Origin of the sequence: Streptomyces sp. NPDC021749, from assembly GCF_040640655.1 — a bacterium.
Classification (GTDB): domain Bacteria; phylum Actinomycetota; class Actinomycetes; order Streptomycetales; family Streptomycetaceae; genus Streptomyces.
Map to the genome: position 1 here is coordinate 1 of NZ_JBFACE010000048.1, position 54595 is coordinate 54595.

Sequence of the window (54595 nt, forward strand, 5' to 3'; positions counted from 1 at the left end):
CCGGAACAGCACCCACAACTCGTCCGGCACCAACCGCTCAACCAGATCCGTCATGCACGGCTCAACGAGCGATCACACCATCAGAAACGGCGTCTGAGGTCCGTCCCCCAGCACCCCTGATCGGACCAGTGCGACGGCACCGCCGGGCCTCCCCCATCCCCACCCCTATCCCGCTACTCCCAGCCCCCGTCCCCCGTCCTCCCCTCGCCGCCCGCCGCCCGCCGCCCGCCGCCACTGGGCCGAAGGTGGCGCGAGGGCCGGACGTGTGTGTGGGGGGGAGGTGCACGACGGCGGCACCGCGCTCGTCGAGGGGTTGTCGAGTCCCTGCCGACGGCCGGGCCGGGCGGGCCGCTCCCCTCGGCCGCCGCACCCGCCGCCCCCACCACCCGAAAGCGTGGGCTACTGCTGGTGCGGTCCCTCAGCTCGGCTTCCGGCTGTCGGCGTACCCGGCACGGTAAGGCGGTCCGGTTCACCCTTCCCGAAGTGCACCGGCCGCGCCGGCGCTGACCGCCGCCGCACGCTCCCGCTCGTCGGCCCCCCTGTCGTCCGCGTCATCGTCCCCGTCGTCGTCCGTCGCCGAGTCCGAGTCCGAGTCCGTGCCGAGCCGGCCGAGGCGGGAACGGCGCCGCCCGTACAGCGTGTAGACCAGCGCACCGGCCACCAGGAACGCCGCGAACTGCAGCCAGGTCGCCGGTCCGGTCCCGTACATCAGATAGCCGCAGAACGCGATGCCGAGGATCGGGCTGAGCGGGAAGAACGGGACGCGGAAGCGGCGCGCCAGGTCGGGCCGGGTCCGGCGGAGCACCAGCACGCTCAGATTGACCGCCGCCATGACCGCGAGCGTCCCGATGGTGGTCAGGTTCATCACCACGTCCAGGGGAACGACCGCAGCGGGCACGGCGAAGACGGCCGCGACGATCCAGGTGTTGGCGACCGGCGTGGACGTACGCGGCGAGATCCGTTCGAAGACGCGCGGGACCAGTCCGTCCCGCGACATCGACATCAGGATGCGGGTCTGCCCGTACATCACCGCGAGGACGACGGACGCGATGGCGACCACCGCGCCGAAGGCGATGACGCCGCCGCCGAGCGCGGAGTGGGTGACCCGGTTGACGATCAGCGACAGCGCGGCGGGCTGATCGGCCACCTGGTCGGAGGAGAGCGCCCCGATGGCGGAGACCGCGACCAGGCAGTACAGCACGGTGACCACACCGATGCAGATCATGATCGCGAGGGGGATGTTCCGTCGCGGGTTCCGGACCTCTTCCCCGGCCGTGGTGATCGCGTCGAAGCCGATGTACGAGAAGAAGGCGACCGAGGCGCCGGAGGTGATCCCGGCGATGCTCTCCGGTGCGAACGGCGAGAGGTGGCCGGCCCGGAAGGCGGTGAAGCCGATCGCGCAGAACAGCACCAGGATCGCCAGCTTCAGCACCGCCATCGCGGCGGTCGCGCGGGCGCTCTCCCGGATCCCGCGGACCAGCAGCAGCGCGGCGAGCAGGATCACGACGACGGCCGGGACGTTGACGATTCCGCCCTCGCCGGGCGGGTTGGAGAGCGCGGCCGGCAGTTCCCAGCCGGTCAGGCTGCCCAGCAGTTCGTTCAGGTACTGCCCCCAGCCGACGGCCACGGCCGACACCGAGACGCCGTATTCGAGCAGCAGGCACCAGCCCACGAGGAAGGCGGTGCGCTCACCGAGGGTGGCGTACGCATAGGAGTACGAGCTGCCGGACACCGGGATAGCGCCGCCCAGTTCCCCGAAGGAGAAGGCGGTGAAGACGCAGGTGGCGGCGGCCAGTACGAAGGAGACGATGACCGCGGGGCCGGCCTCCGCGACGGTGTCGGACAGGCCGACGAAGATGCCGGTGCCGACGATGGCGCCGATGCCGAAGCAGACGAGCTGGAAGAGGCCCATGCTGCGCTGGAGGCCGTTGCCTTCACGGTCCGCGCCCGATTCGGCGATGAGGAGGTCGGGGGACTTGATGCGCAGTCCGGCGGGACCTGGGGCACGCATGGGGTTCTCTCTCTGGTGGTGCGGTGCGCGTGGCGCGGGGTGGGCCACGCACGAGCGGGGTCCGGACCGGTGGGTCCGAACCCCGCAAGCGGCTCGATGGTAGCCGCAGGAGCTGTATGAGTGCCCTATCGGACGTATGCCTATGCAGTGTGATATTGGCGACGGCCCGGCGGGATGCAGGGGCACCAGGGGGCAGAAGGGCAGAACCCCACGGGACGGAACCCGCCGGCGTCCCTAGCCGGCGAGCGTCGCGACCAGTACCGCCTTGATGGTGTGCATCCGGTTCTCCGCCTCGTCGAAGACGACCGAGTGCGCGGACTCGAAGACCTCGTCGGTGACCTCCAGCGACGAAAGGCCGTGCCGCGCGTGGATCTCCCGGCCGACCGCGGTCCCCAGGTCGTGGTAGGCGGGGAGGCAGTGCAGGAACTTCACGTCCGGCTTGCCGGTGGCGCGCAGCACGTCCATGGTGACCGCGTAGGGGGCCAGCAGCGTGATCCGCTCGTCCCACACCTCCTTGGGCTCGCCCATGGACACCCAGACGTCGGTGGCGACGAAGTCCGCGCCGCGCACGCCGTCGGCGACGTCCTCAGTGAGGGTGATCCGGGCCCCGCTGCTCTCGGCGAGCTCGTGCGCCCGGGCGATCACCGTCTCCTCGGGCCAGAGCTCCTTCGGCGCCACGATCCGTACGTCCATGCCGAGCAGGGCGCCGGTGACGAGGTAGGAGTTGCCCATGTTGTTGCGGGCGTCGCCGAGGTAGGCGAAGGCGGTCTCGTCCAGGGGGCGGCCCCGGCCGTGTTCCACCATGGTCAGGACATCGGCGAGCATCTGGGTGGGGTGCCAGTCGTCGGTCAGCCCGTTGAAGACCGGTACGCCGGCGTGCGCGGCCAGTTCCTCGACGTCGGACTGACGGCTGCCGCGGAACTCGATGCCGTCGAACATCCGGCCCAGCACCCGTGCGGTGTCCTTGACCGACTCCTTGTGCCCGATCTGCGAGCCGGCCGGGTCGAGGTAGGTGGTCGAGGCGCCCTGGTCCGCGGCCGCGACCTCGAAGGAGCAGCGGGTCCGGGTGGAGGTCTTCTCGAAGATCAGGGCGATGTTCTTGCCGCGGAGGCGGGGGACCTCGGTGCCGGCACGCTTCGCCGCTTTCAGCTCGGCCGCGAGGTCGATCAGTCGGCGGAATTCCTCGGCGCTGAAGTCCAGCTCCTTGAGGAAGTGGCGGCCCGTGAGGTCTATCGCCATCGGTCGGCTCCTGTGTTGCGGCGGTCGGGGGGACGAGATCTGGAAGTGTATACGATGCGCCGTATCTATATACGGCAGCGTCCTCCCCGCACCGCCCACCGCCGCACGCCTCAGCCTGCCCCGGGCACCGCGTCCCTCGCCACCGGACAGCTCATACAGCGCGGACCGCCCCGCCCCCGGCCCAGCTCGCTCCCCGGAATCGTGATCACCTCAATGCCGCGCTTGCGCAGAAAGGTGTTCGTGGTGACGTTCCGCTCGTACGCCACCACCACGCCGGGCTCCACGGCGAGCACATTGCACCCGTCGTCCCACTGCTCGCGCTCGGCGGAGTGCACGTCCTGGGTCGCGGTCAGCACCCGGATGTCGGACAGCCCCAGCGAGGCCGCTATGGCACGGTGCATGTGCTCCGGCGGGTGATCGGTGACCTTGAGGTCCTGATCGCCCGAGCCCGGCTCGATGGTGTACGAGCGGAGCATGCCGAGGCCCTCGTACTGGGTGAAGGTGTCCCCGTCGATCATGGTCATGACGGTGTCCAGGTGCATGAACGCCCGCCGTTTGGGCATGTCCAGCGCCACGATCGTGCGCGCCGAACCGGCCGCGAACAGCCCGCGCGCCAGCAGTTCGACGGCCTGGGGAGTGGTCCGCTCGCTCATCCCGATCAGCACCGCACCGCTGCCCATCACCAGGACGTCACCGCCCTCGATCGTCGACGGGTAGTCCGCCTGCCCCTCCGACCAGACGTGGAAGTCCTCGGCGCGGAAGAGCGGGTGGTAGCGGTAGATCGCCTCGTAGTGGACGGTCTCGCGCTGCCGGGCCGGCCAGCGCATCGAGTTGATCGACACCCCGTCGTAGATCCAGGCGGAGGTGTCGCGGGTGAAGAGGTGGTTGGGCAGCGGACCCAGCAGGAAGTCGTCCAGATCCATCACGTGGAAGCGGACCGACGTCGGTTCGGGATGGCGCTCCAGGAACTCGCGTTTGGTCATCCCGCCCACCAGCGCCTCGACGAGTTCCGGGACCGGCATCTCGTCGAAAGCGGCGCGCAGATGGCCGGTGGCCAGCGGCCCGTACAGCTTCTCGTCGAAGACCCGGTCCAGGACCAGCTCCCGGGCCGCGGGGATCTGCAGGCTCTCGGCCAGCAGATCCCCGAAGAGGTGCACTTCCACGCCCCGGTCGCGCAGTACGTCCGCGAAGCCGTCGTGCTCGGCCCGCGCCCGGCGTACCCACAGCACGTCGTCGAAGAGCAAGGCGTCCTTGTTGGAGGGGGTGAGCCGCTTCAGCTCCAGATCGGGACGATGCAGGATGACCCGGCGCAGCCGCCCGGCCTCGGAGTCGACTTGGAATCCCATCTCCCCATCTTGGCCGCTCCGGGGGCCGAGGGGAGGGAGTCGCGCAATGTGAGGGGCACGGGTCGGCCGGTGGGGAGGGGGAGAGGGTGACTGAAGGTGTGCCTAGGGGGTGGGTGATCGCCGATCCTCGGCGGCGGGCGTACGGTCCTGCTGGCGTACGGTCCTGCTGGCGTAACGGTCCTGCTGGCGCTCGGTGGCCCGGCCGCCCGCGGCTCCGCCGCGCTCGCCGCCCGCCCGTAGCGTGACGGCCGCTCCCACCGCGACCGCCCCCGTCACCGCCGCGATCACCCAGCCGGCCCTCAACTCCCCGAGGCGGACGCCGCGTTGGCCTTGCCCTTCCCCCTGCCCTCCCCTGACGGCGATCAGCACGGCCACCCCCAGCGCCGTACCCACCTGCCGGGAAACCATCAGCACCCCGGACCCCACGGACAGCCTCCGCGCCGGCAGCAGCCCAGCGGCGGCGAACATCACCGGCTGGTACAGGCCGGTGCCGATGCCCGCGAGGACCAGGCCCGGCAGGAGGTGCCCCGCGTAGTGCGTGCCCGCGGCGTCGTCGTCCGCGCACACGAGCCACCACGACGCGGCCGCGACGAAGCAGAGCGACCCGATGACGCCGGCGGTCCGTTCACCGGCCGCCCGGACGATCCGGCCCGAGAACGCGGAGACCACCAGCACCGTGAGCGGCCAGGAGGCCAACGCCAGCCCGGCAGCGCCACCGGGGGCATGACGGACGCGGGCGCCACGCCGGTCAGCAGGCCGCGGCTACGGCCCCCTCCTACAGCCGCGGGTCCACCGGCTCGGACTCCAGCGCGAGCACGCCGAACACCGCCTCGTGCACCCGCCACAGCGGCTCGCCCTCCGCCATCCGCTCCAACGCCTCCAGGCCCAGCGCGTATTCCCGCAGTGCCAGCGAACGCTTGTGGCCGAGATGGCGTATGCGCAGACGCTTGAGGTTCTCGGGACGGGTGTACTCCGGCCCGTAGATGATCCGCAGGTACTCGCGGCCCCGGCACTTGACGCCCGGCTGGACGAGCCGTCCGTCCGGCTGCCGTATCAGCGCCTGCACCGGTTTGACCACCATGCCCTCGCCGCCGTCCGCGGTCAGCTCCAGCCACCACCGGATGCCGGCCGCGACCGACGCCTCGTCCTCGGTGTCGACGACGATCCGCCGGGTCGTGGCCAGCAGCCCTGCCCCACCGGCGAATGGTCCGCTTCCGGACGCCCCGCCGTCCCGGCCGGTCACCGCACTCTCCGCCGCCACGATCCGGTCGAGCAGCGCCAGTTGCTCCGTATGTGCCAGCCCGGCAAGGCTGCGCCCCTGTACCGCGAGGATCTGGAACGGCGCCAGCCGCACCCCCTCCAGTGCCCCGAGCCCGTCCGGCGTCGCCCGCTCGCCGACGCGCCAGCAGTAGCGCCGGTACGCCGCCGTGAACGCCGCGGCGTCCGCCGCCCGGTCCCGCTGCCGCTGGAGCAGCGGTCCCACCTCGACACCGCGTCCTGCCGCCGCCTCCAACGCGCCGAGCACGCCCGGGAACGCCGCCCCGGACGCCGCACCCACCGCCGCGTACTGCTGGCGCAGCAGTCCGGTCGCCTTGAGCGACCACGGCATCAGCTCCGCGTCCAACAGCAGCCAATCGGTCTCCAGCTCCTCCCAGAGACCGGCCTCCGCGACGCACGCACCGACCCGCCGCAGCAGGGATCCGGTCGCCTCCGGGTCGTCGAAGAACGGCCGTCCCGTACGGGTATAGAGCGCACCCGGCACCCCCTTGGGCGCCCCGAAGCGCTCCGCGGCCACCGTCTCGTCGCGGCACACCAGCACCACCGCACGGGACCCCATGTGCTTCTCCTCGCACACCACCTCCCGTACGCCGTCCGCACGGTACCCGGCGAACGCCTCCGCCGGATGCTCCAGGTAGCCGTCCTCCTGCGACGTCGCGCAGGGCGCCATCGTCGGCGGGAGGTACGGCAGCAGCCGCGGGTCGATCGCGAAGCGGCTCATCACCTCCAGCGCCGCCGCGGCGTTCTCCTCCTTCACGGCGAGCCGGCCCATGTAGCGGGTCTCCACGATCCGCCGGCCGGCCACGTCGTCCAGGTCGAGCGGGCGGCCGTCCGCACCGCCCGGCGCCTCCGTGGCGAGCGGCTTCGCCGGCTCGTACCAGACGCGTTCCGCCGGTACGTCCACCAGCTCCCGCTCCGGCCAGCGCAGCGCGGTCATCCGGCCGCCGAAGACGCAGCCGGTGTCCAGGCAGATGGTGTTGTTCAGCCAGGTGGCCCGCGGGGTGGGCGTGTGTCCGTAGACGACGGCGGCGCGGCCGCGGTAGTCCTCGGCCCACGGGTAGCGCACCGGCAGGCCGAACTCGTCGGTCTCGCCCGTCGTGTCGCCGTACAGCGCGAAGGACCGCACCCGGCCGGACGTCCGGCCGTGGTACTTCTCCGGCAGTCCGGCGTGGCACACCACCAGGCCGCCTCCGTCGAGGACGTAGTGGCTGACCAGTCCGTGCAGGAACGTCCCCACCTCGTCGCGGAAGGCGGCGTCCTCCTTCGCCAGCTGTTCGATGGTCTCGGCGAGGCCGTGGGTGTGCTGGACCTTGCGGCCCTTGAGGTAGCGGCCGAGCTTGTTCTCGTGGTTGCCCGGTACGCAGAGCGCGTGCCCGGCCGCGACCATGCCCATCACCAGCCGCAGCACCCCGGGACTGTCCGGTCCGCGGTCGACCAGGTCCCCGACGAACACGGCGGTACGGCCCTCCGGGTGCGCCGCGTCCACGGCCCTGCCGAGCCCGTCGCGCACCAGGCCGTACCCCAGCCGGCCGAGCAGCGCCTCCAGCTCGGAACGGCAGCCGTGGATGTCACCGATGATGTCGAACGGCCCGGTGAGGTGCCGCAGGTCGTTGAACCGCCGCTCCCTGACCACCTCGGCGGCATCGGCCTCGCCCTGGCCTCTGAGGTGGTGCACCTTACGGAAGCCCTCACGTTCCAAGTGGCGCAGGGAACGGCGCAGTTCGCGCTGGTGGCGCTGGATGACCCGGCGCGGCAGCCCGGCCCGGTCGGCGCGGGTCGCATTGCGCTCGGCGCACACCTGCTCGGGCACGTCCAGCACGATCGCCACCGGAAGGACGTCATGCTCCCGCGCCAGTCGCACCAGCTGGGTGCGCGCCTCGGACTGCACGTTGGTGGCGTCGACGACCGTCAGCCGCCCGGCCGCCAGCCGCTTCGCCACGATGAAGTGCAGCACGTCGAACGCGTCGCCACTCGCGCTCTGGTCGTTCTCGTCATCGCTGACCAGCCCCCGGCAGAAGTCGGAGGAGATCACCTCGGTCGCCTTGAAGTGCCGTGCCGCGAAGGTCGACTTGCCGGACCCGGTGGCCCCGATCAGCACCACCAGCGACAGGTCCGGCACGCCGAGCACCCGTCGCCCCACGCGCCCCTCACCTTCTGCTTCCCCCGCTACGTCCATACGGTCGACGCCCGTCATACCGCAACCTCCTCCCCGCTCACAGAACTGCTTCCCTCTTCGCACCTGCCGGCCCCGTGGCCGGTGGCACGCACACCGACACCCTCACCGGCTCCGGCACCCACGCCTGCACCGACTCCGGCTGGGGCTGCGGCCTCGGCTCCGACCGCGACCCTCCCGCCGCCGGCCTCCTCCGCCCTACGGAAATGGGCGAGCTGGGTCGGCGGCCCGACCTCGGGGTCGTCCGGCCCCACCGGGCCGAAGTCCACCTCGTAGCCGTGCCGCGCGGCCACCTCCCGCGCCCAGCCCCGGAACTCCCCCCGGGTCCACTCGAAGCGGTGGTCCGCATGCCGCACCTGCCCGGCCGGCAGCGACTCCCAGCGCACGTTGTACTCGACGTTCGGCGTCGTCACCACGACCGTCCTCGGCCGGGCCACCCCGAACACCGCGTACTCCAGCGCCGGCAGCCGCTCCGGGTCGACGTGCTCGACGACCTCGCTGAGCACCGCCGCGTCATACCCCTTCAACCGCGCGTCGGTGTACGCCAGCGACCCCTGTACGAGCCGTACCCGCGCCGCCTGCCGCTCCGGCATCCGGTCCAGCCGCAGCCGGCGCCGCGCCTCGTGCAGCGCCCGCATGGACACGTCCATACCGACGACCTCGGTGAACTGCGGGTCCTTGAGCAGTGCACCGACCAACTGGCCCTGGCCACAACCGAGGTCGAGCACCCGTGCCGCCCCGGCCGAGCGCAGCACCGCGAGAATCGCCTCCCTCCGCCGTACCGCGAGCGGCACCGGCCTTTCCTCGGTGTCCGCCTCCTCGTCCACCGCGTTGTCGATCTCCTCGGCGACCGCGTCGTCCGCCTCGGCCAGCCGCTCCAGCTCCAGCCGCGCCATGGCCTCACGCGCCAGCGCCCAGCGCCGTGCGAGATAGCGGCCGACGATCACCCGTTGCTCCGGGTGCTCCTCCAGCCAGCCCTCACCGGCCCGCAGCAGCTTGTCGACCTCGTCGGGCGCGACCCAGTAGTGCTTGGCGTCGTCCAGCACCGGCAGCAGCACGTAGAGATGCCGCAGCGCCTCGGCGAGCGTGCGCTCCCCTTCCAGTACGAGCCGTACGTAGCGGGAGTCACCCCACTCCGGGAACGTCTCGTCCAACGGCACCGCCTCGGCCAACACCTGCCATCCCAGCGGCTGGAACAGCTTGCGCACCAGCTCCGCACCGCCCCGGGCCGGCAGCACGGGTACCTCGATGCGCAACGGCATCGCCCGCCCCACCAGCTCCGGGCGCGCCGCGCACTGCCCCTTCATCGCGCTGGAGAAGACGCTCCGCAACGCCACCGCCAGCAGCGAAGAGGCCGCGTACGGACGGTCGTTCACGTACTGCCCGAGCGCCGAATCCGGAGCGCCGCCCCGGCCCTTGCCCCGGCCCCGGCGCACCAGGGCGATGGGATCGACCTCCAGCAGCAGTGCCGCGGTGCACCGTTCCGCATCCGCCTCCGGATACAGGACGTGCGCGGTGCCGTGCGCCGTCGAGAACTGCTGCGCCTTGTCGGGATGTTTGTGCAGCAGGAATCCGAGGTCGGTCGCGGGACGGTCGGCGCTGCCGGTGGTGGATATCGTCAGGAACACCCGTCCGAGTATTACGGCACCGCGCCCCGATCCCCACCAGTTTTCCCACAGCCCCGCCCCGACTCGGAGTCCTGTCCGACTCAGACTCTTGCTCTGGCTGAGAGACCCGTCTCGGACGCAGAGGCCCGCTCCGACCCGGAGTCCCGCCCTGAACTCAGAGGCCCGTCCCGAACTCAGAGGCCCGTCCCACACCCAGGGTCCTTTCCCGGCCCCACTCGGCCCAGCCACCTCAGCTCAACTCAGCTCAACTCATTCAACTGCCCGACTCGGCTCGGCTTGGCTTGGCTCGGCTTGACTCGGCTCGGCTCGACTCAGTTCCACTCAACCAAGGGCAGTCGCTAGTCGCTGTCTGATTCAGCCCAGCTGCGACTGCACCTGGTCCGAGATCAGCTGCAGGTGGTCCAGATCGTCAAGGTCCAGGATTTGCAGGTAGACGCGGGAGGTGCCGATGGCGGCATAGCGGCCGATCTTCTCGACGACCTCTGCGGGCGAACCCGCGAGGCCGTTGGCCTTCAGTTCGTCCACGTCCCGCCCGATGGCCGCAGCCCGCCGCGCCACCTCCGCATCGTCCTTGCCCACGCAGGCGACCAGGGCGTTGGAGTACACCAGCTCATCGCCCTTCCGCCCCGCGGCTTCGGCGGCCGCCCGCACCCGTCCGAACTGGCGCTCACTGTCTTCGAGCGAGGCGAAGGGAATGTTGAACTCATCGGCGTACTGCGCGGCCAGCCGCGGCGTACGGGTCGCACCGTGCCCACCGATCAACACCGGCACCTTGATCTGCACGGGCTTGGGCAGCGCGGGCGACTGCTCCAGCTGGTAGTAGGTCCCGTCGTAGGTGAACTCCTTTCCTGTCTCGGTGGCCCACAGGCCGGTGATGATTGCCAGCTGTTCCTCCAGCCGCGCGAACTTCTCCTTGGGGAACGGAATGCCGTACGCCTTGTGCTCCTCCTCGAACCACCCCGCACCCAGGCCGAGTTCCACCCGGCCGCCCGACATGTGGTCGACCTGCGCCACCTGAATGGCCAACACACCCGGCAGCCGGAAGGTGCCAGCCGTCATGAGCGTGCCGAGCCGGATGCGCTTCGTCTCACGAGCCAGGCCCGCCAGAGTGATCCAGGCATCCGTCGGACCGGGCAGCCCGTCGCCATTGCCCATGCTCAGGTAATGATCGGAGCGGAAGAACGCGTCGAATCCGAGATCCTCCGTGGCCTTGGCGACCTTCAGGAGCGTGTCGTAGGAAGCCCCCTGCTGGGGCTCGGTGAAGATTCGTAGGTCCATACCTCCATCCTGCACTTCTTGCGGCGGACCAACCGCGGCAGTGCGTCGTTGCTTGGCGTTGCTTCAGGTCGGATCGGACCCGTCCGGTCCCGGCCGGAACCTGCTCATTCATCACTGTGCCGGCGGGCAGACCGCACGGGGCGGACAATTGCCGTACCTCTGACACCTCTGACACCTCTGACATGCCTTGGCTGCGGCAAGGGCCGTTGATCATCGGCGGGTTCGGGGCCGTCGGGGGTGGCCCCGCCCGCGAGCGGGCTTCAGGGGCGCGAAAGCGACGGACGGCGGACGGCGGACCATGGACGGCGGGGCCGGACATTTCGCGGTGAGCGACGGGCTACGGGCGACGCACGGCGTCCGCCTGGTGATGGTGGTGGCGTGGGCGATAGGTCCGCGGTGGCAAGTGAGCCGGACAGCGGCAAGCGAGCCGATCACTGGCAGCCGCGCAGGTTACCGGCGATTGCGCAGGTCACCGGTGGTTACGCAGGTCACCGGTGGTTACGCAGGTCCGTGGCAGGTGAGCCGGCAGTGGCAGACCGGCCTCGCGGTGGCACGTCGGTTGGTCAGCAGCAGGCGACGTGGGGGTGCGCAGGCTGCGCAGGGCATTCCGTCGGGATGCGTGGCGGTGCGGCAGGCAGGTGGCGACGCTGCACCTGGCTGCTACTGCTGCTGTCAGGACCAATGCCGTCCTCAGGGCTTCTTCCGTGGTCGTTCTCAGGCAGGGTTCGGGTCACGCACCTCCAGTCTCTCCAGTATTCCGGTAACGCGGTCTCTCGATTCGTCGAGCGTGTCCATCGCCTCCACGCAGGTCCAGTACGTTCCTTCCTCCTCGGCGAGCAGCACCACGCCCACCAGTGCTTCGCATACCTCGCGCAGCAGCCGGCACAGCCCCGTCAGGGAAGCCCGGACGTCACGCACTTCGGAGAGCTGCGCCGCCCGCAGTCCGCCTCCGCCCCGTGTCGAGCACGGCAGTCCCCCGCTGAACCGCCCGCTCGCAACGCCCAGCCCTTGGGCCCGGGACCGCACCTCGTACGGTCCGAATATCGCGAGATGGCTACCTATCGCCTCCGCCAAGGCCTGCGCCTGCCACGCCTCGACGATCACGTCCTGCACCGTGGTCGACTCCGCCAGGCCGCGCCGGCTGGCCGCGATGATCCGCACCGCGTCCATCCTCTCCCCCTCCTTCCTTCTTCATTTGCATGCACCCCGCACTTCTTTCACTACCCAGAGTGAGGGGGAACAGCCAAAAAAGCCAGGGGAATTCGCAGATCTGTGGACAACCAAGGCGCTGTGGAGAGATCCATAACTCCATAGAGTGACGAGAGTCCGATATGTGCGCGCCCTGCTCCCCCTGCGCCACATCACCCCCATCCGTCACGCGCCCGGCAAGGATCACCAGAAATACCGGCAATGACCGGAAAATTCAGTATGAGGAGGGGCGGAGGAGCGAGTGCACGGGAACGCGTCCCTTCCCCCGGCGTCCCCTCCCACCCGCTACTCCTCGCCGCCCTCGCCCTTCCGGGGCCGGTCCGGCCGGGCCTGCCGGACCGCCGGAAAGCGCGTTTCATTGCGTTCGATCTTCGCGGCCAGCGCCGCCAGGGCATCGATCCCCAGCGCTTCGCAGAACTGCAACAGATACGCCAGCACGTCCGCGACCTCGTCCTCGACCCGGCCGGCCATCCGCGGGTCGGACATCACCTTCGCCGATTCCTCCGGGGTCAACCACTGGAAGATCTCGACGAGTTCCGCGGCCTCGACGCTCAGCGCCGCGGCCAGGTTCTTGGGGGTGTGGTACTGCTGCCAGTCCCGCGCGGCCGCGAATTCGGCCAGCCGGCGCTGCAGCGCATGAAGATCCTCGCTCATGCTCCTAGGTGTAGCACCTGTACGCCGGGCAGTCCGTCGGCGACCGAGGGGTCCCGTACCGTGCCCAGCAACCGGACGTGACCGCGTTCCGCCATGCGCACGGCCAGCGACACCAGCTCGCGCGCCTGCCGGTGGTCCATGCAGCGGTCCATTCCGTCGGCCATGACGGTCATCTGCTGTTGTGCCGAGGGGATCTCCCCCGCCGGATCCATGGCCAGCACCCCCGGCCCGGTCAGCAGCACCAGCGCCAGGGCGAGAAACCGCAGCTCACCGTCGCCGAGCTGCTCGATGGGCATCGCGCCGAGCGTGCCGCGGTCGACCACGGCCTGCAGACGCGGTTCTTCGACCGCTGCGCCCTGCCCGGCCCGCTGAGCACCGGAGCCACTCCGTCCGCCTCCCGCCGGTGCCGCTGGCGAAGGGGCTGCGGCCGCCCTCTCCGCCGTCGCGTCCGGCTGCCTCGGCACGGCGCGCAGCCCGTCGACCGGGCCGGCGCACGCTTCCCGTACTGCCGCGACCAGCACTGCGTGCCTTCTGGTGCACTCCTTGCTGGTCCGCTCCAGTACGGCGGGCAGGTTGTCACAGGAGGTCCGCAGCCGCCCCTCGTCGGGCATGTCATCGGCGCCGCGGCCCCAGCCCCCGGCCCCTCCGCCGTCTCCGCCGCCCTTGCGGGCCCGCGCGCCCCGGCTGCCGGGGGTGGTCGCGGTCGCTGCCGCTTTTCCCGCGGCCTTCCCCGTGCCCGCCTTCTTGGCTCGACCCGTACCGCCCCCGCACACGGCGCCGGCCGCCATGGCCGCCCTCGTCCCCCGCATGACCTCCGGACGGGGATCGCAGACGAACGCCGAGCGCAGCGCGACGACGACCTGTTCGGCGGCGGCCAGGACGAGCCGCTGGCCCTCCGTCTTACCGGCGACGCGCAGCGGGAGCAGCGACGTGCCGAGACGGTCGTCGGGCAGCGGGGCGCGGGTCACCGGGGACGCCCCCGCGGTGTGCCAGGCCGCCTGGACCGCGGGTCGCGCCGGGTCGGTGAGTGCGGTGGTCAGCAGCGTTTCGCCGCCGCCGGTCAACCGCTCGCCGACGATCCGGAGTTCGGGCTCGGCCTGTACGGCGAGGTCGAGGTGGACGGGGCCGGCCGGACCGTCGACCGTGCAGCCGATACGGAAACCTCGTCTCCCCTCTTCGTCGGGGCGCGCTCCTGCCGGCACACACGCCGATGCGCTGCCCGCGACGTCCCGTACGGCCCGGGCGAGGGATTCTCCGCTTCCCAGGCGGGCAAGGATCTCGTACGCCTGCAGCGCACTGGATTTGCCGCTTCCGCTCCCACCGCTCAACAGGGTCAGCGGGCCGAGCGGCAGGGTGATGCCGCGATGGGTCTTGAAGGCGGACAGCCGTAACTCGGTGACCGCCGGTCGCACACTGCCGGTATCCATATGGGGACGCTATGCAGTGGCGCGACCGGAGAACCGTTCCGCCCAACTGCCCTTCCTACGAACGGGGGACGGCCCCCGTCACCGATTCTGCGACCTCGGTGCCGACCGGTGCCAGAAGGAAGACGTTGGTGTCCACGCGGTGCATACCGCTGCCGAGTCCGAAGACGACACCACTGGAGAAGTCCAGAATGCGCTTGGCGACATCGGTGTCGGCGCTGCTGAGGTCCAGCAGGACCGGGATCTGTGCCATCAGGTACTCGGCGACCTCACGGGCATCCGCGAAGGTCTGAACGCGGATGACGATGAACCGCCGCTGCTCCTCGGCCGGTTCGTCCTCGGGGAGGGCGCGGTGGTCGGGCCAGGAGGGCCATTCGCTACTGCCGCGCAGCGGGACGACCTCGGCGAGCCCTTCCCACTGTTCGTCGGTGGCATCGGGGCCGTTCACCGAATCACCTCACCCAGAGGAGCAATGGCTGTCTGCGGTATCTGCATCGCGCAATTCTAGGGATAAACATACAAAGCTCGCCGGACACGACACACGCCGCGTCACGTCCCGTTCCATCCTGCACCATCGCCCCTGACCTGTGCTGACAACTGCGGCAGATATCCTGCGTCGAGATTCTGTGTGCCTGTTCATCCCCTCTTGCAACGGAGGTCGGTTCTGTCATGAGCTCTGAACCTCCCGGCCGTCGGCCGCGTGGCCTGCGTGGCCTGCGCAAAACCGTCAAGAAGCGGCCCGCCGGACCCCCGCACGCCGAGAACGCCGACGATGCCCGCCCCCAGGAACCACCCGCCGAGAACACCAGCAGCGTCATCACCGCCGCGCTGTATCGCGACGGACACCGCGTCAGCACACACGACACCCTCGCCGACGCCTTCCGGCAGCAGCGCGCCACTACGGACACCCTCGCCTGGATCGGACTGCACCGCCCGAGCCCCTCCGAACTCGTCACGCTGGCATCGGAGTTCGACCTCCATCCGCTCGCCGTCGAAGACGCCCTGGAGGCTCACCAGCGCCCCAAACTGGAGCGCTACGGCGGCACCCTGTTCGTCGTGCTGCGCGCCGCGCGCTACCTGGACGATGCCGAAGAGGTCGACTTCGGCGAGCTGCACCTCTTCGTCGGGCGGGACTTCGTCATCACCGTGCGGCACGGGGGCGCGCCGGACCTCACGGCCGTGCGCCGCCGTATGGAGGACGCTCCCGAGCTGCTCAAACGCGGGCCCGAAGCCGTGCTCTACGCGATCCTCGACGCGGTCGTCGACGGCTACGCCCCGGTCGTCGCCGGGGTGCAGACCGACATCGACGAGATCGAGACCGAGGTGTTCGGCGGGGACCCGCGCGTCTCCCGCCGTATTTACGAACTGTCCCGAGAGGTCGTGGAGTTCCAGCGGGCGACCCGTCCGCTGAACGGCATCCTGGAGAGCCTGACCGCGGGCTTCGAGAAGTACGCGATCGACGAGGAGCTGCGCCGCTACCTGCGGGACGTGGCGGACCACGCGCTGCACACCACGGAGCGGGTGGACGGCTTCCGGCAGGCCCTCCAGGACATCCTCACCGTCAACGCCACTCTGGTGAACCAGCAGCAGAACGCCGAGATGCGGGCCCTCGCCGAGGCCGGCTTCCAGCAGAACGAAGAGGTCAAGAAGATCTCGTCGTGGGCGGCGATCCTGTTCGCGCCGACGCTGGTCGGCACGATCTACGGCATGAATTTCCCCAGCATGCCGGAGCTGCACTGGCCGTTCGGTTACCCCTTCGCCATCGCGCTGATGGTGGTGGTGTGCGTGAGCCTGTACTTCATTTTCAAGCGGCGGGACTGGCTCTGAGACGTGCCGCGGCCGGCCCACCGTCAGCCGGGCCGGCCGCGGCCCGGCTGCGCGACGGGCGTTGTCAGTGGTGCCTCGTACGGTAGGAGCATGACTGAGCAGACATGGGCGGGGGTCCGCGAGCGGGTGCTGCGGCTGGGCTCGGCGCCGGGTGCGGAGCAGGTATTCGGTTACCACGGCCATGGCTTCGCGCTGGACGCCCCGCTCACGGCGGACGAACTGGCGGACCTTGAGCGCTGGTTGGGCGTCCGCCTGCCCGATGCCTATCGGGAGTTCCTGTGCCAGGTGGGCGCGGGCGGGGCGGGCCCGGCCTATGGCGTCTTCCCCGTGCGCAGGGCGGCGGGTGGCGGTTGGGAGTGGGTGGGCGACGGGGGCAATATGACGACCCCAGCCCGTGTGACCGAGCCGTTCCCCATAGCCGGACCCGACGCCGAACTGCTTGCGGTGTTGCAGGCGGAGCAGCCCGACGAGGCCGACTTCGAGAATGCGGAGGAGTACGAGGAGGCCGAAGAGGCCTGGTGGGATCGGTGGGAGACGCTGATGTGGTCCGAGGACCGCACCGTCGGGGCGATATGCCTGTGCCACATCGGGTGTGCCGAGCGCCGATGGCTGGTGGTGAGCGGACCGGAGCGGGGCCGGATATGGGCGGACGCCCGCTGCGACGGCGTCGACATGCAGCCCCTGCGGCTCGGCGCGGACGACGGCACGCCGGCGACGTTCCAGAGCTGGTATCTGGAGTGGCTGAAGCAGGCCGAGCGTACGGCAACGGACGTCGCGCGTACGTCGCGCGTACGGCTTGAGGGGGCAGCGGGGGACGGGGCTGCGCTAGCCGGGTGAGCACCGGCCGGTCGGCAGGGCGTGACCAGGGGCCACACGGTGGGCGTCCCGATGCCCGGCGCAGGAGGTCAGCCCCCACGGCCGGCGGGACACGGTGCGTGCTCAGGTGCCCGCGCAGGGCGCCGGCCCGGTTGACGGCGGCAGGCCGGACGCCGGCCCGTATGACGGGCGGACCAGGGGTTGCACGGTGGGGCGCCGGCGGGACGCCAAGCCGCCTGGCCGGCGGGCCTTGTGGCGAGGAGGTGGTCAGCGGGCCAGGCGGCCCAGGAGGGAGGAGGCAGCGGCGATACCGGCCACGGCGGCCGCGACGAGTACGCCGTAGTCCAGGGCGAGATGGGCGTGGGTGCCGAGGAGGAGGCCGCGGAGGGCATCGACCTGGTAACTCAAGGGATTGATCTTGCTGACGGTCTGGAGCCAGCCGGGCATGATCGCCACCGGATACAGCGCATTGGAGGCGAAGAAGAGCGGCATGGTGATGGCCTGGCCGATACCCATCAGGCGGTCGCGGGTGAGCACGATGCCGGCGATGGTCATCGACAGGCAGGAAAAGAAGGCCGACCCGAGCACCACCGCCACTCCCACACCGAGGAGCCGTAGCGGGTTCCAGGTCATGGCCACACCCAGCAGTGCGGCGATGACGATCACCACCACGGCCTGGATCAGCGCCTTCACCCCGGCGGCAAACGCCTTGCCGGCGATCAGAGCGGCGCGGGGAGTGGGCGTGACCAGCAGCTTGGTGAGGATGCCGGCGTCCCGCTCCCAGATGATCATGATGCCGTAGAAGATCGCGATGAACATGGCGGACTGGGCGATGATGCCGGGCGCCAGATAGTCGATGTAGGGGGTGCCGCCGGTGGGGATGGCCTTGATCCGGGTGAAGGTCTCCCCGAAGACGAGGAGCCAGAGGGCGGGCTGGACGGCGCGGGTGTACAGCTCGGTCCGGTCGTGCCGCAGCTTCTGCAGTTCGACCACGCACATCGCGACGACCCGGGCGGGCAGCACCCGCCATCCGGTACGTGCGCGCGGCGGGGCCAGCAGCAGGTCCAGCTCTCCGGCGCCGTGACGGGCGTCAGCCGACGCGGTGTGCGGTGCGGCGGGTGCTTCGGACATCGCGGAAGTCTCCTGACTGCTCGTCGAGGCCGCTGCCGGCGACGTCCCGGAAGACGTCCTCCAGTGTCGGCGCGGCATCGGACGAGCGCGACGGGGCCGCTGAGGAAGGCGAGGAGGAGGAGAACGGTGAAGCGGAGAACGGTGAAGCGGAGAGCGGTGATGCGGAGAGGTGGGGGTGTGACGTGGAGACCGGGGACGGGTGGGCCGAGGCGACCGCGGGGGCCGGGGCGTGGGCCGTCCGGCGGCGGGCGCGGAGGGCGGCCTTGAGGTCGTCCGGTGTGCCGAGGGCGCGGATCCGGCCGTGATGCATCAGGGCCACGCGGTCGCAGTACTGATCGGCCTCGTCCATGTAGTGGGTGGTCACGAGAACGGTCATGCCGGTGGCGTTCCGTACCGCGTTGATGTGGTCCCAGACGCTGGTGCGGGCGATCGGGTCGAGGCCGATCGTGGGTTCGTCGAGCATCAGCAGACGGGGCGCGCTGACCAGTGCCTGGGCGAGTTCGAGGCGGCGGATCATGCCGCCCGAGTACGTCTTGGCGAGGCGGCCGGCCGCGTCGGTGAGGCCGACCGCCGCCAGCGCCTGGTCGACACGTGCAGTGCGTTCGCGGCGGGAGACGTCGAAGACCCGGGCGAACAGGGTGACGTTCTCGCGGCCGGTCAGGCCGGCGTCGGCGGACAGCTGCTGGGGGACGTACCCGAGCAGCCTGCGGACCGCCATCCGTTCCCTGGCCGCGTCGTGCCCGAATACCCGCACCATGCCGGCCGGGACGGGCAGGAGGGTGGTGATGCAGCGGATCGCGGTGGTCTTCCCTGCACCGTTCGGACCGAGCAGGCCGAAGACCTCGCCGGCACGTACGGAGAGGTCGACGCCGTCCACGGCCCGGGTCTCGCCGAAGGCGTAGCGCAGGCCGCGGCACAGCACGGCGTCGGAGGTTTCCGGGCCGGGTGCGGGGCCGGGTGTGGGCCCAGGTACGGGGCTTGGTGCGGGGCCGGGTGTGGGCCCAGGTACGGGTCCTGGTGCGGGGCCTGGTGCGCCGGCGTGCGGTAGGCCGCCGAGGGTGTCGTCGTCGATCTCTTCGCCGTTCTCCTCTTCGTCGTCGATCTCTTCGCCGATCTCCTCGGGGTCCCTCCCAGGGAGCTGGGGATTCTTGTCGGGGAGCTCGGGGTTCTTCTCGGGGCGCCCGGGGATCTTCTCGGGGAGCTCGTCCGGGGTCATCAGCCCTCCGCCTCCTCGTGCAGGTTGTGGGCGAGTCTGCGCAGTGCCGGGAGGGCCGCGACCAAGGCGGCCTGGTCGGCCTCGGAGAGCCGTGCCACCTGTTCACGTACGAGGGCGCTGCGGCGGACCTCCCAGTCGCGTAGCCGCGCGCAGGCGGCCGGGGTGGGGAACAGCAGGGCCGAGCGGCGGTCGTCCGGCGCGGTCTCGCGGCGTAGGTAGCCGGTCCGGCTGAGCCGGTTGACGAGGGTGGAGACCGAGTTGCCGGCGAGGTAGAGCTCCTTCGCGGCGGCCGAGACGCGGATGCCGGGGCGGGCCACGACCAGACGCAGGAGTTCCACCTCGGCGCCGCGCAGCGGGGGCGAGGTGAGGCCGGCCCGCAGGCGGCGCCGGATCAGCCGTTGGACACCGGCCAGCACGTCGGCGAGCGAATCGGGGAACTCCCCCATCGCTGCCATGCCCCAATTTTAGCTCTGAGTGCGAGCTAGCGGGGGTGCCGCGCCTGGCTAGGGCTGCCGCGCGCACCCCGGTGAGAACATCCCGCTGCCTCGGTGAGAGCCTCTTCCGCGCCGCGGGCAGCCCCGGGCGCGGGGTCGGCCAGCAGCCGTTTCGAGCCTGCCATGATCGTTCAGCCTGCCGGTGGGCCGTTCAACCTGCCGGGGCCATTCATCTGCCGGTGGCCGTTCAATCGGCCTCAGAGGGCCGGATCGTTCGTCACATGCCCGAACTCGACCGGGCTGGACAAGCCGGACCCAGGACAGGCCGGTCCTGCGTACGGCGGGCGAAGGGCGGGCGAAGGCGAAGGCGAAGCCGGGGCGAAGGCGAAGCCGGGGCGAAGGCGAAGCCGGGGGCGAGGACGATGTAGGGCCCGTTTTGCTCGACGTTACGGATCGTCCCGGCCGTGTACGCGTCGGTCATGGCCCGCGTCTCCAGCAGCAATCCGCCGGCCGTCCGGATCGCCTCCTGCCGCTGTGCCCCTGGACGTCCAAGGGCAACGCGGCAAGGGGGAGAAGATCACTCAGCACTGCTGTGGCAGCGGACTCTGCCTACGCGCAGGTCGGCGGCGCACGGGGGCGGAAGCGGAAATCCCACTGAGCGACGAAGTTATCCACAGCCTCGACGAGCAGCCTTGACAGCCAACTGCGCTCGGAGAAGCCTTAGTTCTGGATCGGACGCATTCGGCAGTTGCCGGAATTTCGGTGATCCAGGGGCAATTCAGGGGGTGATTCAGGGGGCCCAGGGGGCTTGAGGGACTCGTGGGGCTTGCGGGAAAGCAGACGGAAGCAGGGGCTCCGAGGGCTCTGGGACAACATAGCTGGGGACTGAGGCATATCGAGGTGGCAACGGATATAGCCAAAAAGTTCCGTCCAATCCGCAGAATGCCAAAGGGACTCCAACGGCGCGAGGAGCATGACAGATCTGGCGGATCCGATGGATCTGACCGCACTCAAGGTCTGAGGGGTCTGAGAAGGCCGAGAAACGTGATGGGCCTGCGGGTGCCGCGGATTGCCATCAGGTAGTGAGCATTACGGCCGTACAGCTATACCGAGATGCAGAGGGACGCAAGAGGAATCGGGGGCCCGGGGCACCGGGAAACCGGGGGAATCAGGGGGAATAGGGGGGATCATGATCAGTTACATGTGGGTGCGGCGTACACCGCCTCAGCAAGGCAGGACGGGGGCGCGGGTGCGACTGCGCCGGGGAGTCGTTTTCGGAGCGACGGTGCTCGCTCTCTCGCTCCCGCTGGCCGCGTGTTCGTCGAGTGGGGGAAGCGAGGCCGGTGGATCGAGCGGGGTGAGTGCGTCCGGTGGTTCATCGACGGCCGATGCGGCGCCGTCGCCCAGCTCCTCCCCCACTCCGACGGTCGACCCGGAGTCCTACCGTCACGCCCTCACCAACGCCCTGGGGCCGCTCAACAGCGCCCTGCACGCGGTGGATCAGGCAGAGGAAGGAGGATCACTGACCCGAGCGCTGGATTCGGCGGCCAGCAGGGCCGAGGCGGCCGCGGACGCCCTCGTGACCGCCCGGACGCCGGAGAACGCCACTTCCGGTAACAGCCAACTCGCCACTTCACTGCGCGCATTGAGTCAGGACCTAAGGAGCGCACGCGGAAGTGGAGGTCGGTGTGCCGACTCGCCCCGCGTGACACTCGGTACGGCGGAGAGCCCGAAGAGCGTGAGAGAAGCCAGCCACGCGCTCACCAGCCTGGGATATGACGCCACGCTGCGGTTGCCTCGTACGGAAAAGGCACAGCACCGGCGGCTGGCCAACGGTGCGCTGATACGCGACAGCAGCCGGGGCGGGCTGGGCCGGCTGACGATCAAAAACGGTACGAGTAGTGATGCAGTGGTGACGTTGACCCGGGGCACACGGACGGCCTTCTCCGTCTACATACGCAAGGGATCCAACACCACCATACGTAGCGTCAACAGCGGCTCGTACACGGTGTACTTCACCACCGGTGAGGACTGGAACAGCCGGAGGAGCTCTTTCACTCGGGAATGCAGTTTCGAGAAGTTCGACGACAAGGCGAATTTCCGGACCGTCCAGGTTTCCGGTGGGACGCAGTACACAGTGCTGACGTTCACCTTGAACAAGGTGATCGGCGGCAATGCGACCACGAGTGAGGTGCCACCGGGCGAGTTCCCGTCGTAAGGGTTCGTTCGTTTGGCCCGTTGGCTGGGTCACGTTCGGTTGGCGGGCCGGCGGCGTGGTGATCAGGCGCGGGTCTGGTTACCAAGTGCCTGGTTATCACGCGTTGGCGCGGTGACCAGGTGCGGGACGGGATGGGGGTGTTGGGCAGGCAATGGGCTGCGACAGCGGCTGGGTATTGTGCGCCGGGTGGGCGACAGCAGCTTGTGGACTCTGGCAATCGCAGCAGTAACTGGTGGCACGGCGGTGCTGGCCAGTTGGGTCACCAGCCGTGGCAGCGCGCAGGCGGCGCGGATCCAGGCGGAGATCGCCGCACGCTCGCAACGCGCCGAGCGGCTGCGTGAGAGCCGGCGCACCGCGTATCTGGAGCTGATCGAACAGACCCATCGCATGGGCGAGTTGTACTGGGAGATCTCGGCGGCGCTGCGGCTGCCCGGTTCCGATGACCGGACGGCGACGCTGACTGAGCTGCATGACAGGGAGGTGGCCGAGTACGCCAAGATCCGACGCTGTGCGCGTGTCGTTGAGCTGGAGGGCCCGCCGTCCGCCGCTGCCGCGGCGCTGGCGCTCCAGAAGGCGACCGGCCCGTTCTACGCGGCCGTCCAGCAGGAGCTGGCCGACGACGGCGACGGCCGTGACCCGTTCGATGCCGCCTACAGCCCGTTCTGGGCAGCCCTGGCGAACTTCGTGGACGTGGCCCGCGACGCGCACCAGAGGACGGAGGCTTGGGGAGGGGACTCTTAGGCGGCCTGGCGTGGCTCGGTGGTGCTCGGTGGGCCGGCGGGTCGGTGGGTCGGTGGGAGGGTGGGAGGGTGGTGCGGGGTGGAGGGGAGGGTGGGGCCGGGGGCCCGCCCCGGTGGGCATCGCAGGCCCTCTTGCCCCGCCAGGAAGGGGAGGCCGGTCGTCCCGTTGCGCCCCCTCGTCCCGTCGCAGGCCCCCCTCGCCCGCCACGCAGGACCGCTGTACCTGTGCGATGAGCTCGCCGCGCTGGCCCGCGGGAGCCGTCAAGTCGATTCCGTAGAGCCCAACACCTTGCCCGTAGCGCCCGCAGCGTCCGTAGCGCCCATCAACCCACCCCATAGAGTCCGCTGCTTCGCCCCTGAGAACTGCCAGCCAGAGCCATAAGGCGCAGACACCGTGCTGCCCGTGGTGCTCGCCATCCCGCCGTATGGGTCCGTCCTCGCGTCCCTGGGCCCGCCGCCCGCTGCGTAGGGCTCGACGGCCTGCCGTTGGCCCCCGTCATCCCCCGGCGGAGCCCCCCCACACCGCGGAGCCCCCCACCCCGCGGAGCGCCCCACGCAGCGGAGGCCGCCCCCGCCCTGGAGCCCGGGCTCTCACCCCCGTGGCCCGTCATGCACCCGGTCGGGTCGCCTCTCACCCCATGGGTGCGGCTGCTCTCACCCCATGGGTGCGGCTGCTCTCACCCCATGGAGGCAGCTCTCTCACCCCATGGGGGCGGCTGCGGTCGATGGGGCGGGTTGTTACCAGATCGGGCGGAGGGGTGGGAGGGGGTCGTGGGGGTGCAAGGCGCGGATGAGGTGGGACAGTTCGGTGCGTAGGGGGGCGAGGTCTTGGTGGTCGGTGGTTCGGGCGGCTTCGGCTTCCAGTTCGTGGAGGATGCGGCCGGCCACCGCCAGGTGCTGGTGTGCCGCGTCGGTGAGGACAACCAGTTTGCGTCGGCCGCCGGCCGGGTGGGGTTGCCGGCGTACGTAGCCGCGCTTTTCCAGGTCGTCGACGATCTGACCGGCGGCCTGCTTGGTGACGCCCAGACGTTCGGCGAGTTCGCTGCTGGTGGCGCCCTGGCCGCGGAGGACTTGGAAAGCCATGCCGTGGACGGGGCGGAGGTCTGGATAGCCGGCCTCGGCCACTCGGCCGGTGAATTCGCCGAGGAGAAGCTGAAAGGCCATACCGAGGAGGAAGGTCAGCTCGATGTTGGGGAGTTGGTCGATGGGGGATGCGGCGTCGTTGCCGTCGTGAGGGCGGGTGGCGGGGTGGGCGGGTTCGTGGTTGCGGGGCACGGAGTCATGGTGACACAGATGAGTCAAGCTGCTTTACTTACCCCTCTAAGGCGCGAGTAAAGCGGCTTTACTTGCTTGCCGTCTCTGTGAGCTGTTGTCTCCTTTGAAGGGATGCCCTATGGACGTGAACCTGATCGCGCGTGTGATTACACCGTCGGCCGAGGACGTCACCGCCACCCCCGCCGCTGTCATGACCGGGCTTGCCGCGCCGAGCCGGGGCAGTGCAGAACTGAGTACCTGGCAGGTGCGGATGGAGCCCGGGAGCGCCGGGCCGGAGCATGTGATCGACCGGGAGCAGGTGTGGATGCTGACCGCCGGATCGATCGAGGTGACGGCCGGTGGGCGCACGGAGACGGTGGCCACGGGGCAGACCGTGGTGGTACCCGCCGGCGTGGTACGGCAGTTCCGTACGGGCGAGGAGCCGGCCGAGGCGCTGGTGGCCATGTCCGCCTCGGGCCGCGCCACCGTGCCGGGAGGTGGGGAGAGCCGGGCGTTGCCGTGGGCGGAGTGATTAGGGGGTGATCGGGGGTGATGAGGGGGTGATCAAGGGGTGGCTAGATCGGTGATCTGGGCGGTGATCTGGGGTGGCAGACGGTGGGACATGGCCCAAGCACTCGCACGCACGCCCACGCCCACGCCCACGCACGCCCCACGGCACCCCCACGGCCCCCTGCCCCACCGCACCCCCATGGCCCCCTGCCCCATGGCCCCCGGCCCCCGGCCCCCGGCCCCCGGCCCCCGGCCCCCGGCCCCCTACGGCATCCACCCCTACCGCATCCCCTGCGGTGCGAGCGCCAGGATTGCCACGTCGTCGTGGAAGACCCGGGTGTGGCGGGGCAGGTCGGTGTTGAGGAAGTCGACGACGTCGGCGGGGCCGGGGGCGGGGCGGCCGGTGAAGTGGTGGCGGAGCCGGTCGAGGAGGGGGTAGAAGGCGCCGTCGTGGTCGCGGGCCTCGATCAGGCCGTCGGTGCAGAGGAGCAGGACGTCGCCGGGGACGAAGCGGTGGGTGTAGGCGGTGGGCGTCACGTCGGCGAGGGCACCCAGGCCGAGGGGGAGGGCGGGAGGTCCGAGGAGGGGGGACACCTCGCCGTCGGAGATCAGCACCGGTTCGATGTGGCCGTGGTTGACGATCGTGACCTCGCCGGCTGCCGCGTCGTACTCGACCAGGACGGCGGTGACGAAGAGTTCGTCATCGCGGAGTTCGGCGGCCTCGCGGACCAGTCGGCGTTCCATCCTGGCCGCGACGCCGAGCAGGTCCCCCTGGTCGTAGGCGGCCTCGCGGAAGCTGCCGAGGATGTCGGCGACGGTGCGGACGGCCCGCAGGCCCTTGCCGCGGACGTCGCCGATGATGGCGCGTTCGCGGGTCTCGGTGGCGCGGATGTCGTAGAGGTCTCCGCCGACCATGGTGCCGACCTCGCCGGAGCGGTAGAGGCCGGCCGCGAGGACGTGCCCGACCTGGTGCGGGACCGGCCGGAGCAGGGTGCGCATCAGGGCCTCGGCCACCGAGTGGGCGCGGACCAGGTACCGCTCCTGGCGCCGGCGGTGGGCGGCCAGCGCGACGCCGAGGATGCCGACGAGGGCGGTGGCGATGTAGGCGGCGACGTAGTGGTTCTCCCAGAGTTGGTGGATGTTGTGGCCGGTGCAGCAGGGGGTGCCGGCGATCACGCCTTCCAGTGCGAGGGTGAAGGCGGTGACCGCGGCGACGCTGACGGGGCCGAGGGTGTAGGCGGCGACCACGGGGAGGGCGATGAGCAGGAAGCTGACCGCCCATTCGGTGGGGGTGACGGTTTCCAGCAGGAGGACCATCGCGACGTAGGCGACCGGTAGCCAGCGCATCCAGGCCGGCGGGCGGGGGACCTCGAAGCCGCTGTTCTCCGCGACCGCCGCGCGCCGGGGCGCCGGGTGGCCGCGGCCCGGCCGGCGGTCGCCGCGGTTCCGTTCCATGACCGGGCGGGGCGACCCGTCCGTCCCCGAACCGTCCATCCCCGACCTGTCCACCACGGGCTCCTGACACGACCGTGAGCACGGTCCGTCGACCGTGCTCAAGGCCCTTCAGCGTCGCGCGCCCGAACGGCTCCGCCCGGCCATTACGCCACCTGCGGCATGTCACGCACCGCCGCCACACGCACCGTCACGCGCAGCCGTCACACACCGCCATCACGCACCGCCGTCATCAGCCGTCACACACCGCCGTCACACACCGCCGCCACACACCGCCGTCACCCACCGCCGCCACACGCAGCCGTCACCCACCGCCATCGCACGCAGCCGTCACACGCAGCTCAGGGCAGTTCGATCGGCAGTTCCAGGCCTGCGAGCGTGGCCGGGCAGGCGCAGGTGCGTTCCTTGGGGAGGCGGTCGAGGGTTTCCAGGATGAGGCCGCGCAGCCGCTCGGTGTTCTGGGCGAAGACCTTGAAGACCTCTTCCTGGGAGACGCTCTGGTGGGCGTCGATGCCCGCGTCGTGGTCGGTGACCAGGGCCACGGCGGTGTAGCAGAGGGCGAGTTCGCGGGCGAGGACCGCTTCGGGGTGGCCGGTCATGTTGACCAGGGACCAGCCGGCCGCGGCGTACCACTGGGATTCGGCGCGGGTGGAGAAGCGGGGTCCCTGGATGACGACCATGGTGCCGCCGTCGGTGGCCTCGGTGCCGGTGGCGGCGGCCGCCTCCAGGGCCGCCTCCCGGCCGTGCGCGCAGTAGGGGTCGGAGAACGAGACGTGGACCGCGCCCCGCTCGTAGTAGGTCTGGGCGCGGCCGCTCGTACGGTCCACGAGCTGGTCGGGGACGACGACGGCGCCGGGGCCCAGTTCGGGGCGGAGCGAGCCGACCGCGCAGGGGGCGAGGATCTGGCGGACGCCCAGGGAGCGCAGCGCCCACAGGTTGGCGCGGTAGTTGATGCGGTGCGGGGGTACCGCGTGGCCGCGGCCGTGGCGGGGCAGGAAGGCGACGCGGCGGCCGCCGATCTCGCTGAGGGTGATCGCGTCGGACGGTGCGCCGTAGGGGGTGTCGACGGTGATCCGTTCGGCGTCGGCGAGGAGTTCGTAGAAGCCGCTGCCGCCGATGACGGCGAGTTCGGCGGCGGGGGTGGCGGGGCCGGTCGGGGGGCCGGCGGGGGTGACGGTGGTGGTCATGTGTCCTGTTTCGGTGGTGGGCCGGGAGGTGGCTCAAGCGACCGCGGGCGGGAGGTGCAGCCCGGTCAGGTCGCCGTGGACGGGGTGGCCCTCGACGGACCGGCCGCGGGGGTCGTCCGGGCGGCGGACCGCCGCGGTCTGCCAGCCGGCCGCGGCCGCGGCGTCCAGTTCCTCGCGGACGTCGCTGAGGAAGAGGGTCTGCCCGGGCGGTACGGCCAAGGTGCGGCTGATGGTGCGGTAGGAGTCCGGTTCCCGTTTGGGTCCGGCGGTGGTCAGGTCGAAGTATCCGTCGATCAGGCCGGTCAGGTCGCCGTGGTTGCTGTGCGCGAACCAGTTGCGCTGGGCGGGCACCGATCCGGAGGAGTAGATGTGGCGGGCGATGCCGGCCGTCCGCCAGCGGGTGAGCGCGTCGGGGACGTCGTCGTAGACGTGGCCGTGCAGGGTGCCGTCGGCGTAGCCGGCCGCCCAGATCTCGCCCTGGAGGGCCTTGAGCGGGGCGGCCTTGACGTCGGCGTCGGCCCAGGCGTGCAGGGCTTCGGCCGCGCCCGCCTCGTCGAGGTCGGGGGTGCCGGTCCCGGTGCGGACGCCGTCGAGGATCTCGGTCCAGCGGGGCTCGCCGCGGTGGGCGGCGAGCCAGCCGGTGATCCGCTTGCGGGCGTAGGGGAAGAGCACGGTGTGGACGTGGTCGGCCGAGCCGGTGGTGCCCTCGATGTCGAGGACGACGGCGCTGACGGGGGCGGTGGCCGGGGCGCGGGGCGGGGTGTCGGGGGCGGGCCGGTCGGTCACGGGGCCGCCGGTTCGGGCGTGCCGACGAGGGCGTCGAGGGTGGGGAAGGAGCGGGCGAGCGGGTCGCCGGTGAAGTCGCCGACCCAGCCGTCCTCCTCCTCGAAGAAGCGGAGGGCGGTGAAGTCGGGGCGGGTGCCCATGTCGAACCAGTGGCGGGTGCCGGCCGGTACGGAGAGCAGGTCGCCCGCTTCGCAGACGGTGGCGAAGACCTTGTCGTCGAGGTGGAGGTAGAAGCAGCCCCGGCCGTGTGCGAAGAAGCGGACCTCGTTCTCGGCGTGGCGGTGTTCCTCCAGGAAGGTGGTGCGGGCCTTCGCGGCCCGCTCGGCCCAGGCGGGGTCGTCGCTGGGGTGCAGCCGTGCCACGTCGACCACGCGGAAGCCCTCGCGGGCGCTGAGTTCGTCGACCTCCGCGCGGTAGCGCCCCAGGATCTCGTCGCTGTCGTCCTGGGGCGTGACCGGGCCGCGGAGGGGCCAGTGGCGCAGTTCGACGCCGTGGTCGGTGAGGGTCCCGGCGATCGCCGCGGTGTCGGTGGTGCGCAGCAGCACGGTGTCCGGTGCGTCGTCCGGCATCAGCTGAAGGAGTGTCATACGGGGTTTCCTTCCGGTGTCGGGGCGGGCCGGGCCGGCCAGTTGCCGTCGTCGAGCAGGACGAGCCGGCAGATCGCCTCCAGGCACTCCAGCCGGTTGCGCGCCTGGGCCAGGTCGCGGCCCCAGACGGTGATGCCGTGGTCGGCGATGAGCAGCGCGGGCGGTGCCTCCGGCCGGCCCTGGAGGTGGTCCGCCACCTCGGTGGCTATCCTCCCGACCTCCGCGTGGTTGGGGAAGACGGGCACGTCGGTGGCCGACGGGTCGGCGAGGCCGAGGCCCTTGAGGAGTTCGAAGGCGCGGAGCGGGAGGAGGGACGGGCCCGGGCCGGTGCCGGCAGCGGCCGTCTCGCGGGCCCAGCGGCCAGCCACCGCGGTGGCGTAGGGGGCGTGCACGTGGATCACGGCCCGGGCGTCGGTGCTGCGGTAGACCGCCGCGTGGACGGCGGTTTCTGCGGACGGCCGGGGGCCGTCGGAGGCGAGCGGGTCGGCGGTCTCGGCGTGCACGGCGACCAGGTCACGGGCCGTCAGTTCGCCCTTGTCCCGGCCGCTGGCGGTGATCAGCGCGGTCTTGGGGTCGGTGGCGGAGCGGACCGAGATGTTGCCGGAGGTGCCGGGCATCCAGTCCCGTGCGTACAGGGCCTGGGACAGGGCGGCGACCTCGGCGGCGAGCTGCCCGTCGTCGGGGAGGTCGGTGCCGGGAGGGGGCGCGGATGTCTCGCGGGGGCGCTGTACCCGGCTCTCGGAGACGATCGCGGTGATCAGCTCGCCCGGGGTGACGTCGAAGGCCGGGTTGAAGGCGGCGGTGCCGGCCGGCGCCACGGGGGTGCCGGCGAACTCGACGACCTCGGCGGCGGCGCGTTCCTCGATGGTGATGCCGGCGCCGGTGGGCAGTGCGGGGTCGCGGGTGGATTCGGGGGCGATGACGAGGAAGGGCACCTGGCTGCGGTCGGCGGCGACCGCGAGGCCGTAGGTCCCTATCTTGTTGGCGACGTCGCCGTTGACGGCTATCCGGTCGGCGCCTACCAGGACGCAGTCGACCAGTCCGGCGGCGATCGCGGCGGGGGCCGCGGAGTCGACGCACACCCGGTGCGGCACGCCCGCCTCGCGCAGTTCCCAGGCGGTGAGCCGGGCGCCCTGGAGGAGGGGGCGGGTCTCGTCGACGAGGACGTCGGCGACCCGGCCGCGGGCGGCGAGTTCGAGGATCACGCCGAGGGCGGTGCCGACCGCGGTGGTGGCCAGCCGACCGGTGTTGCAGTGGGTGAGCAGCCGCAGCGGGCGGTCCGGGAGCAGGTCGTCGAGGAGGTCCGCGGCGCGGCGCACCATCGCGCCGTTCACCTCGGCGTCCTCCCGCAGCATGGTCAGGCCCTCGTCGAGGACGGCCTGGTGGCCCTCGCCGAGCCGGGCCAGGACCCGGTGGACGGCCCATTCGAGGTTGACGGCGGTGGGGCGGGCGGCCGCCAGGCGGCGGGCGTCGGCGCGTACCGCCGGTTCGTCCAGGCTGCCGTCGGGGCGGCGGTGCCGCTGGGTGGAGAGGGCCACGCCGAGGGCGCCGGCCAGGCCGATGGCCGGGGCGCCGCGGACGGCGAGGGTGGTGATGGCCTCGATGGTCTCGTCGACGGTGCGCAGCCGTAGGTGGCGGTGGGTGTGCGGCAGGACGCGCTGGTCGATGGTGACGAGGGTGCCGTCTTCCCAGTAGAGGGAGGGCTGGTAGGTGTTCACGGGCCTGTCACCGCTTCCGTGCGGACCGGATTTCCTTGGGGGGAACGGTAGTTGGGGGGCATGGCGGCAGTGTTGCCGGGCCGTTTCCGCGGTCCGGTCTCCGTGGGGTGTCGGCGGCGGGACATGCTCCTCCTTGCGGCGGGTGGGCGGGGCCTGGCACGGGTCGGTCCGGTGGGGCCGCCGCCTTGAGGGCGGCCTCGACGACCGGGCCCACCTCGGGCATGGCCGCGGCGGTGACGATGCCGGTGTGGTCGGCGCGGACGGCGACGGTGTCCACCCGGCCGTCGAGGAGCGGCTGCCAGCTTTCGGAGGCGGGGCCGGCGGGGTGGTGGCCGGCCGCCGCGTCGAAGCAGAGCACCGGTCCGGGGTAGCGGACCGGGCGGTGTTCGGCCAGTGCCCGGACGTTGTGCCGGGCGACCTCGACGAGCCGGCCGACGGTCCGTTCGTCGAGGGAGCCGAGGGCGCTGCCGGCGGCCCGCAGGGCGTCGCGCAGGGCGGTGGCCGGGGGCAGGTCGGCGCCGTCCGGCGGCTCGGCGGTGATGCCGTCCAGGGCGAGCGGCACCAGGGTGTGCGGGTCGAGGGTGGTGCCCCAGCCGAGGACGTCGCCGGGGTAGGCGTCGAGCAGGACCAGCAGGGTGGGCGGTTCGCCCCGGGCCGCGAGGTCGGCGGCGATCTGCTGGGCGACGGTGCCGCCGAACGACCAGCCGGCGAGGACGTACGGGCCGTGCGGGCACAGGGTGCGGATCCGGGCGAGGTAGCCGGCGGCGAGGTCGGCGACGGTGCGCGGGCCGGGGTCCTCGTCGGTGAGCCGGGGGTCCTGGAGGGCGTGGACCGGGTGGCCGGCCGGGACGTGGCGCAGCAGGGGGGCGTAGGCCCAGCTCAGGCCGTTGGCGGCGGGGATCAGGAAGACCGGCGGGAGGTCGCCGTCGGCGCGGAGGGTGAGGACCTCGCCGAGGTCGGCGCCGGCGCCGTCGGCGTCCAGCAGGGCGCTCAGTCCGGCCGCGGTCGGGGCCCGGAAGAGGTCCTGGACGCCGAGTTCGACGCCGAGCACGGAACGGATCCGGTGGACCAGGCGGGTGGCGAGCAGGGAGTGGCCGCCGAGTTCGAAGAACCCGTCGTCGATGCCGACCGGGGGCAGGCCGAGGACCTCCCCGAAGAGGCGGCACAGCACGACCTCGCGGGGGCCGCGCGGGGCCCGGCCGTGTTCGGCCGCGGCGAAGTGCGGGGCGGGCAGCGCGCGGCGGTCGAGTTTGCCGTTGGGGGTCAGCGGGAGGGCGTCCAGGGTGAGGAGCGCGGCGGGCACCATGTAGTCGGGCAGCCGGGCGGCGAGTCGGTCGCGCAGGGCGGCGGGGTCGGGGGCGGGCCGGTCCGGTTCCGGCACGACGTAGCCGGCCAGCAGTTTCTCGCCGGCGGGGTCGGTGTGGACGGCGACGGTGGCCTGGCCGACGCCGGGCAGGGCGGCGAGCGCCGCCTCGACCTCGGCCGGTTCGATCCGGTAGCCGCGGATCTTGACCTGGTCGTCGGCGCGGCCGAGGAAGAACAGCCGGCCCCGGGTGTCCCGGCGGACGAGGTCGCCGGTGCGGTACATCCGCTCGCCGGGGGCGCCGTACGGGCAGGCCACGAAGCGTTCGGCGGTCAGTGCGGCGCGACCGGTGTAGCCGCGGGCCAGGCCCGCTCCGGCCAGGTACAGCTCGCCCACGACGCCGGCGGGGACCGGGCGGAGCGCCTCGTCCAGGACGTGGGCCCGGGTGTTGTCCATGGGGCGGCCCAACGGGACGGTGCCGTCGGACCGTTCGCCGGGCTGCCAGGACGTCTGGGTGACGCAGAGGGTGGTTTCGGTCGGGCCGTACAGGGCGCGGACGGCGGTATCGGGGCAGGCGGCCAGTACCCGGTCGACGGCCTGTCCGGAGACCGCGTCGCCGCCGGTCAGCACCTCGCGGACGGGCGCGAAGCAGTGCGGGTGGTCCTCGGCGACGGTGCGGAACAGGCCGGCGGTCAGGTGGACGTGGGTGATCTGGTGCCGGCTGATCAACCGGGTCAGGGCCGGCCCGTCGAGTGCGCCCGGGGGTGCGACGACCACGCAGCCGCCGTTCAGCAGGGTCACCCAGATCTCGTAGGTGGAGGCGTCGAAGGCGTGCGGGGCGTGGAAGAGCACCCGGTCGCCGGGGCCGAGGCCCCAGCAGGAGTCGCGGGCCAGGTCGAGGACGTCCTGGTGGGTGGTGCCGATGCCCTTCGGCTCGCCGGTCGAGCCGGAGGTGTACATCACGTAGGCGAGGTGGTCGGGGTGGACGGCGGGTGGTGCGGTGGGCCGGCCGCGGTCCGCCGTGGCGCGGGCGCCGGGGGTCAGGACGGTGTGCCCGGTGGCCGCCGGGTGGTCCCGGAGCGCGGGGTCCGCGAGCAGTAGCGGGCTGCCGGCCTCCGTCAGCGCCGCCCGGAGGCGGGCTTCCGGGTGGGCGGGCTGCAGCGGCAGACAGGCGGCGCCGGCCTTGAGGACGGCGAGCTGGGCCACCAGGAGGTCGGCGGAGCGCTCCATGAGCAGCGGGACGGCGGTGTCGGGGGTCGCTCCGGCCCGGATCAGCCGCTGCGCCAACCGCTCCGCCCGGTGGGCGAGTTCGGCGTAGGTCAGGGCGGTGTCGCCGTGGACGACGGCGGGGGCGTCGGGTGCGGCGGCCGCCCGGGCGTCGAAGGCCTCGACGACGGTGCCGGGCGGGGACGGCCGGACGGTGCCCTGCCAGCCGCGGCTGATCTGCTCGTGTTCGGCGGCGGAGAGCAGGTCGAGGGCGCCGAGGCGCTGCTGCGGGTCGGCCGCGGCCCGGTCGAGCAGCCGGAGCAGCCGCTCGCCCAGGGCCTGGGCGGTGGGCTCGTCGAAGAGGGCGGTGCGGTAGGTGAGGGAGAGTTCCAGCAGGTCCTGCTCGGGCCGTTCGTCGAAGGCGAACTCCAGGTCGAACTTGGCGCCCTGGGCCTGGGCGCGGTCGGTGACGCAGGTGGCGCCGGGCAGTTCCAGGCCGAGGTCGCCGCCGTACGCCCAGGAGAGCATCACCTGGAACAGCGGGTGCCGGGAGGGCGAGCGGGGTGGCTGGAGTTCCTCGACGAGCCGGTCGAAGGACAGGTCCTGGTGGCTGAAGGCGGCCAGGTCGGTGTCCCGTACCCGGGCCAGCAGGTCGGCGAAGGTGGGGTCGCCGGAGGTGTCGGTGCGCAGCACCAGGGTGTTGACGAAGAAGCCGATCAGGTCGTCGAGGGTGTCGTCGGTGCGGCCGGACACGACGGTGCCCAGCGGGATGTCGGTGCCCGCGCCCATCCGCGTCAGCAGGGCAGCCAACGCGGCCTGGACGACCATGAGTTCGGTGGCGTGGCCGGTCCGGGCGAGGTGCCGGATGCCGGCGCGGGTGGGGGCGCCGACGGGGAGGCGCAGGGTGCCGTGGGCGGTGCCGGCCCGGGCCGGGCGGGGGCGGTCGGCGGGCAGCGGCAGTTCCTCGGGCAGGTCGCGCAGGGCGGTGCGCCAGTGGGCCAGGCCGCGGGCGACCGGGGAGCTGGGCACCGACTCCTCGTCGAGTGCGGCCCGTTGCTGGAGCGCGAAGTCGGCGTACTGGACGGGCAGCGGCTCCCAGTCGGGCGTCCGGCCGTGCAGCCGGGCGGCGTACGCGGTGGACAGGTCGCGGCCGAGCCGGCTCACCGACCAGCCGTCGCAGGCGATGTGGTGCAGTGCGAGGACGAGCACCCACCGGTCCGGCGCCGACCTGAACAGCCGTGCGTGCAGGGGGAGTTCGGTGGTGAGGTCGAAGACGTGGGCGCTGGCGGCGGCCACCGCGGCGGGCAGGGCGTCCGGGGTGCGGTCGGTCGCCGGCAGGTCGAGGCGCACCTGGTCGGCGGGCAGTACCCGCTGGGTCGGCTCGCCGTCCCGCTCGCCGTAGAGGGTCCGCAGCACCTCGTGGCGGGTGACGACGTCGCCGAGCGCGGCGGCCAGCGCACGGTGGTCGAGAGTGCCGGTGATCCGGGTGACGACCGGGATGTTGTAGGTCGCGCCGGGGCCGGCCAGCCGGTCCAGGAACCACAGGCCGCGCTGGCCGGAGGAGAGCGGTACGGACTCCGGGCGGGGCACGACCCGGGTCACGGGCCGGTGCGCGGGGTCGTCGGCGGCGAGGTGGGCGGCGAGTGCGGCGACCGTCTGGGCGCCGAACAGTGCCCGCACCCCGATCTTGACGCCGAGCACCGTCCGGATCCGGTTGATCAGCCGGACGGCGAGCATCGAGGTCCCGCCCAGGGCGAAGAAGTTGTCGTCGACCGTCACGTCGGGGGTGTCGAGGACCTCCGCGAACAGACCGCGCAGGATCTCCTCGCGCGCGCCGCGCGGACCGTGCGGTGCGGGGCCGGTGCCGTCCAGTGTCATCGGGAAGACCTCATCCCATTGCGCTCTTCCGGAAATGCAAAAGGAATGTGCGGAAAGGCGATGCGGCGGTCATTCAACCGGCCGCCGGGAATCCGCACAAGCAACGTCCGGTGTCCCGCCGGCGGGACACCGCGGGTTCCTTGACACCCCTTCCGACGCCGACCTACGTTGCCGAGCGCCGTCGCCGGAGCGCGGTGGAAGCCGCATGCCGATCCGGGTCAACTCGTCCGCGCCGAAAGGGGATTCGGCTTGCCGGAAGCGCCGAGCAGCATGAAAGCACCGCGCACCATCACTTCGGTGTTCGCCGCGCGGGTGGGCGAGCGGAAGGACGCGCCCGCGGTCGGGCACGGCGGCGGTGCCGCGCTGTCCTACGGGGCTCTCGACGAACGCAGTGCCGCCCTCGCCCGCGCCCTGGCCGGTTGCGGCGTCCGGCCCGAGGACCGCATCGGCATCCTGATGGAGCGCGGCCCGGACGTCGTGGTCGCGCTGCTCGGCACGCTGAAGGCGGGGGGCGCCTACGCCCCGCTGGACGTCCGCTCCCCCGCCGCGCGGCTGCGGACGGTGATCGGCGAGTGCGGTACCCGGCTGGTGCTGGTGGACACCGCGGCGCGGGCCGCGGCGCTGCGCGCGAGCTGCGCCGAGGACCCCGCCGGCGGTCCCGCCGGGCTGGAGGTGCGGGTCCTCGGGGAACTGCTGGACCGCGCGCCGGGGGACCCCGTGGCGCCCCCGCCGCCCGTGTTACCGGAGCAACTCGCGTACGTCATCCACACGTCGGGCTCGACCGGCCGCCCGAAGGGCGTGGCGATCAGCCACCGGGACGTGGTGGAGTTCGCGGCGGACGAGTGCTGGGACGGGATCGACGCGCGGGTGCTGCTGCAGTCGCCGCTGGAGTTCGACGCGTCGGTGTACCAGATCCTGGTGCCGCTGCTGCGCGGCGGCACCGTCGTCGTCGCGCCGCCGGGGCGGCTGGACCCGGCCACGCTGGTGCGGCTCCTCGCCGCGGAGCGGATCACCTCGACGTTCATCACGCCGTCGATGTTCAACCTGATGACGGAGGAGTCCCCGGACGCCTTCGGGCACGGCTGCCAGGTGTGGATGGGCGGCGAGGTGGCCTCGCCCAGCGCGGTGGCGCGGACGCTGGCGGCCTCCGGCCCGGGGTCGGTGGTCAATGTGTACGGGCCGACCGAGGTGACCGTCTTCGCCACCCGGCACCTGGTCACGGAGGTGGGCGACGGGCCGGTCCCGATCGGCTCGGCGCTGGCCGGTGTGCGCACCCATGTGCTGGACGAGCGGCTGCGGCCGGTCGGCCCGGGCGAGGTGGGTGAGCTCTATCTCGCCGGGCGGGGCGTGGCGCGCGGCTACTGGGGGCGGCCGGAGCTGACCGCGGGCCGGTTCGTGGCGGACCCGTTCGCGGCGGACGGCAGCCGGATGTACCGCACCGGCGATCTGGTGCGGCGCCGCACGGACGGGCTGCTGGAGTACTTCGGCCGCGAGGACAACCAGATCAAGCTGCGGGGTTTCCGCATCGAGCTCGGGGAGATCGAGCACCAGCTGACCCGCCGGGACGACGTCGCCCGGGCGGCGGTCGTTCCGCTGCCCGACAACCACGGTGGCAGGAACCTGGTCGGGTACGTCGTCCCGGCCCCTCCGGCCACCGCCGGGACGGTCGGGGACGGCTGGCCGGCCCGGCTGCTGGACGGGCTGCGGCTGGCCCTGCCGGGGCACATGGTCCCCGCCGCCTGTGTGGTGGTGGACCGGCTGCCGCTGACCAACAACGGCAAGCTGGATGTGCGGGCGCTGCCGGCGCCGGTGTTCGAGGGGGCCGGGCGGGGCCCGCGCGACGAGACCGAGCGGCTGCTGTGCCGGGTGTTCGCGGACGTGCTGGGGGTGGACCGGGTCGGTATCGACGACAGCTTCTTCGCGCTGGGTGGGCACTCGCTGACCGCGACCCGCGCGGCGGTGGGCATCGGCGCCGCGCTCGGCGTCCGGCCGGGTCTGGAGGACCTGTTCGCGGCGCCGACGGTGGCCGGGCTGGCGGAACGGCTGGAGCGCCGCAGGCAGGCCGGACCGGCGGCCCGGGTGCCGCTGGTGGCCGGAGCACGTGAGGGCCGCGCCGAACTGTCGCACGGGCAGCGGCGGTTGTGGCTGCTGTACCAGCTGATGGGGGACGCCGACCCGGGCTACCACATCCCGCTGGTCCTCCGGCTGCCCGACCCGGTGGACGCCGACGCGCTGCGTGCCGCCCTGGCGGATGTGACAGAGCGTCATGAGAGCCTGCGGACGGTCTTCCCCGCCGACGGCGAGACCTGCCACCAGGTGGTCCTCGACCCGGCCGACGCCCGGCCCCGGCTGACCGTCACCGACTGCCGGCCGGCCGAGGTGGCAGGGCTGCTGGCCCGTGCCGTCCGCGCCCCGTTCGACCTGGAGAGCGAGCTGCCGCTGCGGCTGTCGCTGTTCCGCACCGGCCAGGAGAGCGTGCTGCTGGTGGTGTGGCACCACATCGCCGCCGACGGCTGGTCCTTCACCCCGTTCTTCCGCGATCTGTCCCGGGCCTACGCCGCCCGGCGCGCGGGCACGGCACCGGACTTCCCGCCGCTGCCGGTCCAGTACCGGGACTACGCGGCCTGGCAGCGCCGGGTCCTCGGCGACCGCGACGACCCGGACAGCCCGCTCGCGCGGGCGCTGGCCCACTGGCGCACCGCGCTGGCCGGCATTCCTCAGTGCACGCCGCTGCCCGGTGACCGGCCCCGCCCGGAGGTGGCCGGCGGTGCCGGGGACGTGGTGGAGTTCGTGATCCCGGCGGAGCTGCGCCGGGCGCTGGACGAACTGGCCAGGACCAGCGGCTGCACGCTGTTCGTGGTGCTGCAGGCGGCGCTGGCCGGGTTGCTGACCCGGCTGGGCGGCGGTGAGGACATCGTGGTGGGGACCCCGACCGCGGGCCGCGCGGACGAGGCGCTGGACGATCTCGTGGGGTTCTTCGTCAACACCGTGGTGCTGCGCACCGACACCTCCGGCGATCCGCCGTTCGGTGAGCTGCTGCACCGGGTGCGGCAGGCGTGGATCCCCGCGTACGCCCACCAGGACGTGCCGTTCGACCTGCTGGTGGAGGCGGTCAACCCGCCGCGGAGCCTGTCCCACCACCCGGTGTTCCAGATCGCGTTCGGGCTGCTGAACACCGCCGGGTCGGCGCTGGTGCTGGACGGCACCGCCCATGAGTGGCGGCTGGCCGGTTCCGGCGCGGCCCGCTTCGACCTCGCCTTCGACCTGGTCAGCCGTACGGCGCCGGACGGCGCGCCGGGCGCGCTGGACGTCAGTCTGGAATACGCCACCGAGCTGTTCGACCGTTCCACCGTGGAGCGGCTGGCGGGCCGGTACGTCCGGCTGCTGCGCGAGGTGGCCGCCGACCCGGACCGGCGGCTCGGCGCACTCCCCCTCGACCCTCCTGAAAGGTCATCACCATGAATCCCTTCGACGACGCGGACGGTACGTTCAAGGTCCTGGTCAACGCCGAGGGCCAGTACTCCCTGTGGCCGTCGTTCGCCGAGGTCCCGCAGGGCTGGGAGGTGCGGCTGGACGACCGCGGGCGGGCGGAGTGCAGCGCGTACATCGAGGAGCACTGGACGGATCTGCGGCCGGCCTCCCTGGTGGCGGCGATGGCCGCGGCGCAGGACGGCAGGGGCTGACCCCGGTGGAGCACGAGATGCCGGCGACGACCTCTGCCCCTGCCGGGCCGCTCCGCCAACTCGGCCTGGACCACCTGGGTTTCGCGGTCGGTGACCTGGCGGCGGCCGCGGAGCCGTTCACCGCGCGCTACGGCTTCGGTGTCCTGGACCGCTCCCCCGGCGTCTCCGGTGCCGCGGAGGACGGTGTGCGGACGGTGGCGGTGGGCGCCGGCGGCATCCGGCTGGTGCTGACCGCGGCGCAGGACGCCGGCCATCCGGCCGCCCGGTACGTCGCGCACCACGGTGACGGGGTCCGGGACATCGCGCTGCGGGCGCCGGACGCCGCGGCCGCGTTCGCCGAGGCGGTGCGGCGGGGCGCGGAACCGGTGGCCGGGCCGGCCGAGCGGGACGGGGTGGTGACCGCCTCGATCGCCGGGTTCGGCGACGTGGTGCACACCTTCGTGCAGCGGCCGGTACCGCCGGGCGGTGTGCCCGGGCCGTCGGCCACCGGGCTGCACGGGATCGACCACCTGGCGGTGTGCCTGGAGCCGGGGCGGCTGGGGCCGGCCGTCGAGTACTACGAACGGGCCCTGGGCTTCGCCGCGGTGTTCACCGAGCGCATCGTCGTCGGGGCGCAGGCGATGGACTCGGTCGTGGTGCAGAACGACGCCGGGACCGTCACGCAGACGCTGATAGAGCCGGACACCGGCCGCGAGCCGGGCCAGATCGACCGGTTCCTCACCTCCCACGGCGGCGCGGGCGTGCAGCACGTCGCGTTCGCGTCGGACGACATCGTCCGCTCGGTGGGACTGCTGTCGGCACGCGGCATCGGCTTCCTGGACACCCCCAGCACCTACTACGACATGATCCCGGGCCGGCTGACGCTCGCCCGGCACTCGGTCGACGAGCTGCGGGACCTGAACGTGCTGGTCGACCAGGACCAGGACGGCCAGCTGCTGCAGATCTTCACCCGGTCCGCGCACCCGCGGGGAACGCTGTTCTTCGAGGTCATCGAGCGGCTCGGCGCCCGGACGTTCGGCAGCGGCAACATCAAGGCGCTGTACGAGGCGGTGGAGTTGCAGGAGAACCGGTCGGACGCGAACCGGTGAGGGCGCCGCCCGGTGCGCCCGCAGGGCCCGCGCCCGGGGTGGTCAGAAGCTCCGTTCCGGCGGGGGGAATCCGGGCGGCTCGGGCAGCCAGAGCAGGCCGGAGGTGGCCAGCAGATAGCCGAGTTGGGCGCGGCTGTTGCTGCCCAGTTGCCGGGAGACCCGGCTGATGTGCTTGGCGACGCTGCGGCGGCTCATGCCCATCCGCCGGGCGATGGAGTCGTCGGTCTCGCCGGACACCACGGCCTGCAGTATGGCCCGCTGGACGTCGGAGGTGATCAGCGGGGACCGGGCCGGTACGCCGCCCGGTCCGACCGGCACCGAACGGGACCAGGCGCTGTCGAAGAGCGCGGCGAGGAAGCGCAGCAGGGCGGGGTGCCGGATCTGCAGGGCGCTGTCGCTGCGCTCCTCGGAGGTGGGGATGAAGGCCACCTGCCGGTCGCAGATGATCATCCGCTCGAACACCTCGACCAGGGTGTGGACTTCGGCCCCGGCGGTGGTGACCTTCTCGATGTAGGCCAGGGTGGGTGCGTGCGAGCGGACGGTGTGCTGGTAGATCGTCCGCTGCCGGACGCCGCGGGCGAGCATCCGCAGGTCCCGGTCGAGTGCCTCGCTGAGCAGGTGTGCCGGGCGTCCGCCGCCCGGCTGGGTGGTGAGGAGTTCCTCGCGGCAGCCGTCCACGGCGGCCTCCAGGGCGTTGCTGATGACGGTGGCGCCGTCGAGGACGGTGAGCGTGGGCTGTTCGCGTTTCCTGGCGTCGTCGTAGGTCCTGGTGAAGACGGACAGGGTGGCCTGGACGGAACGGTAGGTGCGCTGCTGGTCGGCGATCGCCTCTTCTATGGGGCGCAGCGCGGCGATCGCCGCCGCCTCGGGCGGAACGGGGGTGGTGGCGCCGGGCGTCCGTGGGTCGTCGGCGACGAGACCGAGTGCGCGCAGGCACGGCGGGACGGTCTCCCGGCGTGCCGTTCCGTCACGGAGAATGAGGCGGTAGTAGCTCAGCGCATCGCCGCACACCCGACCTGAGGGTAATTCACCCCCATTGCACCGACATCGACCCAGTTCTTCATCGTTCACAACTATGCAGGTTACATTTGTGCACCCCGTCCGCAGTCCAATGATCTTGATGAGCCGAAGAGGATAAGCGGCGCCAGCCACACCTTTGGCCGCACAATGGGGGACCACGATGCCTCGCATCCTGCGCGTTTTCACCATCGCCGCCGTCCTGGCCACCACCGTCGGGTATGGAATTGACCATTCCGATTCGTCTGCCGAGCGCGCGGACCAGCTCACTTCCGGCGCCTCGGGCGTCGTCCTCGGCGACTCGGCCTGGGGACGCGTTCCCGCCCCGCACACCGGGCCGTTCTGAGCGCCCTGGGCAGAGCATTTCCCGACGGACGGCCGACACCTGACCGGACCTCATGGCACGGTCCGGCCGGTGCGCGGCGCCCGTCCGGTTCGAAGCAACCGCACCGAGGAGAAGCCTTGAGCACATCGTCCGCTGCCCTGGGCACCGCTCCGCGCGCCGGATCGGGCAAGGACATCACCGAACTCCCCGCCGCACGGCCCCGGCAGAGCGGGCCGGACGACACCGCCCGGGGCGTGTTCGTCACCCGCGTCGGCCTCCAGATCCCGGCCGCGGTCAGCTACGACACCTGGAAGAGCGCCGGCCGGAGGATCTCGGCCGTCGCCAACTCGTCGGCCTGGTGCCTGGGCGACTGGCTGATCTACGGCCAGTGGCGCTACACCGACCGCTACCGCAGGGCGGTCGACGCGGTCGGCCTCGACTACCAGACACTGCGCAACTACGCCTGGGTGGCCCGGCGGTTCGAGGTGTCCCGCCGGCGGGACGGCCTCAGCTTCCACCACCACGCGGAGGTGGCGTCGCTGCCTCCCCATGAGCAAGACTACTGGCTCAACCGGGCCGAAGAACTGGGCTGGTCGCGCAATCAATTACGGGCGAACGTCCGGGCCGCCCGGGAATCCGAACCGGCCGCCACCCGCAAAACCGCATCCGTCGGAATTCAGCTCACCCCGGAACGCATCGCCCGGTACCGCGCAGCCGCGGAACGCAGCGACAGCAGCCTGGAAACCTGGATGGTGGAACGGCTGGACCTCGCGGCCAACAATGCGCTCGGCAGTTACAGCGGCTGACCTGACGGTGCCCCGGAATGCCGTACCCGAATAGGCGCTGAGTGAAAGGTGCTGAACGTGCGTCCTGCAAATCCGCCGGATTCTCCGTCGCTCGCCTGGGAACTCGCCCCGGGAAAACCGGCGCTGGCCCGGATTCCCGGCCTGGCCGATATGGCCGCGGCCCGTGACTGGCTCACCGCCGCCCGCCCGGAACTGACCCGGGCGCTGCACACCTACGGGGCGGTCTATCTGCGCGGCCTGCCCCTGGCGGAGGTCGGTGACGTCGCCGCGGTCCGCGACGTCCTCATCCCCGAGTCCACGCCGTACCGCGAAAAGGCCACCCCGCGCAGCGACTTCGGCCAGGGCGTCTACTCGTCCACCGACCTGCCGGCGTCCCAGCGCATCCACATGCACAACGAGAACAGCTACACCCTGACCTTCCCCGGCCTGCTGCTGTTCGCCTGCCTGACCGCGCCGGAGGAGGGCGGCGCCACCCCGGTCGCCGACTGCCGCAAGGTGCTCGCCCGCATCCCCGCGCCCCTGGTGGCGAAGATGCGGCAGACCGGCTGGCTGCTCCGCCGCAGCTACTCCGACCACATCTCCACCGACTGGCACAGCGCGTTCGGCTCCGACGACCGGGCCGCGGTGGAGCGTTACTGCGCGGACAACCTGATCGCGCACGCCTGGCAGGAGGACGGCAACCTGCGCACCGGCCAGGTACGGCCCGGCGTCATCAGCCACCCGGTGACCGGGGACGAGGTCTGGTTCAACCACCTGGTCTTCTGGAACGAGTGGTCGCTGGACGAGGAGCTGCGGGAGATCCTGCTCGACGAGTTCGGCCCGGACGGGCTGCCCTTCCGCACGGCCTTCGGCGACGGCAGCGCGCTGACGCAGGAGGACCTGGCGGCCGTCCAGGCCGCGTACGACGCGGCGACGGTCCGCGAGCCCTGGCAGCCGGGCGATCTGCTGCTGGTCGACAACATCCTCACCGCGCACGGCCGCGACCCGTTCCGCGGCGACCGGCGGATCGCGGTGTCGATGGGCGCGCCGGTCGAACTGGCCGACTGCCGGCCCACCGTGCCGCCGGCCGCCGCGTTCGGCTGACCGGCCGCGGCACGGCCCGCCGGACCGCCCGCCCCTCCCTTCCCTCCCTCCGCGGGACGCCCCCGCGCGGCACAAGGAGTCTGTTCATGGCTGACCTCCGTCCGGAGCCGGTCGACGCCGTCCGGCGGTTCGCCCGGGTGGTGCGCGAGCACCCCGAGCGGATCGCGGTACGGGACGGCGAGGACGCCCTGACCTTCGCCGAACTCGACCGCCGCACCGCCCGGTTGGCCCGCGCGCTGGCCGCCCGCGGTATCGGCCGCGGCGCCCGGGTCGGGGTGGCGCTGCCCCGTACGGCCCGGCTCGTCGTGGCGCTGCTGGGGGTGTGGCGGGCGGGCGCCGCCTACGTACCGCTGGATCCGCACTATCCGCGGGCCCGGCTTGCTTTCATGGCGCAAGACGCCGGCATCGCGGCGCTGCTCGCCGGAGAGGGCGCCCCGCTCGGGGCGGCGGCCGGGGCCGTGGTGCTCGATCCGGACGTCCCGGAGGCCGCCGGGGCGGCGGAGGACGACCTTCCCGCGGACCCGGCGGGCGGCAGTCCGCTCGACCCCGCCTACCTGATCTACACCTCCGGTTCGACCGGCCGCCCCAAGGGCGTGGAGGCGTCCCGCGGCGGGGTGGCCGCGCTGCTGGCGGGGCTGGAGGAGGCCGGCGCCTACGCGGACGCGCCCCGGGTGGTCGCCTGGAACGCCAGCGTGTCCTTCGACGCGTCGGTGCAGCAGTGGGCGCGGGTCTGCCGCGGCGACACCGTGGTCGTCCTGTCCGAGGAGGACCGCAAGGACCCGGCCCGGCTGGCCGCGGTGCTCGATGCGCACGCGGTCACCGATCTCGATCTCACGCCGTCCCACTGGGAGTTGCTGCGCGGGACGCTGGCCGCGCCGCGGTCCGACGGGCGGACGCTCCGGCTGTTCATGGGCGGCGAACCGGTGCCGGCGCGGACCTGGCGGGAGCTCGCGGAGGCGGCCGGGTCGGGCGGTCCGGAGGCGCTGAACCTCTACGGCCCGACCGAATGCACGGTCGACGCCACGGTCGGGTGGATGACGGGCCAGACCCCGCACCTCGGGGACTCCCTGCCCGGCGGCCGGCTGTACGTGCTCGACGAGGCGCTGCGTCCGGTGCCCGAGGGCGCCGACGGCGAGCTGTACGTCGCCGGGCCGCGGCTGGCCCTCGGTTACGCCGGCCGCCCGGCGCTGACCGCGGAGCGGTTCGTCGCCGATCCGTTCGGCGGGCCCGGCGCGCGGATGTACCGCACCGGCGACCGGGTGCGGCGCTCCGGGGGCCGCCTGGTCTTCCTGGGCCGGGCCGACCGCCAGGTGAAGTTCCGCGGCTTCCGGATCGAGCCGGGCGAGATCGAGCACGCGCTGGTCTCGGCCGAGGGTGTCGGCAGCGCCGCGGTCGTGGTCCGCGCCGACGGGCCGGCCGGTGAGCGGCTGGTGGCGTACGCGGTGCCGTCCGGCGGGGCGGCGCCCGACCCGGGCCGGCTGCGGGACCGTCTCGCCTCGGTGCTGCCGGACTTCATGGTGCCGTCGGACTGGGTGCTGCTCGACGCGCTGCCGCTGACGGCCAACGGGAAACTGGACGTGGCCGCGCTGCCGGCGCCGCCGGACGGCGCCGGGGCGTCGGACGGCGCGGCCGCCGAGCCGGACGGGCCGTTCGAGAAGCTGATCGCCGAGGTGTGGTCGGAGGTGCTGGGCCGGCAGCGGATCAGCGCGGACGACGACTTCTTCGCCCTGGGCGGGCACTCGCTGATGGCGCTGCGGGTCGTGGGGCGGCTCAAGCGGAACCTCGGCGTGGTGATCTCGGTCAAGGAGGTCTACCGCCATCCGCGGCTGCGGGACCTGGCGCGGCACGTACAGGGCCACCACGACGCCCCCGCACCGGCCGGCTGAGCACCGCCCCGCCGGGTCCGCGTACGGACGGACACCGCCGAGCAACGCTTCCGCTTCCGCTTCCCGAGAAGAGAGACCCACCCATGCAGGACACCATCGTCGTCCGCCCCCAGCCGGTCCCGGACGCCACACAGCGGCTGGTCTGCCTCGGCTTCTGCGGCGGCGGGGCCGGCTCGTACCTCGCCTGGACGGAGGCGGTGCCGCCCGGCACGGAGCTGGCGGCGGTCTGCTACCCGGGGCGGGAGGGCCGGTTCGCCGAGGACCACGCCCGGGACTGGGACGAGCTGGCCGAGGACGCGGTCGCCGCGGTGCTCTCCGCCGCCGGCCTGCCTTATGTGCTCTTCGGGCACAGCATGGGCGGCTGGATGGCCTTCGACGTCGCGGCGCGGATCGAGGAGCGCGGTGGGCCGGCCCCGCGGGCGGTCGTGGTGTCCTCGGCCAACGCGCCCAGCCGGGGGCTCACCCCGCAGGACATGTTCCCGGCGCAGCACCAGTCGGACCGGGAACTCATGGACTGGATGCGGGAGTTCGGGCTGCTGCCGGCACATGTGCTGGGCGACCCGGACCTGTGTGAGATCGCCGTGGAGCTGATGCGCGCCGACCTCCGGGTGCGCGACTCGTTCTACCACCGGCCGGGCGCGGCGGTGCGGGCACCGCTGCAGGTGCTGACCGGGGCGGCCGACGAGGTGATCGATCCGCAGACGGCACGGCAGTGGCGGAACCTGGCGGCCGGCCCGTTCCGCCACGACGAGCTGCCGGGCGGGCACTTCTACACCCCGAAGGTGTGGCAGAGCCTGCCGTCCCGGATCGCCGCGCTGGGCACACCGGCGGCCTGACGGGCCGGACGGGGGACGGCGGGGCAGTGGTGCGGGTTTCAGCGCTCGGCCGGTGCGTGCTCCCGGGCCCGGGCCGGCCGGAGTTCACCGGCCGCGGCGGCCGCGGTGAGGACGAGGGTGAGCAGCACCCCGGCGAGGATCGCGGTGCTGGGCGTGGCCAGCCCCAGCACCACCCCGGAGAGCGAGGCGCTGGCGGCGTATCCGGCGCCGACCACCGAGTACATCATCGAGTAGCCCGCGGCCAGCGCGCTCTGCGGCAGTACGGCACGCAGCCCCAGCGCCCGGGTCACCTGCAGTCCGGCCTGCAGCAGCCCGGCCAGGACCAGCGCCGCCGCGATGACGCCGAGCAGCGGGACCACCCCGGCCGCGGCCACACAGGCGGCCACCCCGAGCAGCAGGACCAGGCTCTGGGTGCCGAGGCGGCCGGGCCAGCTGCGCAGCCCGTAGAGCAGCGACCCGGCGGCGGAGGCGAGGGCGTACCCGGCCAGCAGCGGACCGGACCAGCCGACCGCGACGTGGCGCTGTTCCAGCAGGGCGGGCAGGACGAGTTCGGCGAGGGCGAGCAGCGTCATCGCCGCGGCGCCCGACACATAGACCGGCCAGGCCGCGGCCAGGGTGCGGAGCATGGGGATGCCGTCGCGGTCGGCGGGGTCCGTCCGCCAGCCGGGCGGCAGCGCCCACAGTCCGGCGACGGACAGCGCCATCAGGCCCGCCGCCAGCAGCAGCGGGGCGTGCGGGGCCACCCCGAAGGCCAGGGCGCCGGCCGCGGCGGGCGCGGCGGCCCAGACCGCGTACAGGAGGGTGGCCTCCGCGCTGAGCGCTTTGGTGACCAGGCCGGGGTCGACGTGCTCGGTCAGCAGGGTGCGCAGGCCGCCGGGGGACGCACCCGGGCCGGCCCCGGCGACGAACGCGAACGCGCCGAGCAGGAGGCCCGGCGCACCGGGCAGCAGTCCCAGGCCGGCGAACGCCACGGCGCCCGCACCGAGGCCGCCGGCGAGATGGCGCCGGGCCCGGTCGGGCCGCAGCCTCGCCCCGAGCAGCGCCGCGCCGATAACCTCACCCACCACGTAGACGGCCGCGAGTTCGGCCCCCAGCACATATCCGCCGGGCCGTTCCCGTACCAGGAAGACGAGCGCCAGCGGGGCCATCGCCACCGGCAGCCGCGCCGCGGTGGCGACCGCGGCCCAGCTCAGCACGTGCCGGGTGAGGAGCGCGCGATAGGTGGGGGCTGCCATCCCCGGACTGTAGGACCGGGCGGAAATGGCGGACAAGGCAGGAGGGCACCGCCCGGCCGATAAAGAACCGGACGGCCGGGCCGTACCGCGGAAGTCTTGCTCCGCCTCGGGGGAACGGCATTACTTTTCTCCATCGCGCCGACCGGGCGAGCCGCCCGGTCTCTCCCCCACCGCCGGGACCCACCGCACCGAGCATTCCGAGCAGGGCCGCGTAGTCCCGCGACGTCCCGAGAACTCCCGAGCTTCCTCCTCCGAGTTGACCACCGATCAGGAGTTACGCATGCTCATACGCCAGACGGTCGTTCACGATGACTTCCGCACCGCCGCGGACATGGCTGCGGATTCCGCCCGGGAACTGACGCGGCTGCGCGAGTCGCGGATCACCGAACTGGTCGCACGGACGGGCTGCGCCGGGCCCGCCGACGTGCCCTGGTCCGCCCGGAGTTTTCCGGTGCTCGCGGCGCTCGCCCCGGTCATGACGTCACCGGAAGGCGAAATCACGTACCCGGGCGACCCGATGTGTCTTTATGCGGCCTTGAGCGTTCCGGTCGACAGCGCGCTGCGTTCCGCCCGGCTCGGCGCCGCAGCGGACGCCCCGTTCAGCGATCTCTGCCCCAGCTGGGGGAAGCCGCCGTCGAAGGTGCACCGGCTGAGCGCGGAACACGGACTTCCGTCGCAGCGCGCGAGTACCGGGACGTCGGACGCCACGGTCTTCGACCCGCGGGTGTGGGACGCGGAGGCCCGGGCGGAACTGCGGGCCGAACTCCGCCGGCACCGGCCGCGGGTGTTCCTGGTCAGTACGGTCTCCCCCGGCCACCGGTACGCGCTGGAAATGGCCCGCATCGTGAAGCAGGAACTGCCGGACTGCCTGGTGGTGTTCGGCGGCCGGCACATGGACGAGACGATGCGGTACGCCCCGGCGAAACGGTCCGTCGTCCTGGAATACAGCTCCACCCTCCAGGCCATCGACGACCGGCGGGCGGAGCCGGTGGTGGACTTCTGCGTCAGCGGTGAGGGGCAGTTCGCCCTCGACCTGCTGATGAAGGCGATCGCCCTGGCCATGGACCTGGACCGGACCCGGGCCACGGTCCCTGAGGTGGTCCGGGTCCTGGGGCTCTTCGGCGCCGCCGGCACACGGGTCCCGGGCAATTCCCTGGTGTGCGCCCTGGACCTGGACACCGTGCACGCCTTTCCGATAGCCGGCGAAAAGCTCGATCTCGCCGCGCTGCCCTCCCCGTATCAGGGCTTCGCCATCCGCTCGCGTTTCCCGGTCTTTCCGCTGCCGGACGGCTCGCCGGCCCGTACGGCCCATATGACGGTGTCCAACGCCTGCCCGTACCACTGTGATTTCTGTTCGGAATCGGCGCTGGTGGTCGGTGGTCTGAAGCGGTTCCGGGGGTCGCCGGCCGAAACCGCGCTGGAGCGGGTCTGTGAATACGTCAGCTACGGCGCCGAGGCGGTCTTCTTCGACGACTCCATTTTCTGGACCGGTTCCTTCCCCCTGATGCGGGAATTCTGCGCCCTGCTGCACGCGGCCCGTACCGCCGCGGGGCCGGAGAGACTCCCCGAGGGCTGCCGGCGGTGGATCACCGACGAGGGCGACCGGCAGCGGCTGCGGCAGCTGCAGTTCGGCTGCCAGGTCACCGCCGACCTGCTCACCACCCTGCACAAGGAGGACGAGGTGCGCGAGCTGCTGGTGGCCCTGCGCGACGCCGGCTGCACCTACCTCTACATGGGCATCGAAAGCATGTCGACGGACGTCATGCAGCATGTGCACAAGAACATCCGGCGGATCACCGACTTCCCGTGGAAGGCGAAGGTCCGTACGGCCCTGGAGCGCATCCGGGACGCCGGGATCCCGGTCGGCAGCTCGGTGCTGTTCGGCCTGGAGGGCGAGACCCGCAAGACCATCGAGGAGACCGTGTACGAGGTCGGCCGGCTGGTCGACGACGGGCTGATCATGCTGGCCAGCCCGAACATCCTCACCTACCACCCGGCCACCAAGATCACCCGGGCGCACGGCATGCACGACCGGCTGGACTACCACTCCCCCGACATCGACAACCGGCCGCCGTACGTCTTCTTCGAGGAGGCCTTCCCCGGCGTCGTCTCCCGGCGCCTGACCGAGGACGACATCTGGTTCATCCACGAGCAGACCGCCACCCGCTGGGGCGCCATCCGCAATTCCGCGGAACCCGAGGTCAGAAAGGTGGAGACGGCGGGCTGAGGGGACACCGGCGGTTACCGGCCGCCGCTCCGCGTCACCCGTTCGGACGAATGCGGGGACGGACCGGCGCGAGACCCTGCTCGGCCTTGGGGGACGGCGGGCAGCGGCCCGCTCCCGCCGTCCCCGGGCCCCCGGACGGCCGGGCCGACCCGTCGCGCCGCTTCTACGCTGATCGAGATGTCAAGGCCTGTATCCGTCATTTCGGGAGGTCAGCATGGAGTCCGACTCCACCGTCTGGAACTGTCCCTTCGACTACGCCGAGGCTCTGGAGTTCGATCCGACGCTCAAGCGCCTGCTGACCGAGGAACCGGTCGCCCGTATCCAGCTGCCGCACGGCGACGGCTGGGCCTGGCTCGTCACGCGCTACGAGGACGTACGGACGGTGACCACCGACCGGCGCTTCAGCCGGCACGCGATCGTCGGCCGTGACTTCCCTCGGATGACGCCCGAGCCGATCGTCCAGGACGAGGCGATCAACGTGATGGACCCGCCCGACAGCAGCCGGCTGCGCAGCCTGGTGTCCAAGGCGTTCGCCCCGCGGCACGTGGAGCGGATGCGGGAACGCACCCGGCACGTCGTCGACGACCTGCTGACGCGGATGGCCGAGCACGGTCCGCCGGCCGACCTGATGGAGCACCTCGCGGGCCCGCTGCCCCTGATCACGATCTGCGAGGTCCTCGACATCCCCGAGGGCGACCAGGCGCAACTGCGCGCCCACGCCCGGACGATGATGAACCTCCGCGTCGACAACAAGGACAACGCGGTCCGGTCCAAGGCCGAGATGCGGGAGTACTTCCGCAAGCTGACCGCGGAGCGGCGCCGGAACCCGGGCGACGACCTGATCAGCGTGCTGGCGACGGCCCGCGACGGGGACGAGATGCTCGGCGAGCAGGAACTCACCGTGATGGCCATGGTCCTGCTCATCACCGGCCAGGACACCACCACCTACGAGATCGCCAACCTCTCCTGCCTGATGCTCTCGCGGCCGGAGGTGCTGGCGCAGGTGCGCTCCCGTCCCGAGCTGCTGCCGCAGGCGATCCAGGAGATGCTGCGGTTCATCCCGTTCCGCAAGGGCGTGGGCATTCCGCGCGTCGCCCTGGAGGACGTGACGCTGAGCGGCGTGACCATCCGGGCCGGCGACATCGTGCATGTCTCGTACCTGACGGCCAACCGGGACGGCAGCAAGTTCGACCGTCCCGACGAGCTGGACCTCGACCGTGACGGCCCGAACCACATGACGTTCGGCTGGGGCGGGCACCACTGCCTGGGCGCCCCGCTCGCGATCACGGAGCTGGAGGTCGCGCTCGGTTCGCTGCTGGAGCGCTTCCCCGGGCTGGCGCTGGCGAAGCCACCCGAGGAAATCCGCTGGAACCAGAGTTCCATCTGGCGATATCCGCTGGAACTGCCGGTGGTGTGGTGAGTCCGGCAGAGGCGTCGACGGGCGCCGGGTACCGGCCGCGAAATGCGGAGATCAACCATCCGGCGTACCGTATCTAACTCGAACGGCTCGGCCACAGGAAGGCCGTTCCGCTTCATCCAAAAACGCGGGGAGATCGGGAGAGTTCCTATCGGGAGAGTTCATTCTTCAACGACTGGTTCGCTCGCATTTTCCCAAAGGGTCCGGACATACCGGCGGCCGGTGGATTTTCTGAAACCGGCGGCCGGTGCGGCTCCACACTGCAGATCAGGAACTGCACCGGGCGGACCACAGTTCTGCTCCAAGGAGTGCATCCCATGGCGGTACTGTGCAAACCGGCAATCGCGGTCCCCGAATACGTCATCACGCAGGAAGAAACCCTGGAACTGGCCAGAAGGCTGCACAAGGACCACGCGCAGCTACGACTGGTCCTCCGGCTGATCGAGAACACCGGTGTGCTCACCCGGCGGCTGATCCAGCCGATCGACAAGGTGCTCAAACACCCCGGGCTGGAGGCCCGCAGCACCGTCTACGAGCAGGAATCCAAGGCCCGGGTGCCCGCGGTGGTGCGCCAGGCCCTGGACGAGGCCGAACTGGAGCCGCAGCAGATCGACTTGATCATCTACGTCTCCTGCACCGGCTTCATGATGCCGTCCCTCACCGCCTGGCTCATCAACACCATGGGCTTCCGTACGGAAACCCGGCAGATGCCGATCGCGCAACTCGGCTGCGCCGCGGGCGGCGCGGCGATCAACCGCGCGCACGATTTCTGCACGGCCTATCCCGACGCCAATGTCCTGGTGGTCGCCTGTGAATTCTGCTCGCTGTGCTACCAGCCCACGGACCTCGGTGTCGGATCGCTGCTGTCGAACGGATTGTTCGGCGACGCGATAGCCGCCGCGGTGGTCCGGGGGCGCGGCGGCACCGGCGTTTCCCTGGAGCGCAACGGCTCGTACCTCATTCCGCACACCGAGGACTGGATTTCCTACGCGGTGCGCTCGACGGGGTTCCATTTCCAGCTGGACAAGCGGGTACCGGGCACCATGGAACCGCTCGCCCCGGCCCTGCGCGAACTCGCGCAGCAGCACGAATGGAACGCCGGAAAGCTGGACTTCTACCTCGTCCACGCGGGCGGTCCGCGCATTCTGGACGACCTCTGCCGCTTCCTCGGCGTGCCGCCGGAAGCCTTCCGCTTCAGCCGCGCCACGCTCACCGAGTACGGCAACATCGCCAGCGCGGTCGTCCTCGACGCCCTGGGCCGCCTGTTCGACGAGGGCTCCGCCGACGACGGTCACCGCGGTCTGCTCGCGGGCTTCGGCCCGGGCATCACCGCCGAGATCTCGCTGGGGAGCTGGACCACGGCCTCGTAGCGTCCTGGCCCGCGGTCCCGGCGGCCGTTACCCGGCACGGCCGCGTAACGGCCGTGCCGGGTAACGGCCTTACCGCGTAACGGCCGTGCCGCGTACACGGGAGTTACCCGCCTCGCCCAGGCCGGACGAGCCCGCCCACGCCGAAGCCCCCGGTCCTCAGCGGAACCGGGGGCTTCGCACCACGCATCGCGTGCGGCGTCAGCCGACCCACGCGGGAACCAGCACCCGTTCCCGCCCCAGGGCAGTGAGGGTGGTGTCCCCGTTCATGGCGAGCTTCCCGCCCGGCCAGAGCGTGACCAGGTCGTCCTGCCGGGTGCCGCCGCCGTACGCCCCGGCGGTGACGAGCCGGCCGTTGCGCCAGGCGGACTTCGCGGGCCGGAGCCGGTGTTCGCCCTTCAGGCCCTTGACCGCGACGTTCTCGTAGGCGGTGACCTCGCCGTCCGACCACCGGACGATCAGGTCCTGGTCGCCGGCCGCGGTCCGGAAGTCCCCAGCGGCGAGATCGGCCGCGTGCGTCCAGGTCGGGTCCCGCTTGCCGAGCTGCCTCTCGGCGTGCAGCCCCTTGCCGTCGACGTTGGCGTAGAGCGTCACTTCCCCGTCGGACCAGCGCACCACCAGGTCGTCGCGGCGCGTGTTGCCGCCACCGAACCGGCCGGCGGCGAGGCCGTACGCATGCGTCCACGTCCCGTTGGGCCCCTTGAGCTGGATCTCGTTGCGGAGCTTGTTGGTTTCGTTGACGTCCTTGTAGAGGGTCAGCTTGCCGTTGGCCCACCGGACGAGCAGATCGTCGGTGGAGTCACCGGTGAAGTCCCCCGCGGTGACGGCCTTGGCCTGCTTCCAGAGCTCGTTCTTCTTGGCGAGCGTGATGTCCTTGCCGAAGCCGTACTGCCGGTTGCCGGGGTAGAGGGAGAGCTCGCCGTCGGACCAGCGCACGATCAGGTCACCGGTGCCGTTCCGCACCGAGGCGCTGTGGAAGCGGCCGCCGGTCATCGCCGTGGCGTGCTGCCAGGTGGAGCCGTCGCCCAACTGGCCTGCGCTGTCCGGCACCGCGTCGTCGACCGCCTGGCGGTAGAGCCGGAAGACGTCGCCGTCGAACTGCGACGAATAGGAGACGTCGGGGGTGGGCCCGCCGGTCTTGTAGCCGCCGATGGCGCCCACGAGGTCGCCCCGGCTCCCGTCGAAGTGCTCCAGGAACGGCCCGCCGCTGACGCCCGAGCGGAAACCGTCGCACGCGATCTCCATGAACCGGCCCTGGAACGCCTTGGTGTCGTTCCTGCACTGCAGCGGTGTCTTCTGGCCGCCGGGGTAGCCGACGAGGGTCACGTCCTTGCGCGCCAGCTGTGCCGACGAAACGGAGGTGAGCCGGTTCCCGCCGCCGACCGCGTCCTCCAGCAACTGCCCCTGGGAGTTCGGCCCGACCCGCACGACCGCGAAGTCCACGTCGTCACTGGGTGACGAGGTCAGGTACCGCCCGTCGATCCAGACCTTGCCCGCCTGCACCGGGAAGAGCCCGTACGGCGTCTCCCCCGCCTCGCCCGCCTGCGAGGCCCCGGCGCGGTAGCCGGGCACGAAGGCGGCGTCGCGGTAGGGCTTGTCACCCGCGAGGCAGTGCGCGGCGGTCAGCGCCAGACTCTTGGTCGGCGAGGCCACGGCGCTGGCGCTGCAGAACTGATTGGGCGTCGCCGATCCGTCGGCACTGCGGATCAGGAACACGCCCACGGTCGCCACGCCCGCATCGGCCCGATGGGTCGGCACCAGCGAACGCCGGCCCGTACCCGTGGCACCCGCCGTGTCCCGGCCCTTCCCGCCCTCCTGCACCGCGTCCATCGGTACGGCGGCGCGGATCCGCTCCGGCGTCCAGTAGCGCTCCGTCTCGCGCGCGTCGCGGATCGCCTCCGCCGTCACGGGCGGCGGGGTCGGCCCGGCGTCGGTGGCAGCCGCATGGGGAGCGGGCTGGCTCTCCGTGTCGCGAACGGCGAGCGCCGGCACGGCGATCGCGAGGGACACACAAGCTCCGAGCGCGGCGGCACGCGCCCACGGTATTCGTTTCATGGACCTGTCTAGGGACGGACGACATCGGTCGTGGAGTCAACTGGCGGCTCCGGGCGCACGGAAGGAAGCGCCTCCGGGCCGGCGCCCGCATAATCTCATCCCCACGAGCGTCCGGACGAACGAATGACCGATTCACTCCCCTCGCCCGCGCGGGCCAGGGGATCGGAAAACACCGACAACCGCCCGGGAAGGCCACTAAGCTACCGTTCAGTAGCACTCGTGTTTCGGACTCGCTTCAGACGCAATGCAGTCCGCCCGTCCCGGCCCTGAGGAGCCCTCATGCAACTCGCCGCGATCATCGTGTCGCTGGTCCTCACAGCGGTCGGCGTTGCGCTCATCGGCCGCGCCGTCGCCCAGATCGTGCGGTTCGTCAGGATCGGCGCCCCCGTCCCGGCGGGCAGCCGTACCGACGCCCCCAAGCAGCGCAGCCTCACGCTGGCCAAGGAGTTCGTCGGCCACACCCGCATGAACCGCTGGGGCGTCGTCGGCATCGCGCACTGGTTCGTCGCCGTCGGCTTCCTCACCCTCGGCCTGACGATCCTCACCGCGTACGGCCAGCTCTTCAAGGCCGACTGGATCCTGCCGGTCGTCGGCGACTGGCTGCCGTACGAGCTGTACACCGAATTCATCGCGCTCGGAACGACCGTCGGCATCGTGGTGCTGATCGCGATCCGGCTGATGAACCTGCCCTCCCGGGCCGGCCGCAAGTCGCGCTTCGCCGGATCGACCGCCTGGCAGGCGTACTTCGTCGAGTACGTCATCCTCGTCATCGGCGTCTGCATCCTCGCCCTGCGCGGACTTGAGGGCGCCCTGCACCACGTCGAGGGCTACGAGGCCGGCTACTGGGCCTCGTACCCCCTGGTCGCCGCCTTCAAGGGCCTGAGCGTTACGACCCTGCAGAACCTGGTCTACTTCTTCGCGATGATCAAGCTCGGGGTGACCATGACCTGGGCGATCACGATCGGCCTCAACACCGACATGGGTGTGGCCTGGCACCGCTTCCTGGCGTTCCCCAACATCTGGTTCAAGCGCGAGGCGGACGGCGATGTGGCGCTGGGTGCGCTGCA

General features: G+C 71.9%; 40 protein-coding genes and 2 pseudogenes. 18 read left to right on the top strand and 24 right to left on the bottom strand.

The window, feature by feature from the left end; translation table 11 throughout:
• Positions 1–393: 393 nt before the first annotated feature.
• A pseudogene (locus tag AB0G35_RS32200) lies at positions 394–507 on the top strand (ATP-binding protein); the annotation flags it as partial.
• Here the strand turns inward: AB0G35_RS32200 and AB0G35_RS32205 are convergent.
• From AB0G35_RS32205 to AB0G35_RS32255, 11 genes are all read right to left on the bottom strand, one after another.
• Positions 470–2011: an amino acid permease gene (locus AB0G35_RS32205; RefSeq protein ID WP_360956775.1), complete on the bottom strand. Its 1542-nt coding sequence runs from the start codon at positions 2009–2011 to the stop codon at positions 470–472. The pseudogene AB0G35_RS32200 and the gene AB0G35_RS32205 sit on opposite strands and share 38 nt — an antisense overlap.
• A 234-nt stretch (positions 2012–2245) precedes the next feature.
• Positions 2246–3250, bottom strand: a complete 1005-nt coding sequence (gene argF, locus AB0G35_RS32210) for an ornithine carbamoyltransferase (protein ID WP_360956777.1) — start codon at positions 3248–3250, stop codon at positions 2246–2248.
• Positions 3251–3360: 110 nt separating this feature from the next.
• Positions 3361–4596, bottom strand: coding sequence for an arginine deiminase (locus AB0G35_RS32215; protein ID WP_360956779.1), 1236 nt, complete (start codon positions 4594–4596; stop codon positions 3361–3363).
• A 102-nt stretch (positions 4597–4698) separates the two neighbouring features.
• Positions 4699–5292: a hypothetical protein gene (locus AB0G35_RS32220; RefSeq protein WP_360956781.1), complete on the bottom strand. Its 594-nt coding sequence runs from the start codon at positions 5290–5292 to the stop codon at positions 4699–4701.
• A 79-nt stretch (positions 5293–5371) separates the two neighbouring features.
• Positions 5372–8014, bottom strand: coding sequence for a polynucleotide kinase-phosphatase (locus AB0G35_RS32225; RefSeq protein WP_360956783.1), 2643 nt, complete (start codon positions 8012–8014; stop codon positions 5372–5374).
• A gap of 50 nt (positions 8015–8064) precedes the next feature.
• Positions 8065–9675 (bottom strand): 3' terminal RNA ribose 2'-O-methyltransferase Hen1, encoded by a 1611-nt coding sequence (locus AB0G35_RS32230; RefSeq protein ID WP_360956785.1) that lies wholly within the window; start codon positions 9673–9675, stop codon positions 8065–8067.
• A gap of 354 nt (positions 9676–10029) precedes the next feature.
• Entirely contained in the window at positions 10030–10953 is a 924-nt protein-coding gene (locus tag AB0G35_RS32235; protein WP_360956787.1) for an LLM class F420-dependent oxidoreductase, read from the bottom strand.
• 714 nt (positions 10954–11667) lie between these two features.
• Positions 11668–12123 (bottom strand): DUF6099 family protein, encoded by a 456-nt coding sequence (locus tag AB0G35_RS32240; RefSeq protein WP_360956789.1) that lies wholly within the window; start codon positions 12121–12123, stop codon positions 11668–11670.
• Between the two features lie 324 nt (positions 12124–12447).
• Positions 12448–12816, bottom strand: coding sequence for a nucleotide pyrophosphohydrolase (locus tag AB0G35_RS32245; RefSeq protein WP_360956791.1), 369 nt, complete (start codon positions 12814–12816; stop codon positions 12448–12450).
• Positions 12813–14243: a biotin transporter BioY gene (locus AB0G35_RS32250; protein ID WP_360956793.1), complete on the bottom strand. Its 1431-nt coding sequence runs from the start codon at positions 14241–14243 to the stop codon at positions 12813–12815. Before AB0G35_RS32250 ends, AB0G35_RS32245 begins: the two co-directional genes overlap by 4 nt.
• 55 nt (positions 14244–14298) lie before the next feature.
• Complete coding sequence (locus AB0G35_RS32255; RefSeq protein ID WP_360956795.1) at positions 14299–14688, bottom strand: cell division protein SepF; 390 nt, start codon at positions 14686–14688, stop codon at positions 14299–14301.
• Positions 14689–14909: 221 nt separating this feature from the next.
• Between AB0G35_RS32255 and AB0G35_RS32260 the strand changes: the two genes are divergently transcribed.
• Positions 14910–16067 carry a magnesium and cobalt transport protein CorA gene (locus AB0G35_RS32260; protein WP_360956797.1) on the top strand — a complete coding sequence of 386 codons (1158 nt, stop codon included), beginning with the start codon at positions 14910–14912 and terminating at the stop codon, positions 16065–16067.
• Positions 16068–16157: 90 nt separating this feature from the next.
• On the top strand, positions 16158–16904 hold the full coding sequence (locus tag AB0G35_RS32265; protein ID WP_360956799.1) for an SMI1/KNR4 family protein: 747 nt from the start codon (positions 16158–16160) through the stop codon (positions 16902–16904).
• Between the two features lie 246 nt (positions 16905–17150).
• On the opposite strand, the gene AB0G35_RS32270 is transcribed toward AB0G35_RS32265, so the two are convergent.
• From AB0G35_RS32270 to AB0G35_RS32280, 3 genes are all read right to left on the bottom strand, one after another.
• Positions 17151–18014 (bottom strand): ABC transporter permease, encoded by an 864-nt coding sequence (locus tag AB0G35_RS32270; protein WP_360956801.1) that lies wholly within the window; start codon positions 18012–18014, stop codon positions 17151–17153.
• Positions 17974–18936: an ATP-binding cassette domain-containing protein gene (locus AB0G35_RS32275; RefSeq protein WP_360956851.1), complete on the bottom strand. Its 963-nt coding sequence runs from the start codon at positions 18934–18936 to the stop codon at positions 17974–17976. Before AB0G35_RS32275 ends, AB0G35_RS32270 begins: the two co-directional genes overlap by 41 nt.
• A 293-nt stretch (positions 18937–19229) precedes the next feature.
• Positions 19230–19685, bottom strand: coding sequence for a MarR family transcriptional regulator (locus tag AB0G35_RS32280; RefSeq protein ID WP_360956803.1), 456 nt, complete (start codon positions 19683–19685; stop codon positions 19230–19232).
• A gap of 1336 nt (positions 19686–21021) precedes the next feature.
• Between AB0G35_RS32280 and AB0G35_RS32285 the strand changes: the two genes are divergently transcribed.
• Entirely contained in the window at positions 21022–21882 is an 861-nt protein-coding gene (locus AB0G35_RS32285) for a hypothetical protein (protein WP_360956805.1), read from the top strand.
• 186 nt (positions 21883–22068) lie between these two features.
• Positions 22069–22623, top strand: coding sequence for a hypothetical protein (locus tag AB0G35_RS32290; protein WP_360956807.1), 555 nt, complete (start codon positions 22069–22071; stop codon positions 22621–22623).
• A gap of 737 nt (positions 22624–23360) precedes the next feature.
• On the opposite strand, the gene AB0G35_RS32295 is transcribed toward AB0G35_RS32290, so the two are convergent.
• Positions 23361–23786, bottom strand: coding sequence for a MarR family transcriptional regulator (locus tag AB0G35_RS32295; protein ID WP_360956853.1), 426 nt, complete (start codon positions 23784–23786; stop codon positions 23361–23363).
• 229 nt (positions 23787–24015) lie between these two features.
• Between AB0G35_RS32295 and AB0G35_RS32300 the strand changes: the two genes are divergently transcribed.
• Positions 24016–24408 carry a cupin domain-containing protein gene (locus AB0G35_RS32300; RefSeq protein ID WP_360956809.1) on the top strand — a complete coding sequence of 131 codons (393 nt, stop codon included), beginning with the start codon at positions 24016–24018 and terminating at the stop codon, positions 24406–24408.
• Positions 24409–24665: 257 nt separating this feature from the next.
• Here the strand turns inward: AB0G35_RS32300 and AB0G35_RS32305 are convergent, their stop codons facing one another.
• From AB0G35_RS32305 to AB0G35_RS32330, 6 genes are all read right to left on the bottom strand, one after another.
• Positions 24666–25895, bottom strand: coding sequence for a PP2C family protein-serine/threonine phosphatase (locus AB0G35_RS32305; RefSeq protein WP_360956811.1), 1230 nt, complete (start codon positions 25893–25895; stop codon positions 24666–24668).
• Positions 25896–26179: 284 nt separating this feature from the next.
• Entirely contained in the window at positions 26180–27025 is an 846-nt protein-coding gene (locus tag AB0G35_RS32310; protein ID WP_360956813.1) for an S-methyl-5'-thioadenosine phosphorylase, read from the bottom strand.
• A 33-nt stretch (positions 27026–27058) separates the two neighbouring features.
• Complete coding sequence (gene mtnC, locus AB0G35_RS32315) at positions 27059–27811, bottom strand: acireductone synthase (protein WP_360956815.1); 753 nt, start codon at positions 27809–27811, stop codon at positions 27059–27061.
• Positions 27808–28398: a cupin gene (locus tag AB0G35_RS32320; RefSeq protein ID WP_360956817.1), complete on the bottom strand. Its 591-nt coding sequence runs from the start codon at positions 28396–28398 to the stop codon at positions 27808–27810. The genes mtnC and AB0G35_RS32320 overlap by 4 nt, the downstream gene beginning before the upstream one ends.
• On the bottom strand, positions 28395–30116 hold the full coding sequence (gene mtnA, locus AB0G35_RS32325; RefSeq protein WP_360956819.1) for an S-methyl-5-thioribose-1-phosphate isomerase: 1722 nt from the start codon (positions 30114–30116) through the stop codon (positions 28395–28397). Before mtnA ends, AB0G35_RS32320 begins: the two co-directional genes overlap by 4 nt.
• A gap of 7 nt (positions 30117–30123) precedes the next feature.
• Complete coding sequence (locus AB0G35_RS32330) at positions 30124–34503, bottom strand: amino acid adenylation domain-containing protein (protein ID WP_360956821.1); 4380 nt, start codon at positions 34501–34503, stop codon at positions 30124–30126.
• Positions 34504–34773: 270 nt separating this feature from the next.
• On the opposite strand from AB0G35_RS32330, the gene AB0G35_RS32335 reads away from it, so the two are divergent.
• The 3 genes from AB0G35_RS32335 to hppD are packed head-to-tail and all read left to right on the top strand — an operon-like array spanning position 34774 to position 39274.
• On the top strand, positions 34774–37965 hold the full coding sequence (locus tag AB0G35_RS32335) for an amino acid adenylation domain-containing protein (protein ID WP_360956823.1): 3192 nt from the start codon (positions 34774–34776) through the stop codon (positions 37963–37965).
• The gene (locus AB0G35_RS32340) at positions 37962–38186 is read left to right on the top strand and encodes an MbtH family protein (protein ID WP_360956825.1); all 225 of its coding nucleotides are present in this window, start codon (positions 37962–37964) and stop codon (positions 38184–38186) included. Before AB0G35_RS32335 ends, AB0G35_RS32340 begins: the two co-directional genes overlap by 4 nt.
• A 17-nt stretch (positions 38187–38203) precedes the next feature.
• Entirely contained in the window at positions 38204–39274 is a 1071-nt protein-coding gene (gene hppD / locus AB0G35_RS32345) for a 4-hydroxyphenylpyruvate dioxygenase (protein ID WP_360956827.1), read from the top strand.
• Between the two features lie 42 nt (positions 39275–39316).
• Here the strand turns inward: hppD and AB0G35_RS32350 are convergent, their stop codons facing one another.
• The gene (locus tag AB0G35_RS32350) at positions 39317–40285 is read right to left on the bottom strand and encodes a LuxR C-terminal-related transcriptional regulator (protein WP_360956829.1); all 969 of its coding nucleotides are present in this window, start codon (positions 40283–40285) and stop codon (positions 39317–39319) included.
• Between the two features lie 169 nt (positions 40286–40454).
• Here AB0G35_RS32350 and AB0G35_RS32355 point away from each other — a divergent pair, with 169 nt between their 5' ends.
• The 5 genes from AB0G35_RS32355 to AB0G35_RS32375 all read left to right on the top strand — a co-directional run bounded on the left by AB0G35_RS32355 (position 40455) and on the right by AB0G35_RS32375 (position 45227).
• Positions 40455–40637, top strand: coding sequence for a hypothetical protein (locus AB0G35_RS32355; protein WP_360956831.1), 183 nt, complete (start codon positions 40455–40457; stop codon positions 40635–40637).
• A gap of 116 nt (positions 40638–40753) precedes the next feature.
• Positions 40754–41422, top strand: a complete 669-nt coding sequence (locus AB0G35_RS32360) for an LmbU family transcriptional regulator (RefSeq protein WP_360956833.1) — start codon at positions 40754–40756, stop codon at positions 41420–41422.
• A gap of 57 nt (positions 41423–41479) precedes the next feature.
• Positions 41480–42505: a TauD/TfdA family dioxygenase gene (locus AB0G35_RS32365; RefSeq protein ID WP_360956835.1), complete on the top strand. Its 1026-nt coding sequence runs from the start codon at positions 41480–41482 to the stop codon at positions 42503–42505.
• Positions 42506–42591: 86 nt separating this feature from the next.
• A complete protein-coding gene (locus tag AB0G35_RS32370; protein ID WP_360956837.1) occupies positions 42592–44391 on the top strand; it encodes a non-ribosomal peptide synthetase in 1800 nt (599 codons plus the stop codon).
• An 83-nt stretch (positions 44392–44474) separates the two neighbouring features.
• Entirely contained in the window at positions 44475–45227 is a 753-nt protein-coding gene (locus AB0G35_RS32375; protein WP_360956839.1) for an alpha/beta fold hydrolase, read from the top strand.
• Positions 45228–45265: 38 nt separating this feature from the next.
• Here AB0G35_RS32375 and AB0G35_RS32380 read toward each other — a convergent pair whose 3' ends face one another.
• Positions 45266–46462 (bottom strand): MFS transporter, encoded by a 1197-nt coding sequence (locus AB0G35_RS32380; RefSeq protein WP_360956841.1) that lies wholly within the window; start codon positions 46460–46462, stop codon positions 45266–45268.
• A gap of 280 nt (positions 46463–46742) precedes the next feature.
• On the opposite strand from AB0G35_RS32380, the gene AB0G35_RS32385 reads away from it, so the two are divergent.
• The 3 genes from AB0G35_RS32385 to AB0G35_RS32395 all read left to right on the top strand — a co-directional run bounded on the left by AB0G35_RS32385 (position 46743) and on the right by AB0G35_RS32395 (position 51476).
• Positions 46743–48689, top strand: coding sequence for a B12-binding domain-containing radical SAM protein (locus AB0G35_RS32385; protein WP_360956843.1), 1947 nt, complete (start codon positions 46743–46745; stop codon positions 48687–48689).
• A 214-nt stretch (positions 48690–48903) separates the two neighbouring features.
• Positions 48904–50109 (top strand): cytochrome P450, encoded by a 1206-nt coding sequence (locus tag AB0G35_RS32390; RefSeq protein ID WP_360956845.1) that lies wholly within the window; start codon positions 48904–48906, stop codon positions 50107–50109.
• Between the two features lie 314 nt (positions 50110–50423).
• Positions 50424–51476 carry a type III polyketide synthase gene (locus AB0G35_RS32395; RefSeq protein ID WP_360956847.1) on the top strand — a complete coding sequence of 351 codons (1053 nt, stop codon included), beginning with the start codon at positions 50424–50426 and terminating at the stop codon, positions 51474–51476.
• A 198-nt stretch (positions 51477–51674) separates the two neighbouring features.
• On the opposite strand, the gene AB0G35_RS32400 is transcribed toward AB0G35_RS32395, so the two are convergent.
• Positions 51675–53483, bottom strand: a complete 1809-nt coding sequence (locus AB0G35_RS32400; RefSeq protein WP_360956849.1) for a hypothetical protein — start codon at positions 53481–53483, stop codon at positions 51675–51677.
• 324 nt (positions 53484–53807) lie between these two features.
• Between AB0G35_RS32400 and AB0G35_RS32405 the strand changes: the two are divergent.
• A pseudogene (locus AB0G35_RS32405) lies at positions 53808–54595 on the top strand (Fe-S oxidoreductase); the annotation flags it as partial.

What these genes read in the sequence shown, in the direction of transcription:
- AB0G35_RS32205 (WP_360956775.1), bottom strand. Translation starts at nt 2,011, where the DNA reads ATGCGTGCCCCAGGTCCCGCCGGACTGCGCATCAAGTCCCCCGACCTC.
- argF (WP_360956777.1), bottom strand. Translation starts at nt 3,250, where the DNA reads ATGGCGATAGACCTCACGGGCCGCCACTTCCTCAAGGAGCTGGACTTC.
- AB0G35_RS32215 (WP_360956779.1), bottom strand. Translation starts at nt 4,596, where the DNA reads ATGGGATTCCAAGTCGACTCCGAGGCCGGGCGGCTGCGCCGGGTCATC.
- AB0G35_RS32235 (WP_360956787.1), bottom strand. Translation starts at nt 10,953, where the DNA reads ATGGACCTACGAATCTTCACCGAGCCCCAGCAGGGGGCTTCCTACGAC.
- AB0G35_RS32240 (WP_360956789.1), bottom strand. Translation starts at nt 12,123, where the DNA reads ATGGACGCGGTGCGGATCATCGCGGCCAGCCGGCGCGGCCTGGCGGAG.
- AB0G35_RS32245 (WP_360956791.1), bottom strand. Translation starts at nt 12,816, where the DNA reads ATGAGCGAGGATCTTCATGCGCTGCAGCGCCGGCTGGCCGAATTCGCG.
- AB0G35_RS32250 (WP_360956793.1), bottom strand. Translation starts at nt 14,243, where the DNA reads ATGGATACCGGCAGTGTGCGACCGGCGGTCACCGAGTTACGGCTGTCC.
- AB0G35_RS32260 (WP_360956797.1), top strand. Translation starts at nt 14,910, where the DNA reads ATGAGCTCTGAACCTCCCGGCCGTCGGCCGCGTGGCCTGCGTGGCCTG.
- AB0G35_RS32265 (WP_360956799.1), top strand. Translation starts at nt 16,158, where the DNA reads ATGACTGAGCAGACATGGGCGGGGGTCCGCGAGCGGGTGCTGCGGCTG.
- AB0G35_RS32270 (WP_360956801.1), bottom strand. Translation starts at nt 18,014, where the DNA reads ATGTCCGAAGCACCCGCCGCACCGCACACCGCGTCGGCTGACGCCCGT.
- AB0G35_RS32280 (WP_360956803.1), bottom strand. Translation starts at nt 19,685, where the DNA reads ATGGCAGCGATGGGGGAGTTCCCCGATTCGCTCGCCGACGTGCTGGCC.
- AB0G35_RS32295 (WP_360956853.1), bottom strand. Translation starts at nt 23,786, where the DNA reads ATGGCCTTTCAGCTTCTCCTCGGCGAATTCACCGGCCGAGTGGCCGAG.
- AB0G35_RS32300 (WP_360956809.1), top strand. Translation starts at nt 24,016, where the DNA reads ATGGACGTGAACCTGATCGCGCGTGTGATTACACCGTCGGCCGAGGAC.
- AB0G35_RS32310 (WP_360956813.1), bottom strand. Translation starts at nt 27,025, where the DNA reads ATGACCACCACCGTCACCCCCGCCGGCCCCCCGACCGGCCCCGCCACC.
- AB0G35_RS32320 (WP_360956817.1), bottom strand. Translation starts at nt 28,398, where the DNA reads ATGACACTCCTTCAGCTGATGCCGGACGACGCACCGGACACCGTGCTG.
- AB0G35_RS32330 (WP_360956821.1), bottom strand. Translation starts at nt 34,503, where the DNA reads ATGACACTGGACGGCACCGGCCCCGCACCGCACGGTCCGCGCGGCGCG.
- AB0G35_RS32335 (WP_360956823.1), top strand. Translation starts at nt 34,774, where the DNA reads ATGAAAGCACCGCGCACCATCACTTCGGTGTTCGCCGCGCGGGTGGGC.
- AB0G35_RS32340 (WP_360956825.1), top strand. Translation starts at nt 37,962, where the DNA reads ATGAATCCCTTCGACGACGCGGACGGTACGTTCAAGGTCCTGGTCAAC.
- hppD (WP_360956827.1), top strand. Translation starts at nt 38,204, where the DNA reads ATGCCGGCGACGACCTCTGCCCCTGCCGGGCCGCTCCGCCAACTCGGC.
- AB0G35_RS32355 (WP_360956831.1), top strand. Translation starts at nt 40,455, where the DNA reads ATGCCTCGCATCCTGCGCGTTTTCACCATCGCCGCCGTCCTGGCCACC.
- AB0G35_RS32370 (WP_360956837.1), top strand. Translation starts at nt 42,592, where the DNA reads ATGGCTGACCTCCGTCCGGAGCCGGTCGACGCCGTCCGGCGGTTCGCC.
- AB0G35_RS32375 (WP_360956839.1), top strand. Translation starts at nt 44,475, where the DNA reads ATGCAGGACACCATCGTCGTCCGCCCCCAGCCGGTCCCGGACGCCACA.
- AB0G35_RS32380 (WP_360956841.1), bottom strand. Translation starts at nt 46,462, where the DNA reads ATGGCAGCCCCCACCTATCGCGCGCTCCTCACCCGGCACGTGCTGAGC.
- AB0G35_RS32385 (WP_360956843.1), top strand. Translation starts at nt 46,743, where the DNA reads ATGCTCATACGCCAGACGGTCGTTCACGATGACTTCCGCACCGCCGCG.
- AB0G35_RS32390 (WP_360956845.1), top strand. Translation starts at nt 48,904, where the DNA reads ATGGAGTCCGACTCCACCGTCTGGAACTGTCCCTTCGACTACGCCGAG.
- AB0G35_RS32395 (WP_360956847.1), top strand. Translation starts at nt 50,424, where the DNA reads ATGGCGGTACTGTGCAAACCGGCAATCGCGGTCCCCGAATACGTCATC.